Raw genomic sequence first — 52,838 nt, 5'->3', positions numbered from 1 at the left:
CCCAGAGGTGACCGGAGACGTCAACATTTGGGTGGACGCCATCGACTCGGCCGGCCGCGTCACCACGCGCAAGTTCCCCGTGCATGTGGACAATAACTTGTCTAATTTCACTTCGATCTCCGTGGAACCTTCTGATGAGTCAGTTTCCGCTGGGGATACAGTTTCTATTACTCCCAATCTGATTGTTCGTAATAATAGAGGCGTTAAGTATAAGTACGTTTGGATGAGAAACAATTGGAATGAATGGGGCGTTATAGAATCTGGAGAGGATAAACCTTCATTAAATTGGGTTGTTTCGCGAACAGGTGACATTTCAATCTATGTTGATGTAATTGATACAACAACTGGTCAAACGCTTACATGTAAAAAAGACTGCTACTTTGCGCCTGAAGACTGGTCTTATGACGGTATTTCTGTTTCCAATACATTTATCAGGCCTGGCGATGAGGTTACCGTTACAACGGAGTGTGCAGGGGATACTCGCTTCTTAAACTATAAATTTGTTTGGAGTAGGAACAACTGGTCAAATTGGGGCATTGCTCAGAATGGTTCTGATGCTTCCCTATCTTGGACTCCTGATAAGCCCGGTGAGTATGATATTTATTGTGATGTGAGCGGCTCTGACGGCAAGGTTAATGCTCGCAAGATTCATATCGGTGTTTGGGACTATTCGAGAATTACAGCTATATCTACTGACGGAGATTGCTCATGGGGCGTTCGCGCTGATATGGGAACTCTTGATGCGGAGAGATCTGGTCTTTTCGAATTTAAATTTGTCTGGGCGAAACCGGATTGGAGTCAATGGGGTGTTCTCAGGGCGAAATCAACCACTAATGATGCCTACTTTAACCCTTCCGATTTGGGCTTGAGTCCAGGCTACTATGCTTTGTACTGTGATATTACCTATCCTGACGGATCGGTTCATTCCAAGTCTACGCAGGTTTATTACAATCCAATCGGAAGTTCGACTGTTCTTGGGGTTAGTAGAATCAGCCTGCTTACATGGCTTACTTCGCATCAGTATGATTCTTATTATCTGGGTACGCGTTATTCCGGCGGCTTCTCATATGACACATGTCTTTATCCCAACGGAAGTCCAAGATGGGATGGCTATACAGGTATGAACTGCACCGGATTTGTTGCTCATGCTTATGCTGCTGTTGGCGGAGATGTTGCAGCGATAGGCAGAAATAACGCGCATTCGCCATGGGCCGGCGGGCCTGGTGGGGGAGGCTATATTAATGCCTGGCGTTGGTATGGTTATGCTTGTGACTCTGGTTGCAAAATGTATGAGTTTAGAACTGTTCGAGATATGTTAAATAGCGGCTATGCGCAGAAAGGGGATATTATTTTCTTTAAGACGAATGGGGCCATCGATTGTCATATAGGCTTTTTCTGGGGCGATACCCCTTATGAGAATAAGATGTGGCATCAGATTTTGCCTGGTAATCTGATTGGACCCTGTTTTAATAACGCGAATAAAAGCGAGAGGAATCAAACTGTGGTTCTGATTAAGTAGAGGTTGAGTGTTCCCTTAACCGTTGTTTAAATGGGAATAAGTGGTTCTTTTTATTTGTACCGATATTCAAGATTAGGTATGGAGTCGTTTTAGCAAATGCCAAATAGCAAAAAGAATATCCTTGTCACTCGCTCGTCTATGCCGCCGATGGAGGAGTATTTTAATGAAATTGCCCCTTTATGGGATAGTCACTGGCTAACAAATATGGGTGTTGAGCATTCGAAATTGGAGAATGAGCTTAAACATTATCTGGATATCGATAACATTGCGTTGTTCACTAATGGCCATAATGCACTTGAGTGCATTTTTGAAGCAATGCAACTTAAGGGCGAAGTTATCACAACGCCGTTCTCATTTGCCAGTACAACTCATGCAATAGTCCGAAAAGGATTAACGCCTGTTTTTGCTGACATTAAAAGAGATAACTATACACTCGATCCTTCTTCTATCGAGAAGTTGATAACCCCGCGTACTAGTGCAATCGTTCCTGTCCATGTATATGGAAATATATGCGATATTGATGCAATTCAAGAAATTGCTGACAAGCATGGTTTGAAGGTAATTTATGATGCAGCTCATGCGTTTGGCGTGAAAGTTAACGGTATATCCGTTGCGACTTTTGGTGATGCGTCAATGTTTAGTTTCCATGCGACAAAGGTATTTAATACAATCGAAGGCGGCGCGATTACGATGAAATGCGCTGATTTATATCCGCTGCTAAATCAATGGAAGAACTTTGGCATTATGGGCCCCGAAGATGTTGAATATGTCGGCGGCAATGCAAAGATGAATGAGTTTTGTGCTGCTATGGGCGTATGTAATCTTCGTCATCTAGATAATGAAATTAATAAGCGTAAGAAGGTTGCCGAACGGTATTGGTCGCATTTAGATGGAATTAAGGGACTGCAAGTATGTTGCCCGGCTGATAATATTCAGTCTAATTATGCATATCTGCCCGTGGTGTTTACCGAAGAATTTGGTGCAACGCGAGACGATGCTTTCAACGCATTGGCTTCTGTTGGCGTCGGCGCTCGTAAATATTTCTATCCTCTTATCAACGATTATGCTTGCTATAGGAGCGTGTACTCAAGCGAGCGGACGCCAGTTGCAAAATATGTCTCTGATCGAGTGCTGACTTTACCGATGTATGCCGACCTCAAGCTTGAAGATGTTGATTTAATATGCGATACCGTTCTTAATTGTGGCCGCGGAGAATGATAGTGAAACCTTTTCTTATTATTGGTTCGGGGGGTCACGGTAAATCGGTATTAGATTGCCTGCTGCAGCTAAACTCGGATGCGGACGTTGTATTTGCTTCGAACGTTGCCTCGCCTTCGCCCATTCCGGGGTTTCGAATTATAAATGAAAATCATATTTCGATTGAGCAAATGATTGCCGATTATTGCGGTGTTGTGGTTGCAATTGGTGATAACTACGCGCGCATGAATAAGATCAAGCGACTGACCGCCGCGGGCGTTTCTCTACCGTCAATTATCCATCCAAATGCGAGTGTCAGTCCTCTTTCAACCATTGGCAGAGGCTCTGTGGTTTTGGCATCAGCTGTTGTGAATTCATTTGCCTGTGTTGGGGACGGCTGCATTATCAATACGGGGGCTATCGTTGAGCATGAATGCCAAATTGGCCAAGGCGTTCACCTTTCGCCTAAAGTTGCACTTGGTGGCGGTACGATTATTGGGGATAGAACATGGCTCTGTATAGGATCAAGCGTTTCTGACCACGTTTCTGTTCCATGTGATTCAGTTGTTGCTGCGGGTTCTGTTGTGCTTGATTCTTTTAAGCAGGGCGGCCTTTATGCAGGAGTTCCTGCAGTGCTTAAAAGAAGCTATTAATCTATTTAAATAGCTTCTTACGTTGCAAGAGATGTTGTTTCGTTAACCTGGCCATGTAGCGGTCGTGTATATGAGCTGCAGCCTTTTTTATCTGGCTACAGCTCATATTTTTTAAGCGTGTTTTAAAAAACGAGACATCAGTTCATTTTGCAAATAAGTAAAAGCGTCATTTTTGAATATGATCGACTGCGCAATATATGCTGCAAGCATTAAAATGAATTGTACTGCTGCGCAAGCAATTGTAGATTCATCCATTACAACAGTTGCGGCTAGTGAAAAGAGCGCCGATGTTAGAGTTGCGAAAATAGTTGGTGCCAAATCTTTCATTTGTTCTAGATACGAGTAGTGAATTAACTTTTTATTGGGGAATGCGTTTATAAAAGTCGAAATTAGCCCATCAAGTATGTAGCCGTAACATATAAACTTTATATCACTTGTAAAGAAGGTCGCTACAAGCAAAATCGCTGTACCAATTACCTTTTTTAAGATTTCTAGTTTGAGATATATATCGGTGTGTCCTATGCCGTTTAATGCCTGCAGATTCGTTGAATGAATTGGCAATAGTGCATAGACAATGCAAAAGGCACGAAAATAGGGGGCTGATCCCACCCATTGCTCGCCCAGCACAAATCGGATTAACGGTTCGGCGACCACTGCGCAGAATACCATTAGCGGGAAAATGACATATGCCGAGGATTTAAGGGACCGTCGTACAATGCCTTTAACTTTATCAATATCAGATTGAACTCTTGAGACCGTTGATAACATAATCGGTTGAATAGTTGAATCGAGAACTGTTCCCAGCACCATGGGATATTTTTTTCCTTGATTGAAATATCCAAGAGCGGAAGAATTATATTTTTTACCAACGATTAAATCTGATAGAGACTGATAGGTCGTTTCGATTAATCCCGAAGCGAGCAACTTCCATCCAAATGAATACAGCGCCTTTGCTTCACTGAAAGAAAATTGTAGTTTTGGGAACCAGCGGGTTTCAAAACTGATTGCGATTGATCCTGCAATGCTGAATACGACCTGTTGAGTAACAAGACCCCAAACCCCGTATCCCAGTACTGCGATTGCGATTCCTGCCGCACCGCTAAGTAGCATTGCAATTAAGTTAGCTTTAAATATGCGCTTGAAATCAAGTTCTCTTGTAACTATTGCAACCTGAATTGCGTAAATCGAGTTGAAAATGAAAATCAGGCATAAAACCCTAAGTGGTGTTATGAGGGCATCCATCGAATAGAAACTGGAGATTAGAGGAGCAGAGAAGAACAATGCACAATATAGGATGCTTGCCGTTGCAAAGCTTAGCCAAAAAGCGGTATCAATGTCTAATTCGCTTAAATCTTTTTTTTGAATAATTGCTGTGTTAAGACCAGACTGTACGAACACGTTTCCAATATTAACGAAGACAACCATTATTGCCATAATGCCGAAATCATTCGGCGATAGTAGGCGCGCCAGGACTATTTGGATGATAAGTGCGATGCCTTGGCTTCCTGCTTTTTCGAGAAAATTCCAAACAAAAGAAGTGATTGCTCGGTCTTTTAGTGATTCCGTTGAGACGTCTTTCATGCTTTATCCTAAACCCAATCGGTAATTATGTTCAGCGCTGTTTTAAGGAGCTAGAAAAGTGTCAAACCCAGGTATCAGCGTGCTGATGCTATCATTCAATCATGAAAAGTATATTCGTGAATCTCTTGATTCTGTTCTCTGTCAGAAAACCGATATACCCTTTGAAATCATTATCTATGACGATTGCTCTACAGATGGTTCTCGTGATGTCATATTGGACTATCAAAGTCGATACCCTAATTTGGTCAAAACGATATTTCCGGATGAAAATCAGTACTCAAAAGGCAAGTCTCCCATTGCTGAGTATTTGATCCCTTCGGCAAAGGGAGAATATGTTGCACTTCTAGAATGCGATGACTACTGGACGGATGCTAATAAACTCCAGAGACAATTCGAATACCTTAGCTCGCATTCCGATTGCGCTATGTGTGCTCATTCAGTTGAGATTTTCGATGACGGCAGGCAGTCTGTTATTGGGCGAGTGAATGAGTACGATGCCCCTCGCCTTTTTTCTCTTCCGGACTTGGTTGAACGAGGCGGCGGAGCGCTCCAGACGTGTAGTTTTTTCTGCCGTAATTCATATTTACAGGACTATATCTCGTGGCGACCGGCTAAATGTCCCGTTGAGGATTGGCCTATTATGCTCTATATGGCTACACGGGGAAATGTCGTTTGCATTCCGGAGGCAATGGGAAGATATCGAGTCAATAACGTGAGTTCATGGACGGGAGAAAGACTCGAAAATAAGGAACATGCGGCTATTTTCGATAGAAAGATTATCGAGATGCTCACCAGTCTTTCGACCCTTCTTCCCGCTTCGGTTTTTGATGGCATTGAAAGGAAGAAGTACACGCTGGCTTATGATTATGCTTTTAGAAAAGGTATTAGCCCGAAAGATGCGTTTCATGAACTGAACGTTTCTGCTTCGTCTCTATCGAATGGAATGAGAGTAAAGCTGTCGATAGCGTTAATTGCGAAAACTGTATTGCACAAATTGCGACTACAAGGTCTTATTGATTCGGCTTTGCTCCTGGTTTCATCTAAGTAGCAGAATTATTACAGTTAATTAATGCCTAAGTGATATTCAAATATCTAAATTGAAAACTATTCGAATGAAACCCAGCGTCATAGTGCAAAGTTAGCTATTTGATTATTATTTATATAAGTGTTTTTCCAGCTCGGGAGTTTAATTAATGAAGGGCATCATTCTTGCCGGTGGATCCGGTACACGTTTGTATCCACTTACGCTTGTGACCTCAAAACAGTTGTTGCCAATTTATGACAAACCTATGATTTTCTATCCATTGTCAACTCTGATGCTTGCTGGGATTAGGGATATTTTAGTCATATCCACTCCTGTTGACCTCCCGAACTTTAAACGCTTGCTTGGAGATGGCTCTCGTTATGGTGTCAGGCTGTCTTATGCGGAGCAACCGAGCCCCGATGGCCTGGCTCAGGCATTTACAATTGGAGAAGACTTTATTGATGGCGAGCCGTGCGCCCTTGTACTTGGAGATAACATTTTCTATGGCAATGGACTGTCTCGACATTTGACTCGAGCTGTTCATAATGCTGAAGCTGGTCGCGCAACGGTCTTTGGCTATCATGTAGATGATCCGGAGCGTTTTGGTGTTGTCGAGTTTGACGAAAATGGTCTAGCGGTATCAATTGAAGAGAAGCCAGAGCATCCTAAGTCTTCATATGCGATCACAGGGCTTTATTTTTATCCGGGAGATGTTGCCGAAAGAGCAAAAAAGGTCAAGCCGTCGGCCCGAGGTGAACTTGAGATTACTGATCTCATAAGCATGTATCTTAAGGATGGAACGCTTTCTGTAGTTACTCTTGGCCGGGGCTATGCTTGGCTTGATACCGGTACTATGGAGAGCCTCCATGAGGCATCTGAGTTTGTTCGGGCTGTTGAACATAGTCAGGATTTGCCGATTTCGGTTCCCGAGGAGATTGCTTGGGAGCATGGATGGATTGATACCGAAGAACTAGAAGAGGCTGCTAAGGCTTATGGCAAGTCTGTCTACGGCCGGCACCTAAAGAAGGTCGCCGCCGGCGAGATCGTCAACAGCCCGCGCGAGTACTAGGAAGAACCCCTCATGTCTGAGACCTTTGAACCCAAGAACATCATCGTCACGGGCGGCTGCGGCTTCATCGGCAGCAACTTCGTGCACTACGTCGTGGACAACCACCCGGACGTGCACGTGACCGTCCTGGACAAGCTGACTTACGCCGGCAACCCCGAGAACATCGCCGGGCTGCCCGCCGACCGCGTGGAGCTCGTCGTGGGCGACATCTGCGACGCCGGGCTGCTGGATCGCATCGTCCCGGGCCACGACGCCATCGTGCACTACGCCGCAGAGTCCCACAACGACAACTCCATCGCCGACCCCGAGCCGTTCCTGCGCACCAACGTCGAGGGAACCTTCCGCCTGCTGGAGGCCGTCCGCAAGCACGGCGTCCGCTACCACCACGTGTCCACCGACGAGGTCTACGGCGACCTGGCGCTCGACGACCCCGCCAAGTTCACCGAGGAGACGCCGTACAAGCCGAGTTCTCCGTACTCGAGCACCAAGGCGTCCTCCGACATGCTCGTGCGCGCCTGGACCCGCACCTACGGCCTGCGCACGACCATCTCCAACTGCTCCAACAACTACGGCCCCTACCAGCACGTGGAGAAGTTCATCCCCAGGCAGATCACCAACATCGTCGACGGCGTGCGCCCCAAGCTCTACGGCCGCGGCGAGAACGTCCGCGACTGGATCCACACCGAGGACCACTCCTCGGCCGTCTGGGACATCCTGACCAAGGGCCGCATGGGGGAGACCTACCTCATCGGCGCCGACGGCGAGAGGGACAACATCACCGTGCTCCGCATGATCCTGGAGGCGATGGGAAAGGACCCCGAGGACTTCGACTGGGTCGCCGACCGCCCCGGCCACGACCGCCGCTACGCCATCGACTCGACCAAGCTCCAGCGCGAGCTCGGCTGGAGGCCGGCGCACACCGACTTCGCCGAGGGGCTCAGACAGACCATCGAATGGTACGTCGCCAACGAGTCCTGGTGGCGCCCGGCCAAGGAGGCCACCGAGGCTAGGTACAGGGCACAGGGGCAGTAGCGTGCCCTAAAGGATTATTGTTTTGATGGGTTGAGGGCAACGGGGGATTAAATAGCCGCCAAGTGCCCTCAATTATTGTTAGTAGATAGCGTATCTAGGACATTTGTGCATAGATTCAAGGCGGTCTGACTCCATGTGAATCGCGTGCAGACTAGATCATGAACATTATGAGAGTGCTCAAAAAGTAAATCCGGGTTTTCGAAATATACAAGGACAGCCTTTTTAATAGAGTCAATTGCGCAGTCTTGCAAAACTGTACCGAAATTGCTTTCGGGGATGATATCGGATGCGCCTGCGCAATTACTAACCACGATTGCGCACTTTTGAGCTGCAGCCTCAAGAAGAACGGTTGGCATGCCCTCTGGATATTCACTAGGCATAAGAAAACAGCTAGCATAGCGTAGCAAGGATGACATGTCAGGTTCATTTAATCTTCCGACAAAATGGATTCTTTCATTTTGCGCGTTGGACACCGCTGTATTTAATGGACCACTGCCCGCAATAATCAAATGAATGTTTTTGCCATGAATGCCGTCAATTGCTTCTATTGCCTTCATGACGCCTTTTTCCTCAATCAGGCGACCGGCATATGCAACGACAAATGCGTCAGGAGATATATTAAGCTCAGAATCCCAGTCTCTTTTTGATGCAGATAAGCAGTATGCATCAGCATCAATCGAGTTGGGTATTACGGAATGGGGTGAAAACCCCAAGCTTTTTATCCACTGTAAGCTTCGATTCGAAACTGCACATGCAACCGGTTTGCTTCTAGAAATGATTTTTGTTGACAGTCCTTCATACAATCGCATGAGATAACCCATTGGACTTTTTTCTGTAGACAAGTATCCTGAGCTATGGTCAATCAAAACCGGCCGTATGTGCTTCTTTACAGCAATCCTGCATGCAAGGAGACAGATTGGATAATAGCGAGTGTTGATAATGATGTCGCTAATGGACAGTTTCATTATCTGATTAAAAATCCGGTATGTGCTTGGTATAGGTTTGATAATAGGAAATCTGTCATTCATTAGAGACAACGAGGGCACCTCGATCAAAGAGATGTCGTTGTCACTAGTGATTCCGTTACTTCGCTCGGAATTGGAAGAAGTGAGTATAACAACTTTGTTGCCAAGCTCAGTCAATTTTTTTGCGAGATTTTCGGTGTACCTCTCCACTCCCCCCATGTGAGGGGAGTAGTATGCGCTGACAATTAATATTCGTCGCATAGTTATCCTTTGCGTTAAGAGGCTGTTGCTATTAGGGGTAATTACAGCTTAGAAATAATGTAGTATGCAGGCCAGTCAAGGTGTAACTTCTGCAATCCCAGCATCACCCCTACACCTAGGCGAATTTTTAATGTCTGGCCTTTTGGTTTTAGAATACCTATGTGAGGATTTTTTAGATAGTTCGGGAAATTCCTTCTGGCATGTGAAAACACAAAAGCATACTTTGATTTCATTAGCTTTGGTCCGCAACCCTTATTAAAAACAACCAAGGCATTGATCATGTTTGCTAAATAGGTGTATTCAATAACATCGAATCTGCTTTTCGGTAGTTTTGAGAGATCGTGGCTCTGAAGGAAAAGATCAAACATTTCCGCCATGATTTGCTCATGATTTTTCTTGTAGTTCATTGAACCGGTGATGGATTGGCGGTTGAAGTAGTAATAATAGCCCTCGTATGGAATGATTTTCACTTTCGCGTTGCAGTAAAAGGCGCAGAGGCTAAAGTAGATATCCTCACCGCAAGGGACACCGGTAAAGCCCAGTTTGTTTTCTTCGATAAAGGACTTTTTAAAGAGTTTTGCGCATGCAATTGCATAGGTCGTCGTACTCCATACGCTGTTTGATATGCGATGCCTTTTCAGTTTGCCATCAATATCCCTTATGAAACCTCCTGCGATGATGTCGTAGTCGCCATCTTCGGCTGCTTGAAGATACGTTTCGATGTAGTTGGGGGCGACATAGTCATCGCTATCTACAAAGAGAACATATTCGCTATCAACATGTTTGAGAGCTCTTTCTCTTGTTCGACCAAGACCTAAATTGCGCTCATTGTTTAGAACTTGAATCTTAGATGGAAACTTTTCTTGATACCTCGAGAGAATATCGCAGCTGTTATCAGGACTGCAGTCGTTAACGCAAAGCACTTTATAATCAGAAAAAGTTTGGTTGACGAGACTGTCGAGACAACGACCAAGATACTTTTCAACGTTATAGACTGGGACGATAACTGTCACTTTCATTTGGATTCCTTGTCTCTATGGTAAAACACGATTTTGCATGTATAGGGGTATGCTCGTTTGTTTCCTATCCTATATGCCAATGCGATATGAGTGAATATATAATAATCATATGGTTCAGCTACTCATAAGATATATTGAATGGCTGTTCAGGTTCTACTGATTTACCACGAGAGAATGGTGCTCGATTGTCGTCTAAATCGAATGTGCTTATTGCTATTCCTGCATATAACGAAGAGGAGTGCATTGAAGGCACGGTAAAAGAGCTCCGTTCGATTGCGCCAGAGTTTGACTTCATTATTATCAACGACGGTTCTCGGGATCGAACGGGCGAGATTTGTGATTCGTTGGGCTGTAATGTCATTACGATGCCTATTAACTGCGGCCTGACTGTTGGCTTTCAGACCGCGGCTCGATATGCCGTCGACCATGGTTATGACTATATGATTCAATTTGATGCTGACGGGCAACATCGTCCGGAGTATTTGGCTGCCCTTGTTGAGAAGGCGGAAAAAACTGGTTCCGATATCGTTATCGGTTCTAGGTTTCTGACTGTTCGCAAAGACAAATCGATGCGTATGGTTGGTTCTCGCATGATTACTGTTTTGATTAAGGCGCTGACTGGCCATCGCATCAGTGATCCTACATCCGGATTTAGGCTGTTTAGTCGCCCTGTGCTCGAAAGGTATTATTACGACAACACTCTTAATCCCGAGCCAGAATCAATCGCCTTATTTTTAAAACAAGGATATTCGGTCTCCGAGGTCCAGGTTTCCATGCGTGAACGCCAAGGTGGGGAGAGCTACTTAAATCCGGTTAAGTCCATACAGTATATGCTCCGGGTATTTGTAACGCTTCTTATTGTTCAGTGGTTTAGGTGATTGCTGTGTCTATATCGCTTCGCGTGTTGCTGATCGTCAGCGCTGCTATTGTTTTGATTTTTGTTGCCCGAAAGCTTAAGAAGTCCCAGATGCAAGCTCTGGATTCCTTGTTTTGGCTATTATTTAGCTTAAGTTTCGTAATTTTAGGCATTTTTCCCGAAATAGCAACCGCTATTTCATCTCTCTTTGGTTTTGTTTCACCTTCGAACTTAGTGTTTTTATACGTGATTGCTGTTCTCGTAGTGCGCGATTTCTGCAATTCCCTGCGCTTGGCTAAGTTGGAGGAACGCTTGAATTCTCTTGTTCAGGCGGTCGCATTAGATAAATAACACCTTCTTTTAGGCAATAGGATTGTGTATGAGCACTTGGATTTCATTTACTGGCGCAATTGCAGTGGCCTCTTTTCTGCTGTTTTTTCCTGGGTACCTTTTACTTTCCCCTTTTAAGAGTATTCGGTTGTCAAAATTGGCAATTGCTCCAATCGTTTCTATTTTCATTACTTGTGTGACCGGTGTTATTACTTCGGTATTTCTTCACTCTGTAAATGTGTGGGTTTTCATCTGCCTTGAACTAGCGATTCCGATTTTGGTTTTCGTTGCATCTTTTGTCTGGCGCCTTGTGGGATCTACTCAGATGCCCGTAGGGTCCTGTTCTGGTTATTTGAATACTAAAGACGCTGGTTTCTATCAAGTCCTGTACCTGATCGTTGGGTTTATTGCTGCTATCTATGTCTTTGTGTCCGTTCTCGGTTCGCCTGAGTTTTTTTCAGTGTCGATAGACAATTCGTATCATCTCAATGAGATTCATGCTCTTGCAACCACTGGCTGCTATTCTCCTGCGGGAATAAGCGTTTACCCAACCGTTCCTGGATATGGTTCCACTGGAGCTGGGTTTTACCCCGCTGCATGGCACGTAATCTGCGCGCTGGTGAGCAATCTTCTTTCTATTAGCGCTGCTGTCGCTATCAATGCAGTTAATTTCTCGCTTGTTGCTTTCGTATTTCCAATGAGCTGCTTTGCGTTGATGAGTGTCATTACTGAAAAAAAGACTTGTCTCGCACTGGGAGCTTTAATTTGCATTTCTGCATATGCGTTCCCGTGGAGGCTGCTTACCTTCGGTGTCCTATATTCAAATCTTGCCGCTTTTTGTCTTGTATGCTCAGTTTGTTCCGTATTCATGAGCCTAACTAAGGGCGAAGGTCTGTCTATCCAAAACAGAGTTTTGTTGGCCTTTTTATTTCTTTTCGGATTGTTCGACCTATTTTTGCTTCAACCTAATGGGGTTTTCTCTGTTGGCGTTTTGCTGCTTCCATACGCGGCTGCAAGGTTGTATAGCTTTTGCATTGCGAAAAATCTCACTCCGCTTAAGTCGTTTTCAGCTGCGGTTGGCCTAGTGGTCTGCTTTGTTGCCGCTTGGATCGTTGCATATAATTTACCCATGATGCAAGGAGTTGTTGGCGTTAGCTGGAGTCACTATACGTCGGCTTCGCAAATGTTGGTCAATTTCCTCTGCCAGTCGTACTCTCCGGATTCTCCCAGTAATCTTGTTCTTGGTTTATTCGTCATTGTGGGACTGTTTTATACCCTGCAGCGCGTTGAGCTTCGCTGGATATCTGTTTCTTATTTTCTTGCGTTAGCCATTCATTTCTCCACAGGTGCTACAGAGGCAGTATTTAAACCGTGGTTTGCTGGATTTTGGTATGCTGATCCATATAGAACAGCTACGTTGTGCACGCTTGCCGCGTTTCCGTTGGCGGTCTTTGGTTCTTCGATTGTTTTCGTTGAGCTAAGAAAGAGAATTCTTGACAGCAAGCATATGTCTGCCGGATCGTTCAATCGACTTTATTCCGCTATATTTGTCGTGCTTTTTGTTACGGCTGTTTTCTATCCTTCATTTCAGATTCCGGGCTTCCTTAACGTTGAAATGGTTTTTGGCAAAACAAGGAATGTAATCAAACGAGACTATGACATGTACAACCCAGAGGAATTAAATGCGAAAGAGCTTGAATTTGCATCGTCTGTAAAGGAGATTGTGGGTGATTCCGTTGTTTTAAATTCGCCCTATGACGGATCAGCTTTTCTTTACGGGTCTTCTGATATTCAGGTGTACTATCGCTCTTTAAACAGCTCTCCCGAGAATGACCCCAACGAGTCCATCGCCAGTAGGGTCATAAGGCATGGACTCTATAAGATTGGGTCGGATTCCGAGATGAGGCAGGCCGTTAAGGTAACCGGTGCCCATTATGTACTATTGCTCGATTCCGATAATTGTAAATCAAGAGGTCATGTTTTTACGTATAACCCGGATGACTGGGATGGTATCGAGGAGATTAACGATAAGACTCCTGGGTTTACACTATTAAAAAAATCGGGGCATTCTAGGCTGTATCGCATCGATTTAGAGTAATTATTGTTTTAGTATCAATTGAAATTGGAGCCTCATGCAGTTTAAGTTGGCGAATCTCATCTTCAGTGGTAACCAGGCGTTTGATCAATTCCCGACCCTCTCTTTTAGAGAGCTAGCCGGTAGGGCGATTTCTGATTCTCCATCTTCTCTGAGATTGCTTGGTTCTTCTTGGGTTGATTTTTCCACTTATTTTAATTCTCTTTCTATAATGAAGTGGAAAGAGTACTCGAATGCTGGGTCTTTTTATCTTCATTTCAAATATCGGGGTGCCGGTTTTGAATTTCAGCAGAGGACCGTTGGTAATCTTGATTGGAGCTCCCGTGTTGTTCCGGACTCCAATCGCAGCTTCTCTTCTTCTGATGTTTGGGCTTCCGTTGATATCGAAATTACCGAGCAGACTGGTGAAACACTACATTCCTTCAGCATTGAAAGTTCCGGCGATTTGACGCTTGATGATGCCTATTATTATGTGGATGTTGATCCTTGCTGCATTCATCCAGTCGAATTAGCTCTTGCTATTACGACATTTAAAAAAGAACAGTACGTCCTTAACAATCTAAATCTCATTAAAGAGGGGATTCTTTCTAGTAAAGAGCCAATTTCGGAACATTTTCATGTCCATGTTGTCGACAACGGCAGATCCTTAGACTGCAACTCTGGATCGGATCGTATTTCGATTCATCCTAATCCAAATGTCGGCGGTTCCGGTGGGTTTGCTCGTGGCATGATCGAGGCGCTGGAACAGAATCCTAAAGCGACTCATGTTCTCCTGATGGACGACGATGTTGAGGTTCTTCCCGAGAGCTTTATCCGTACGTTCAATCTGCTTTCTCTTCTCAAAGAAGAATATGTTAACGCCTTTTTATCGGGCGCAATGATGAGCTTGGAAGAGCTCAATTTGCGTACCGAGGATTTGGGGTTCTTTACTGCTAAGGGAACTTTTTCTCCCCTTAAGCCTGAAGGCTATATGACTTCACTTCATGATGTGGTTGAGACCGAGATATATAAGGCCCCAACTGGCCTTTATGAGGACACTGCCCAACAGTATGCTGGCTGGTGGTATTGCGTTATACCTACCGCAACGATTGAGCGCGAGGGGCTGCCTTTGCCTTTATTTGTTCGTTCGGATGACGCCGAGTACGCGCTTCGCTGTAAGCCTAGGTTCATGTCCATGAATGGTATTTGCGTTTGGCATAATTCTTTTAAGTTTAAGTACAGTGCCGCTGTGGAGCGTTATCAGGTGAGCCGAAATACGCTGATTAGCCAAGCGACGACCGGCGTTGCTCCCCTTGCTGATTTTCTTTATGAGATTCGTCGTGAGGTCGAACTAGACCTGAAGAAATTTGACTACGATGACGCTCTTCTTGCTGTAAAGGGCCTTGAAGATTTTTTGAGAGGCCCAGAGTGGATTTCTCATCCGGTTGCTGAAGCTCGCTTTATGGCGGCAAATCGTGAAAGGGAACAATTGATTCCCATCGAGCAACTCGTCCCTCAAGCGCTAGAGCTGGGCGTCGACTTGACGCAGTTAACTTTTGGCAATTTGAGTCTTGGGGGCGACAGGTCTAGGCTGCAGGCGTTTAAGGATTATCTGACCATTAATGGTCACCGTTTCGTTAATGATTCAGCAAAGCGTAGAGACAAGGTTGCTGTTATTGATGCTGCGGGATGGGTCTATCCCGCTGGTAAAATTAGGGATGTTGACACGCTTATTGTGGTAGATATGCCTAATAAAAAGGGTGCCATTAGACATATGGACAAGAAGCGATTCAAAGAGGTTTGGACTCGTTTTCGTAAAGCCGAGAAGGAATTCAAGCGTAACAAAGATAAGATTTATGCCGAATACGCTTCGTATAGAGATGTCTTTACTTCGATTGATTTTTGGAAACAGTATTTGAAAGAGGCGTCTGAGTAGTCTTCGTGTGAGTGGGTTTCAAAGTGGGACCCACTCATTCTTTTGTATCATAAGTGCAATTGTGCTTCTTTCATTGTTCGTTGATGGGAAGGTTAAGTCATGTCCTTGCTTTCAAATATAAAAAAGATTCTTCCCGGCTCATCCCGATCATTACATGCCATGCATGAGGATATGGATCGCCGTTTTGACGAGGTATTTTCGCGTATCGAGCAGGCTGATAACGGCATCAATATGAATATCAATTACAAATTCGATACTCGGTTATTTCCAGAAATTGAATTGCTCAAGCAACGCCAACAAAGCCTATCGGAACAGATGGCTCTTCGCTTTGAATTGCTGGCTCGGCGTGCATACCCCGATCTCACGCCCTTTGAGCTTCGTTGCAAAATCTTTGATGCGTTACCTGATGCCGAGGGTGATATTCGATTGATGCAGCAGGCAAATGCGGCGTTGATGAGCAAGCTAGACGCGATTTGCGCCGCCAATAATATCCAATACTGGCTTTCTTATGGCTCTCTTGTGGGGACTTTGTCTCGATCGGGGTTTATTCCTTGGGACGACGATATTGATATCTGCATGATTAGGTCCGATGTGGATAAGCTCACTGCCGCCTTAAAAGATGATCCTGATTATCAAATCACTCTTGTATACGACTGGTTTGTAAAGTGCCGTCAAGTTCGTTTTTGTTCAACTAACCCGCTTATTCCTTGTTTCGTAGACATTTCGATTTATGACTGGGCTGCCGAGAATTCTAAGCGCGCGAACAATCAGCTTAGGCAACTCAGAATTGAACTTATGGATTTCTTTGACCAAAATGAGGGTGAGTTTAGTTTTTGGAAAGATAATCCTTGGATGGTCCACCCTGACAGCGGTCTTAGTGTGCAGTGCGGGGATGTTGACTTGGAGGCTCAGAGAGCTGTTATTTCTTCTGCGGATATTGATCTTGTTCAGGGTGTTTTCGATTCGTATAACGAAAAGGCTCATGCACTTGGTTTGTTGACTGATGAGCCTCATGGCGATTTTGCATACGCGATTGATAACGTTTTTGATGCCCCTAAGCGTAAAATAATTTGGGATCGCAACGATATTCTTCCCGTAAGAAAGCATCCGTTTGGCGGTTTCTCTTTTTCGGTTCCTGCGAAAGCGGAAAAGGTCGCTGACGCCTGTTATCCTGGATGGCCTTACATGCCTATGGACATCTGCGGGCATGATCATTTTGCAAAGGATGTTTTGTCCGATCCCGATGTTCGCTCCGCGATGGCAAGGTTTGTTGACGAATGTAATTAGTAGTTACAACGGCTTTGATTAAGGTATTTAAAATGCAGTTTAAACTTGCGAATGTTGTACTTAAAATTGAAAAGCATGCAAAGTATTTTCCTGAACTCTACTATCGCGTGCTCTCCGGCGATGCTTCGTATGATGACAACATTCATTCACTTCATATCAATGGAAACGTTGACTTTCTGACGTATGTAAATGGCCTATCTGCATGTAAATGGCATCAATATGCGTCTGTTGACGGCGTCGTCTTGCATATGGCTTTATTTGGCAGAGGACGGGTTGTCGTTCATGGAGTGAGGTCTGGCGAGCTGAATCCTGTCGAGCTTAAATCGCATCCTTTTGATGGCGATAAACTTGATCCTTGCGTTCTCGATATCGATATCGATACAACCGGCTACGACTTGATCGGTTTTTGGATTGAGAGCGACGAGGGCTATTCCGTTGACCTTTTGAGCGCTTCCTACCTGACGGATGTTTCTGAGGGCTCAATTAACCCGATCAATCTTGCTCTTTCTACTACTACATTTAAGAATGAACGATATATTCTTCCAAACATTGAGCTTGTTAAAACCGGCATCTCTAAAGAGGATGGTCCGATTCGCGACCACTTCCACATGTTTGTCGTCGACAATGGCCAGACGCTCGATGCTGCGTCGCTTTCCGATGATCTGGTCACCGTGCTCCCGAACCCCAACACAGGCGGTTCGGGAGGATTCGCACGTGGAATGATGGCGGCTACCGAAACTCCAGGTCAGTTCACCCATATCATCTTGATGGATGACGATGTCTCCATCATGCCCGAGAGCTTGATTCGCACGTTCAACCTTCTTTCTCTTACTAAGGGAAAATATAAGGATGCCTTTATTAATGGCGCCATGCTTTCGATGGAGAATCCTATTCGCCAGTTCGAGGATGTCTCGTATGTGGCGACTACTGGTGCCTATCGTCGCGTAAAAGGGGATCTGAATGTTGGCAAGCTGGCTGACATCCTCGAAAATGAACGCATGAGCGTTGAGGTTGAACAAGCCTACGGAGCTTGGTGGTATAGCTGCATCCCTGTGAAAGCTATCGAAAAGAACGGTCTTCCCATGCCTTTCTTTATCCGCTGTGACGACGTTGAGTTTGGCATGCGCAATAAGCCTGTCTATATGACTATGAATTGCATTTGCGTGTGGCACGCAAGCTTTGAGGGGCGTTTCAGGGCTTCGGTGGATTGCTACCAGTACTTCCGCAACTTCTTTGCCATGATTGCTCTTGATGATTGTGCTGATGAGAAGATGTTTGTCCTTCGTATTCAGCGAGGGGTACGTCAGAACTTGCGCGATATGGACTATCAGGCTGCCGAGTTTATTCTCGATGGCTTTGAGGATTATCTGCGTGGCCCTGAGTATCTCCAGAAGCTTGATGGTGCCGTTACGATGATCGGCAAGGGTAAGTTAAACGAAAAGCTGATTCCTGTTTCCCAAATGGATCCAGAGCTTCTTCGTAATGCTGGGGTTACGGAGCAAGTGCTCGCTAATGTTAATCTGGAATTCCGTCCTTCAAAGTTTATGAAGTATTGGAGATCTATTCCTTACGACAAGCACTATCTTCCCGATGCGCTGTTGCGCGGGAAAGCTGGCTATGTAGTAAAGAACGGCAGCTGTACGCTTGAGGGCAACTCGACGCGCTGCAAGACGCTGGTCTTTCTTGATCCGACCCGCGAGAAAGGATCGGTTCGCACGATGGACCGAGCGCGGTTCAAGAGTATTCGCCGTCGAGAGCACGAACTGATGGCGCGCTATCGCAAAGAAGGCAAGAGCGTCAGGAGGACATGGAAAGATGCCATGCCGTACATGGCTTCTCGAGAGTTCTGGGAAGAGTACTTGGGTCTTAAATAAGATGAGGTCCGGATTAAGTCCGGACCTCATCTTATTTTGAATAGGTTTTATAGGCTTGTAGCTCCCATTGCTTTCTTTCGACCTTCGCAACCGAGTCGAGGATAAGCCCCGTTGCCAGACTAAGACCGCATAGGAACATGAACGAGACGGCGAGCATTGCGGTGGGGAAGCGGGGGACTAATCCGGTCTGGAAGTACTCTGCGACGATTGGTATACCGAGGGCGAGCCCTATGATGGCAAAGATGAGCGCGATAAGGCTAAAGAACTTGAGCGGACGATAGTCTTTAAAGAGCGTTCCGATCATTGCGATGACTTTGATGCCGTCGCTGACCGTATTGAGTTTGGATTCAGAGCCCTCAGGCCGATCTCGATACTCTACCGGCACGTCCTGAATGCGCCAGCGGTGATCGACGGCGTGGATGGAGAGCTCGGTTTCGATCTGGAAGCCCTCGCTCAATACGGGGAAGGTCTTGACGAAGGGCTTGCTCATGGCTCGGTAGCCGGTCATCACGTCGTCAAAGCTGTAGCCGTAAATCCATTTGATCATGGCACGAACAAGGTTGTTGCCAAAGCCGTGAAAGGCTCGTTTATTCTCCTCGGCATAGGTGCCGTTTGATAGGCGATCGCCAACGGTCATATCTGCTTCGCCGTTAAGGATGGGATTGCAGAGTGACTTGGCAGCTTCGGCGGGGTATGTATCGTCGCCGTCGACCATTAAGTAGCACTCGGCATCGATATCGCGGAACATTTGACGGCACACGTTACCTTTGCCCTGCCTGGGCTCGTGGCGCACCTTAGCCCCGTGCTGCTTGGCGATTTGCGAAGTGTCGTCGGACGAGTTGTTGTCGTAAACATAGACAACTGCGCCGGGCAGCTCTCGATGAAAATCGTCGACAACTTTGCCAATCGTCAGCGCTTCGTTGTAACAGGGGATTATGACGGCGGTATTCGAATAGTCCATGTAGGACCTCCTTTAATGACTCATCTGGTCGAAAGTATACCTATCGCCTGCCCCTTTGATTAGATATGGGTTAGTTCTCCAGATTTGTTGCGGTGGGTTATCGTCAACGTGGGAGGGCTATACTTTCCAATGTTATGTTTTACGAGACAAGGAGATGGTCCGTGGCTGACAATGTAGAGAGTCAGAAAGCGGTGGCTAAACCGGCCTCTCACGCTAAAAATGATTTTGAAAAGGACAAGTTCATTCTTAAGCAGCTTGTCACCAAAGATTTTAAAATCAAATATCGTCGCAGTGTTCTGGGCGTGGCGTGGTCCGTGCTTAACCCGCTGCTGATGATGGTTGTTATGTCGATCGTGTTTTCGACGATTTTTGGCCAGAGCCGCAATGGATCAATTACGCCCGAAATGTATCCGTTGTATCTGATTGTCGGTAACATTACGTTCTCCGTCATGTCTGAGTCGACGAACCAGGCACTCATGTCCATCATTTGGGCGTCGTCGCTACTCAAGAAGGTTAAGGTCCATCGCTGGGTGTTCCCGGTGCAGAAGGTGCTGTTCTCACTTGTCAACTTTTCCTTCTCTTTGGTTGCCGTCGCCCTTGTTATGCTCTTTTTCCGTGTGGTTCCTACCTGGCATTTAATTTTGCTGCCGGTTTGCTTGCTGTTGCTTATGTGCTTCTGCATGGGCTTGGGCATGATGCTGTCTGCGCTGGCGGTCTTTTTCCGCGATGTTATGCATCTGTGGACCGTCGTCATTACGGCCTGGATGTATCTGACGCCTATTTTCTGGACGACCGATTACATCAGCCAAATGGCACATTGGATTCAGGTGCTCGTGGTTGTCAATCCCATGTACAACTATCTCCAGTTTATGCGTGATATCTTCCTGTTTAATACCGTGCCTTCTGCGCTTACCTTTGGGCTGTGTGTTGTTTGGGCCGTTCTTGCCCTTGCTATTGGCTATACCGTGTTCCATAAGACCGAGCACAAGTTTATTCTCTACATCTAAGGAGTGCTGTTCATGACTGAATCTGCTATTGATTACAGCAAGCAGCCCCTTGCTGTTGAGGTCAAAGACGTCACCATGATCTTTAACATGGCGTCGGAGTCGCTTACAAACCTCAAGGAGTACTTTATTAAGCTCGCAAAGCACGAGCTGTTCTTTGAGGAATTCCGTGCGCTTAAGCACATTTCGTTTGATGTGCATCGCGGCGAGGTCGTTGGCCTTGTTGGTACTAACGGTTCCGGCAAGTCTACGATGCTCAAGATTATCGCTGGCGTTTTGGAGCCCAGCGAAGGCGAGGTTAAGGTTCACGGCAATATTGCACCGCTGATTGAGCTTGGTGCCGGCTTTGACCCGGAACTTACCGCGCGTGAGAATATCTATCTGAACGGTGCGCTGCTTGGCTATACCAAGGAGTTTATCGACGCTAGTTTTGACGAGATCATCGAGTTCGCTGAGCTTAAAGACTTCGTTGACATGCCCTTGAAGAACTTCTCTTCGGGTATGGTCGCACGCATTGCCTTTGCTATCGCTACGATTACCGAGCCCGATATCCTCATCGTCGATGAGACGCTTTCTGTTGGCGATGTCTTTTTCCAGCAGAAGTGCGAGCGTCGTATTCAGCACTTTATTGAGAGCGGTGACGTCACGGTCTTATTCGTTTCTCACTCCATGGAGCAGGTTGAGCGTATTTGTCAGCGTGCTGTATGGATTGAGAAAGGCGATCTACGCATGGATGGTCCCGTGGATGAGGTCTGCAAGGCGTACCACGACCAGTTCAAGTAGGTTATAATTTATTAGCCGTGTGAACTTGTACCCGCTTGGTCGCGCGGCTTTATGCTCCATTAGCTCAGTTGGATAGAGCAGGGGACTTCTAATCCCAAGGTCGACGGTTCGAATCCGCCATGGAGCACCATGTGACTTTTTGAGGACCCGGTTTAATGCCGGGTCTTTGTTTTTTGTCACGTGCGCGCGTGCAGTGCTCCCTCAACAATAAGTCCGATGCAGCGATGCTGCACCGGACTTTCTACATCCCAGAATGGCTATCAGCCTTTGGCTGTTGGGGTCTTACGCCTCCGTCGGCTCCACGCCCAGCTCGTTGCGGACGAGCTCGAAGGCGGCGGCGATGGCCTTGTCCATGTCGTAGTACTTGTAGCCGCCCAGGCGACCGGCGAAGATCACGTCACCCTCCTGTGCCGCCAGCTCCTCGTACTGCTTGTAGAGGGCCTCGTTCTTGGCGTCGTTGATGGGGTAGTAGGGCTCGTCGCCGGGCTTCCAGTCGGCCGGGTACTCGCGCGTGATGACGGTCTTGTCCTGCGTGCCGAACTCAAAGTGCTTGTGCTCGATGATGCGCGTGTAGGGGATCTCGCGCTCGGTATAGTTGACCACGGCCACGCCCTGGTGGTCCTGCTCGTCGAGCGTCTCGGTCTCAAAGCGCAGGCTGCGGTACTCGAGCGTGCCCAGCTTAAAGTCGTAGAACGCGTCGATGGGGCCGCAGTAGATCGTCTTGGCGGCGATATCGGGCTCGGAGGCGATCAGCTCCTTGTACTCCACGCCGCAGCGGACCTCGATCCCCTCGAGCATGTTGGCGACCATCTTGGTGTAGCCGCCCATGGGGATGCCCTGGTAGCGATCGTTGAAGTAGTTGTTGTCGTAGGTAAAGCGGCAGGGGAGGCGCTTGATGATGCTCGCGGGCAGGTCGCGGCAGTCGCGGCCCCACTGCTTCTCGGTGTAGCCCTTCACGAGCGTCTCGAAGATGTCGCGGCCGACGAGCGACAGCGCCTGCTCCTCAAGATTCTGCGGCTCGCCGATGTTCTCGGCGGCCACCTGCTCGGCGATCTTGGCCTTGGCGTCTGCCGGCGTGACGACGCCCGGCCACATCTTGGCGAAGGTGTTCATGTTAAAGGGCATGTTGTACATGTTGCCGTGGAAGTTGGCGACCGGCGAGTTGACGTAGTTGTTGAACTCGGCGAAGCGGTTGACGTAGTCCCAGACGTCCTTCATGGAGGTGTGGAAGATATGCGCGCCGTAGCGGTGGACCTGGATGCCCTCGACGTCCTCGGTGTAGATGTTGCCGGCGATGTGGTCGCGGCGGTCGATGACCAGGACCGACTTGCCGGCGCGCTTGGCGGCATTGGCAAAGACGGCACCAGAAAGGCCGGCACCGACGACGAGGTAATCGTACTGGGACATGGATATGCTCCTTTGTATGGCAATTGGACAGTTACAAATGATTCAGGGCAAACGCCACTGGCTCATTTGTCTCAAAGATTAGTCTAGCAGACGCTCCCTCAGCAGCTCCAGCGCGTGGGCATACCCCTGCAGGCCCTCGCCGGTGATGGTGGCAAAGCAAGCCAGGCGCGCATAGCTTACCTGGCGGAAGTCTTCGCGGGTCTCGACGGCGCTAATGTGGACCTCAACGGCGGGGATGGCGACGGCTTTGAGGGCGTCGAGAATCGCCACGCTCGTGTGCGTGTAGGCCGCCGGGTTGATGACGATGCCGTCGACCTTGCCGTAAGCCTCCTGGATCTTGTCGACGATGCTGCCCTCGTGGTTGGACTGGAAGACCTCGACCTCGTCAAAACCTTGTGCGGCGCTTGCCTCCTGGCAGATCTGGACCAGGCGGTCGTAGTTGTCGCTGCCGTAGATGCCCGGCTCGCGAATGCCGAGCATGTTGAGGTTGGGGCCGTTGATGACGAGTGCTTTCATGGTTGTTTCCTTTGCGGTCTGGTTGGTGGCGGGGCTTGCTGTCTGCGGCGTTTGCCCAGATAAAACCTGCCAAAATAAACCTGTCCCTTTTTGGCAGGTTTTAGAGGGTGTCGAGGAGGGCCTGGGCGGTGTTGGCGGCGCTGTCGCGTGAGTCGATGATGTAGTCGGCCCAGGCGCGGTAGCGCGGCATGCGCTGCTCGGCGAGCTTATCGATGCCGTCGCGCGCAGTGATGGGGCGGCCCTTGTGGGCGAGTTCGTCGAGCTTGCGGTTGAGCATCACGATCTGGCTGTTTTGGTGCAGCAGCGGGTAGTTCTCGTCGCGTGTGACCACGCCGCCGCCGGTGGAGAGCACCAGGCCCCTGCGCTTGGAGATGTCGGCCAGCGCCGCCGTCTCCTGCTCGCGGAAGGCTGCCTCGCCGCGCTCGACGATAAAGTCGGCGCAGGACATGCCCAAACGCTCCTCGAGCGCGCGGTCCAAGTCGATGTGCTCGCGGCCCGTGAGCTGGGCGATCTGCTCGCCCACGCGGGTCTTGCCCGAGCCCGGCATGCCGATGAGCGCGATGTTCTGCTCGCGGCGGGACAGGCGCTCCGTCACACCCAGGATGCGCTCGCGCGGTGTAATCTGGCCGGTGTAGCGCTCGACGGCCTGTGCCGCTTGGGCCACGAGCATCAGCAGGCCGCCGATGCAGGGGATGCCGCGGCGCTCGGCCTCGAGCATGAGTCCCGTGCGGGCGGGATTGTAGACAATGTCGATGACGCCCTCGAGCGCATCGAGCCCTTCGAGCGTGCAAGGCGCGTCGGGGCAGTGAGGGAACATGCCGGCGGGCGTGCAGTTGACGAGCAGCGCCGCGCCGGACTGCTGTGCGATGTTATCGTAGTTGACCTCGCTCGTGCGGCCGACAGGCACAACGACGGCGCCCAGGTCACCGAGCACCATGCTGGCCGTGGTGCCGGCACCGCCGGTGGCACCGAGGACGAGGACCTTCTTTCCGGCAACCTCAACGCCCAGCTCCTCGACCAGGCACTGAAACCCAAAGTAGTCGGTATTGTCGCCGCGCAGGCGGCCGTCGGGTAGGCGCGTGATGGTGTTGACGTTGCCCATGCGCTTGGCCAGCGGACTCAGCTCGTCCAGGTAGTCCATGACGGCGCGCTTGTAGGGGATGGTCACGTTGGTACCTTCCCATTCGTCACCCGTCATAAAGGCCTCGAGATCCTCGGGCTCGCGCTCAAATCGCACGTACTCGAGCCCAGCGAGCTCTTTGTAGATGGTCGGGGTGTAGCTGTGGCCCAGCACGCGGCCCAGCACGCCGTAGGGGCGGGTTGCAGCGGTATCGGTCATCTAGAGCACCTCCGTGTAGCTGCCAAAGTAAGTGAAGCTTTCGCACACGTCGTCGATCGAGTCGAGCAAGTCATCGAGGGCCTTGCTGCCAAAGGGGCAGTCCAGGTCAAAGTAGAACATAAACTCAAAGTCGTGCCCGGGGATGGGACGGCTCTCGAGCTTGATGAGGTTGATGTTGAGCGCGTAGAAGCGCTCGAGCACGCGGTAGAGGGCACCCGGCTCATTGGCCGTGGTGATCATGAGCGAGGTACGGTTGGCACCGGGATAGACGCGCGGCTCGCGGCTGATGACGACAAAGCGCGTGTAGTTATTGTCCGAGTCCTGGATATTGGGCTCCAGCACCTCGAGGCCATACAGCGCGGCGCAGCTGCGCGAGGCGATGGCGGCGACGTCGGTGCGATCGGAGTTGGCGACCATCTCGGCCGACATGGCCGTGTTGGGGTACTTGGTGGCGTGCAGGCCGTGGGCCTCGATAAAGCCGGCGCACTGGGCGATGGCCTGGCCATGGCTGTAGACCTCGCGCACGTCGGCGAGCTTGGTGCCGGGCTTGACGAGCAGGTTGTGATCGATCTTGAGGCGCAGCGAGCGCACGATGTGGAAATCGAACTGGGCGAGCAGGTCGTAGACGACGTTGACCGAGCCGGCGGTTGAGTTTTCGATGGGCAGCACGCCAAACTCGCAAAAGCCGTCGCGTACGGCGCGCATAACGCCCTCAAAGGTCTCAAAGAACGCAATATCGGGCACGTCGAAGAGCTTGCACGCGGCTATCTGGCTGTAGGCGCCTTCCACGCCCTGGCAGGCAACGCTGGCCGTCTGGGGAAAGGGAGTATCGAAGGCTGCTGCCGTGGCATGGGCCTTTTGCGACACGGTGATGCCCTTGAGCTCGTTGATGTAGCGCTGCTGCTCGGCCTTGCTCATGCTCATGAGAAGGCGGAACAGGGTAATGGTCTGGGCCTCGTAGCGCTCGGGTGCTCGGCTGGCAAGGTTGTTGAGTTTGGAGCGCTCGCGGGCGGGGTCAAAGACGGCCTTGCCCATCTCGATCTTTGATTTGGCGACCTCGGTGGCAATATCCATGCGCTCGATAAAGCTATTGAGGAGCGTGGTATCGATGCCGTCGATGGCCTGGCGAATATCGGCAAGGTCCATGGAGACCCCTTTCGTGAATCGTTGCCTGGGGTAGCTAATTTGGGACGGGGCTTTTTTAGCTACCCTTTGACTGGCGGCGAATCGATGGGTGCCGGGGCAAATACTCACTGGCATATGGGGGTAGCTAAAAAAGCCCCGTCCCAAATTAACTACCCTCGGGGTGGGTGGGCTAAAGCTGGGCGGCGTCCTCGAGGAGGGCGTCCCAGATGGCGAGTGCCGCGGCTGCCTCGGCTACGGGGACGGCGCGCGGGACGATGCAGGGGTCGTGGCGGCCGTGGACCGAGAGCTCCGCATTTTCCATGGCGTCCATGTCCACGGTCTGCTGCTCGCGACCGATGGAGGGCGTCGGCTTTACGGCCATCCGCCACATGACGGGTGCGCCGGTGGAGATGCCGCCCAGGATGCCGCCGGCGTTGTTGGACTCGACCGCAATCTCGCCGGTCTCGGCATCAACGCGATACGGATCGTTGTTCTCGCTGCCGCGCATGGCGGCCACGGCAAAGCCCATACCAAACTCCACGCCCTTTACGGCGGGAATGCCAAAGGCGATTTGCGCGATGCGGTTCTCGATGCCGTCGAACATGGGGTCGCCGATGCCCGCGGGAAGGCCGTAGATGCCGCACTCCACGATGCCGCCGATGCTATCAAGCTCGTCGCGTGCGGCGAGAATCTCCTCGCGCATACGGCCGGCAGCCGCCGCGTCGATGCACGGTAGGTCGTTCTCAAGAATCGCCTTGCGGTCGGCCTCGCGATAGACCATGTCGTCCATGGGCAGGTCCGAGATGCCGCCGATCTGCGCGACGTGCGCCATCACCTTGATGCCGCGGGCCTCGAGCGCCTGCAGCGCAATGCCGCCGGCGATGCACAAGGGTGCCGTCAGGCGGCCGGAGAAATGCCCGCCGCCGGCGACGTCGTGCATGTTGTGGTACTTCACGCGCGCCGGAAAGTCTGCGTGCCCGGGGCGGGGCTTGCGGCGCAGCTCGGAATAGTCCTTGGAGCGCGTGTTGGTGTTCTCGATAATCGCGGCTATGGGCGCGCCGGTGGTGTGCCCATCGACCACGCCGGCAATGATGTGCGCGGTGTCGGCCTCGCGGCGCTTGGTCGCGGTCTCGTCGCGACCGGGGGCGCGACGGTCCAAAAAGGCCTGCAGCTGCTCCTGGTCAACGGCGATACCTGCCGGAATGCCGTCGAGCGAGCAGCCGATGGCGGGGGAGTGCGACTGGCCGAAGATGCTTAAGTGCAATACGTTGCCAAAGGTCGAGGACATGCTACTCCTCCTCGAGCGTGACCTTGCCGCCCAGCAGGCGGTAGTGGTCGAAGAAATCGGGATAGGACTTGTTGACAGCCTCAGCGCCGTGGATCACAACTTCGCCAGTAGCACGGCTCGCGGCGATGGCGGCCATCATGGCGATACGATGGTCGTTGTGCGAATCGACCTCGCCGCCGGTAAAGGCATCGACACCCTTGATGATGAGGTCGTCGCCGGCAATGCGCACCTGCGCGCCCAGCGCGGTGAGCTCGCGGGTGGTGGTGGCAAGACGGTCGGATTCTTTGATGCGCAGGCGGGCACAATCGCGGATGAACGTGCGGCCTTGTGCCAGCGAGGCCACGGCCGAGATAACGGGCACCAGGTCGGGGATGTCGTGGGCACTCATCTCAAAGCCGGCGAGCTTGTCGGACTGCACGGTGGCGGCGTTGGTGGAGCGCACGATGCGGGCGCCAAAGCGCGAGAGCGCGGCAAGCACGTTGCGATCACCCTGGGCCGAGCTGAGTGACACACCCTCGACGGTGATGGGGTCGGAGCCGATGGCGCCGGCACACAGCCAAAAGGCGGCGTTGGACCAGTCGCCCTCGACAGCCACGTTGCCAGGCGTGCGGTACGAGCCGCTGCTCACGCGGAAGTTTGTGACCTCGGGCTTGCCGTTTTTGGCGGGGATACGCTCGACGTTGACCTCGACGCCGAAGGCCTTCATGGCCTGGATGGTCAGGTTGATATAGGGACGGCTCTCGATAAGGCCGGTCACCTGCACGCAGGAGGGCTGGGCCAGCAGCGGGGCCGCCAGCAGCAAGCCGGAAATGTACTGCGAGCTCACATTGCCCGGCAGGATAAATGTGCCCGGGCGCATGCGGCCACTTGTCTTGAGCGGAAAGCCGCCCAGGCCCTGCAGGTCGCAGCCGGCGGCGATGATCTCGTCGGAGAGCGGGGAGAGGGGACGTGCGCCCAGACGGCCCTGGCCCACAAACGTGGCCTCTGCTCCCAGCGCGCAGGCGACGGGCAGCATAAAGCGGAGCGTGGAGCCGCTCTCGCCGCAGTCGAGCGTGCCGCCGGCAAGTGCCTTGAGCAGGCCGAACTCAATACTCTTCATGGTGGGATGGACTTGGAAGCCATCCTCGACGGTCTCGATGCGGGCGCCGAGCGCCGTGAGGCAGCGCACCGTGGCCTCGATATCGGCGCAGGTGGTGTTGCAGGTCACATGCGTCTCACCGTTGGCAAGGGCGGCGCAGATGATGAGGCGGTGCGCCATCGACTTGGATGCGATGGCGGGGACGGTGCCCTTGAGTGGGGACGGAGTGATGCGGGCTAGCATGCGGAGGCGTCTCCCTTCTGGCCGAGGCCCTCGGCAATTAAATCATGAAAGGCGGAAAGCGGCGTGCGGTCGATGCTGCAGCGGCCAATGCCGTGCGGAATTACCAAGTCGATGGTGTCACCGGCTCGTTTTTTGTCGTGCAGTGCCTCGGCAAAGATGGCGTCGGCCGAAAGCTCGCAGCGGGTCTTGAGACCGTGGCGTGCGCAGAGCTCCTCGATGCGGCCGGGCAGCTCGGCGTCGCAAATGCCGTGCAGGGCTGCGGCGCGCGTGATGATGCCCATGCCGATCGACACGCAGTTGCCGTGTCCCAGCTCAAAGTGCTCGCAGGCCTCGACAGCGTGTCCGGCGCTGTGTCCAAAGTTGAGCAGCTTGCGCTGGTTGGTCTCGCGCTCATCGGCGACAACCACGGCGCGTTTAATGTCGATATTGCGGGCGATGATGAGCGCCACACGGGCAACGTCGCGGTTGAGGAGCTCCAGCGTGAGCGGGGTCTTCTCCAACTCGGTGAAAAGCTCGGGGTCGGCGATCACGGCGTGTTTGACGACCTCTCCGCAACCGTCGGCGAACTGCTCGGGCGTGAGGGTGGCGAGGCACCCCACGTCGGCAATAACAACACTCGGCTGCCAAAAGGCGCCGGCCAGGTTTTTGCCGGCAGCTAGGTCGATGGCCGTCTTGCCGCCCACCGATGAATCAACCATAGCGAGCAGGCTCGTGGGGATCTGCACAAACTTGCAGCCGCGCATGTAGGTAGCGGCCACAAAGCCGGCCACGTCGCCTACGACACCGCCGCCGAGTGCCACGATCACGTCGGAGCGCGAAAGCTCGTGCTCGGCCACAAACTCCAGGATGGCAATGTAGGTCTCGGCGCGCTTGTGGGCCTCGCCGGCCTCGAAGGTGCAGACACTCACCGTATAGCCCGCAGCCTCCAGGCTCTGCTTAACGGGCATTTGGTAGAGCGGACCCACGTTGGTGTCTGTCACAATGACGGCGCGCGATCCGCCGGCGGTGGCGCGGACGAGCGGGCCCGCCTGCTCCAGCAAAAACGTGCCGACGTGCACCTGGTAGGGGCGCGCGGTGTCGATATCGATGGTAATCGCCATAAGCTTTGGTCCTTTCGACCTGGCGTGATAGGTGGTCTAGTGGGTGGCCTCGTCGTCGAGCGCGCGCTTGATGCGGTCGCCCTCAGCAAGGAGATTCTCAAGATAGCGCTGGTCGCGGTCCTTGAGCGCACGGCTGTAGGCGCCAAGCGACTCGATCAGATGGTCGATCTCGAAGGCAAGTGCGTCGGCGTCGTCAATCATGAGCTCGGACCACATTTGCGGGTTGAGGTGCGCCACGCGGGTAAGGTCGCGGTAGCTACCGGCCGAAAAACCGTGGTGAACCTGGGCGGTCGGGCTCTTTACGTAGGCGTTTGAGACGACGTGCGCGAGCTGGCTCGTAAAGGCGATCACGCGGTCGTGTTCGGCGGCGGTGGTCACGCTGAACTTGCCAAACCCTAAGGGGCGCACCATTTCGCGCACCTGGCCTAAAAGCTCAAGCTTGAGCGCATCGTCCACTGCAGGCGGCACGAGCACGAGTGGCGCGCCCTGGAACAGGTCGGCACGGGAGTGAGCGTAGCCCGAGTACTGGGTGCCCGCCATGGGGTGCGCGCCCACAAAGTAAAACCCGTACTCGCGGGCGAGTTCGAAGGCACGCTCGCACACGATGCCCTTCACGCCCACGGTGTCAATCACCACGGGCCCCATGATGGCCTCGGTATCGGTGGCGTCGGCGAGCGCTTGGGCGTGCGTCTCGAGCCACTCGATGCAGGCCTCGGGGTAACAGGCCAGCACGATGATGTCGCACTCGCCGAGCGTCTCGTCGTTGAGCTCGCCGGCGACGGTGCCCATGCTGGCGGCCGTCATGACGTCATCGTCGGGGTCCCAGGCCAGCACGCGGACGCCCGCCTGCGCATAGCCGCGGGCAAAGCTGCCGCCGATCAGCCCCAGGCCCACAATGCCGGCGCATTTGGGGCCGCCCTGGTTAACGCGCGCGTTTCTCACCGTACCCATGGGCTACTCCATGGTCTCTTGGCAGACGACCTCGCGGATGGCGCGGATACGGCGCATGGTGTCGTCGAACTGGTCGGGGGTGAGGGCCTGGGCGCCGTCGGACCACGCGCGGCTGGGCTCGTCGTGGACCTCGATCTCCAGACCGTTGGCGCCGCAGGCGGTCGCGGCGAGCGCCATGGGTTCAACGTAGCGGGTGTAGCCGGTGGCATGGCTGGGGTCGGCCACGACGGGCAGGTGCGACAGGTGGTGTAGCACCGGCACGGCGTTGAGGTCGAAGGTGTTACGGGTACGGGTCTCGAAGGTGCGAATGCCGCGCTCGCACAGGATAACGTTGTCGTTGCCCTCGCTCATGATGTACTCGGCAGCCATGAGCAGCTCGTCGATCGTGCCGGACATGCCGCGCTTGAGCAGAATCGGGGTCTGGGTCTTGCCGACCTCCTTGAGCAGGGGGAAGTTCTGGGCGTTGCGGGCGCCGATCTGCATGACGTCAATCTTCTTATCCAAGAAGACCTGCACGTCGCGCGGGTCCATGATCTCGGTGACGATCGGCATGTCGAGCTCGGCCGATGCCTCGCATAGCAGGTCCAGGCCGGCGGGGCCCATGCCCTGGTAGGCGTAAGGGGAGGTGCGGGGCTTGTAGGCACCGCCACGCAGCATGGTGGCGCCGGCGGCCTTTACGCGACGGGCGATGCGAATGAGGTTTTCGCCCTCGACGGAACAGGGTCCGGCGATGACCTGGAACTGGTCGCCGCCGATCTTGATGCCGTGGCCGCAGTCGATGACGGAGTCCTCGGGGTGAAACTTGCGGTTGGCACGCTTGAACGGCTCGGAGACGCGCTGCACACGCTCGACGACGTCCATGGACTCGAGCAGGAACGGGTCGATCTTGGTCGTATCGCCCACCAGGCCGATGATGGTCTCGTTCTCGCCGCGCGATACGTCGGTTTTGAGACCCTTCTTCTCAATCCAGCTGACGATGTGGCCGATGGCCTCATCGCTGGCGCTCTGCTTTAAAATTGCAATCATGGTGTGCCTCTCACCTCGATGGATAACCGTTGCAAAAACGGCCCGCAGTGCGAGCCGTATCATATGGTGCATGAGAGTTTATACTAATTATTTTACTTTTGCGTCCTAAAGTGAGCCGTTGCGCTTCGTCTCCCACGTAATTGCAGAGCTTTTTCTATTATGTTGTTAGCTCGTGGCGCACTTGGGTATAATACCAGCCGTTGGCCCTATTAGCTCAGGGGATTAGAGCGTCTGCCTCCGGAGCAGAAGGCCGTTGGTTCGAATCCAACATGGGGCACCATCGAACGTAAGACCGTCCGAACCTCGCATGGTCCGGGCGGTTTTTCTTATACCGACGCGACGTGATAGGACGTGGTATGGCAACGACGGATATCGAGCGCGGGCTTTCGACCGCCGAGGTCGAGGAGCGCATTGCCGCCGGCAAGATCAACCGCAACATGGAGCTCAAGACCAAATCGGTTCGTGAGCTTATCATCGAAAATCTCTGCACGCTGTTCAATCTGATCAACGTGGTTTTAGCGATTTTGGTCATTATGACCGGATCGTTTAAGAACCTGACGTTCCTGTTCGTGGTGTTCCTCAATACCGCCATTGGCGTTATCCAGTCCATGCGATCAAAGAAGATGGTCGACAAGCTCACACTCCTCACTTCAAAGAAGGCCATCGCGGTGCGCGATGGTGCCGAGGTGGAGCTCGACTTGGACCAGATCGTGCTCGACGACATCATTCGTCTGGGGCGCGGGGATCAGATACCTGCCGACGCCGTGGTGGTATCGGGCGAGGCGCTCGTTAACGAAAGTCTGCTGACGGGCGAGAGCGACCTCATCAAAAAGCAGCCTGGCTCCGAGCTCATGAGCGGCAGCTTTATCGACTCGGGCCTGTTGCGTGCCCGCGTGGTCCATGTTGGTGCGGATAACTATGTGGCCAAGATCAACAACGAGGCCAAGTACGTCAAAAAGGTCAATTCCGAGATCATGAACGCGCTCAACGCCATCGTGCGCTTTGCGAGCATCATCATGATTCCGCTCGGTCTGGCTCTGTTCGCCTCGAGTGTAAGTGGGTTGTGGGACGCCGCGGGCGCGCCGGGCGATAGCGCGCTTTCGTGGTGCTTTTCCGAGCTGCTGGCCGGTCGCGTGCCTTCGTCGGCGCTGCTGTCCACGGTGGGCGCTCTTTTGGGCATGATTCCGCAGGGCCTGGTGCTGCTGACCTCATCGGTGCTTGCCATCGCGACGGTGCGCCTGGCGCGCCGCAAGGTACTCGCGCAACAGCTCTATTGCATCGAGACGCTCGCGCGCGTCGACGTGCTGTGCCTGGACAAGACGGGCACTATCACGTCGGGTCGCATGGAGGTCGAGGGCACCTATCCGTTGCCCGTTGAGGGTGTGGGCTTGGCCCCGGACGAGGCACCTGTCCCCGTCGATACTACCGTGCTCGATTTTGCGCTTGCCAATGTCGCGCGCGCGACCTCGGCTGATGCCAATGAGACCTGCCAGGCGCTGCTCAACTACTACGCCGACCGCCCGGTCGAGGTGTCCGAGCCGCTGTCGGTCATTCCGTTTTCGTCCTCCAAAAAGTGGAGCGGCGCCTCGTTTGCGAAGGGCTCCTATGTGATGGGCGCGGCGCAATTTGTGCTTTCGGAGCGTATCTTTGCGCAGGTCGAAAATCGTGTGGCCGAGCTTGCCGACACCTGCCGCGTGCTCGTGGTGGCCCGTGTGGACGGCTTTACGCCCGATGGCGATATGGTGGGCGAGGCCGAGCCCGTGGGCTTTGTGACCATTCGCGATGAGATTCGCACTTCGGCCGCCGAGACCATCGGCTACTTTAACGAGCAGGGCGTGACCCTTAACGTGATCAGCGGCGACGACCCTCGTACCGTGTCGTCGATCGCGCGCGTGGTGGGCGTGCCGGGGGCGGACGCTTATGTGGACGCCACGACGCTCGATACGCCGTCCAAGATTGATGCGGCGGTGGACCGCTATCACGTCTTTGGCCGCGTGACCCCGCAGCAGAAGCGCGAGCTCGTGCAGGCGCTCAAGCGTCGCGGCCATACCGTTGCCATGACGGGCGACGGCGTCAACGATGTGCTGGCACTCAAAGAGGCGGACTGCTCCGTGGCCATGGCCGCCGGTTCCGACGCCGCACGCAACGTGGCCGAGATCGTGCTGGTCGATAACGACTTTGCTTCGATGCCTGCCGTGGTGGCCGAGGGCCGTCGCTCCATCAACAACCTGCAGCGTTCGGCCTCGCTGTTCCTGACCAAGACGCTGTTTTCGATGGGCCTGGCGGCGCTGTGCATCGCGCTGCCGCCGTATCCCTTTGAGCCTATCCAGATGACGCTCATTAACTTCTTCTGCATCGGCGCGCCGGGCTTTGTGCTGGGCCTTGAGCCCAACAATGCCCGCGTGAAGGGGTCGTTCTTGACCAACGTGCTCAAGCGCGCGTTGCCGGCATCGGTTGCAGTCATTTTGGCCGCGGCGCTCGATATCTTTGTGGCGCGCGTGTTTGGCTTTAGCCAGCTCACGCTGTCGACGATGTGCCTTCTCACGTCGTGCGCAGCAAGCGTGAGCCTGATCTGGCGTATCTCGCAGCCGCTCACACCCTTGCGCGTGATGCTCTTTGTATTTGTCGTCGTCGGCATCTTGGTGGGCGTTATTGGATTCCCCGAGCTGCTGTCTATCGCCAACTTGTCGATGGGCGAGGCAATTATCCTTCTGGTGATTGTGGTCTTTACTTGCAGCGTGTTCTTTAAACTCGCCACGATGATGGATTCACTTAAGCCGCGTCGCCGCCATGCCGCCACTGGCTTTGGCCGCGGCGTGCGCGTTCGCTTGGGCCGCGGTGGCGGCAAGGTGAGTTCGACGGGCTCGACGGCCGAGCGTTTTGCCAAGCGCGTCGCCGCCGACATGGCGCAGCGCCGCGAAGGTCGCACCGCTCGCGAGGCCGAAGCCCGCGCGCTCGAGGGCGTGGAAAAGACCCAGCCCAAGAAAAAGAAGGGCGCGGGCGTCAAGCGCTCGCGTGTGACCAAGTCCGCCCAGGGCATTAAGGTCTCGATGCCGAGCAAAAAGAAAAAGTAACCGCACCTCACAGGGTAGCTAATTTGGGACGGGGCTTTTTTAGCTGCCCGGCTGATGACGCGATCTATTTGGCCGATTGGCGGCCAGGGCAGCTAAAAAAGCCCCGTCCCAAATTAGCTACCCTGCGATGTTGAATTGGTGCCCTGTACCTTTAGGGGCGTAGCGATGTTATGCTCTAACCTCGATGGTTCGAATGATTCCGAAAAGAGGATGCCGTGATTTGCCCGCATTGTCTCAAGACCATAGAGGACGGCTCCTCGTTCTGCCCCTATTGCAATGCCTATGTTGGCCCGGGCGATGGCCCCGAGCACACCGAGTTTGTGTTCTGCGAAGGCTGCGGTGCCCGTCTGTCGCCTCATGACCGTACCTGTTCCAAGTGCGGGCGCCCTGCCCCGGGCATTCTATCCGAGGATGCGGCCGCATCCGACCTGGCTGCTGGGCGCACGGCTGGTTTTCCCCGCCTGACGCAGGAGCAGATCGATACCGAGGTGCCCCATGCGCCGGCCTCTGCCGCCGCGGTACTTTCCGATGCCGCCGATCCCAATGAGACCTGCGTGCTGCCGGCTTTCGACAAGGATTTTGGCATTCCCAAGGTCGATATCCCGCTGCCGGTGTCCCTTCGTGACGACGCTCAGTCCAAAAATCAAAAACCCAAGCGCAAGGTGCATCCGGACGAGGATGCCTACCACAAGCACAAGCGCCGTATTCCCAAGCCGCTCATCGTCATCGTGTTGCTCGCTGCCGTGTGCGGCAGTGCCTATTGGTTTGTGACGTCGGACCCCATGGGCGTTATGCCGGGCTTTTACGACCAGTTTGGCCAGGCCGCCAAGACGACGTTCCCCTCGCGCCAGAAGGGCGAGGCTACCGAGGAAGAGGCCAAGTCCGACGATACCGCCGAGGTGGTCCAGGAGGAGACCGTCCTTTCCGACGACCAGCTCTATACCAAGCTCGACGGTCTGTATCAGACCATCGTGTCGTATGGCGACGATGATCAGATCGGCGAGGTTGTCGACTCGTTTAACAGCGGGTACCTACGCACGCCGCTCTCCACGCGTCAGGAGCTGTCGCAGAGCGCTTATGCCCTGCGCGACCAGATCAAAAATACCCAAGGCGAGCTCAACAACCTTAAGGTGCAAGATGATACCGTCTACGCGGAGGATATCGAGCACCTCAAGCAGCTTGCCGAGTGGATGTACGAGCGCGTCGACATGATCTGCCAGAGCTGGGATATCTCGCTGTCCATTCCCGATGGCGAGTCGCTGAGCGCACGCCAGAGTGAAATCTTGGCGCCCATCGCACAGGGCGGCAACAGCGCCCTTAACCAGTACGATGCCAATGTGAGCGCCTGGAAGCCGCAGCCGCGTTCGTAATTTGCTGCCCTCCGACGGCATAACCTGCGTGCGCAATTGATGGAAGCCTGTGCTTATTGCTACAATTCGTACAAATATGCTTTAAACGCACGAGGAAGGAACCACATGTTTGGTTTTAAGAAAGAGCTTTATACGCCCGAGTACCAGCTCGCTGGTGATGAGTGTGCGATCATCGAGACGTCGAAGGGTACGATCAAGGTCAAATTTGACGGCGAGGGCGCTCCCATCCATGTGGCGAACTTCTGCGAGCTTTCCACCATGGGCTTTTATGACGGCCTTAAGTTTCACCGCTATGTGCCCGGCTTTGTGATCCAGGGCGGCGACCCCAATACCCGCGATATGTCCGGCGCTGACGTCGCCGCCGGCCTTGAGGGCCCCGACGGTATGCCCGGCACCGGTGGCCCCGGCTACTGCATCAAGGGAGAGTTTGCCACCAACCCGCGCAACAGCCATGTGGACGGTGCGCTTGCCATGGCACGTTCCATGGATCCCGATTCCGCGGGCTCCCAGTTCTACTTCTGCCTGGGCGCCCAGCACAATCTGGATTCCGGTTACACCGTCTTTGGCACCACGGTCGAGGGCCTCGACGTGATTTCGCAGCTGCGTGCCGGCGACGAGATCGTCCATGTCGAGATCGTTCACGAGTAAAAGGGGACTTCCTTGAATAGCCAGCTGATTCAACAGGGTCGAGCCGCTTATCGTGCGGGCGACTTTTCTGCAGCCGCTCAGATGCTCGGTGCGGCAAAGACCCCCAGCGAGATCATGGGCGAGGCCGACCATCTGCGTGGCAACGCTCTGATGCACCTGGGTATGTATGCCGAGGCTGCCGAGGCGTACGCGGCTGCCCTCAACGACGGCACCTATGGAAAGCGCGGCGCGCTGCTCACCAACCGCGGCAAGGCGCTCGCTGCCGTGGGTGACTATGTGACCGCAGCCCAGGCGTTCTCCGCCGCAACGCAGGATGCTTCCTATGCCACGCCGTTTAAGGCCTATCTGGGTCTTGGCAACGCGCTGTTCCAGTCGGGCGATTTCGCCAATGCAGGCACTGCCTTCCGCCAGGCCGCCATCGATGGCGCCAATCCAGCCCCCGCGGCCGCCCTTGGCGAACTCGGCCGCTGCTTCATCAAGCTTGGCCGACCGGCGGACGCCGTGGAGACCTATCGCACGGCCATCGACTTTGCCGGTCCGCGCGATGACACGCGTGCGCTTAACGCGGGTATGGGCGAGGCGCTTTCTGCCGCGGGTCGTCCTTCCGAGGCGCTCGATGCCTTTAATGCCGCCACCGCCGACGGCATCTATCAGCTCACACCCGAGCAGGCCGATGAGCTTGCCCGCGTGCACGATTCACTTGCCGCGCTTTCGGCCCAGACCGCCATGGCCACGGCCCCGGCGCCCGCCATGGATACGACTGCTGTCGATTCGCTCGATCCCACGGGTGCCACTGGCCAGTTTATGCCCGATCCGTCCGACACGGGCTTCTTTACGCTGTCCGAGTCCGAGATGGTCCAGCAGGATCGTCAGGACCGCAAGCAGGCCAAGGTCCGTCGTCGCCATCGCCATACGGGCCTCAAGGTCTTCCTGGTTTTGCTTCTGCTGATTGTTCTTGCCGCGGGCGGTTTGGGCTTTGCCTACACGCGCGGCATGGGTATCCCCTCGCAGGAGTCCGTCATCACCGATCTGTTCCAGGCTGCCGGCGACGGTGATACCGCCAAGGCCGAGTCCTGCCTGGCCTCCAGCCTGTCCGAGGACGCCAAGGCGATGATTATCTCCTCGATCCCGCAGGGCGCCACCGTCTCCATCGAGGGCATGGATCAGTCCATGACCGAGACCACCGCGAAGGTGAAGGCTTCCCTGTCCAAGGGCGGCGAGCAGGAATATACCGTCAAATTCGTGCGCTCCGATAACCATATCGGCTGGGCGGTATCTTCGCTCGACATCGATTTCTCGGCCGCTGACAACCAGTAGTGACCTTATGAGATTTGGCGCTGCCCGGTGCTTCACCGCAAGTGAGGTGCCGGGCTTGCGCTAGTATGATGGGCTAGTAGTTTTCCAGCAATCATCCAACACATCAGGAGTTGCGTTGTTTTCTTTGATGGACATGTTCTTCGGTAGCTATGCGGGCGATCTAGCCATCGACCTCGGCACCGCCAATACGCTTGTCTCTGTTCGCGGCAAGGGCATCGTCATTCGCGAGCCTTCCGTCGTCGCCATCGACAAAAACGATGAGCGCATTCTTGCAGTCGGTATCGAGGCCAAGCGTATGCTTGGCCGTACGCCCGGCAACATTGTGGCCGTGCGTCCTCTTAAGGATGGCGTCATCGCCGACTTCGATGTCACCGAGGCCATGCTTCGCTACTTTATCGATAAGGCTTCCGAGAAGCGCTATCCGTGGACCCCTCGTCCACGCGTCGTCGTATGCGTTCCCTCTGGTGTCACGTCGGTCGAGAAGCGCGCCGTGTTCGAGGCTACGATTCAGGCAGGTGCCCGCCAGGCCTATCTGATCGAGGAGCCCATGGCCGCGGCTATCGGTGCTGACTTGCCTGTCGAGGAGCCGACCGGCTCCATGGTCATTGACATCGGCGGCGGCACCACCGAGGTCGCCGTTATCGCCATGGGCGGTATCGTCGTGTCGCAGTCCATCCGCATTGCCGGCGACGAGTTCGATCAGGCTATCCTCACGCATGTTCGCGATGCCTACAATTTGGCCATCGGCGAGCGTACGGCCGAGGACATTAAGATTAAGGTCGGCTCTGCCGTGCCGCTCAAGGACGAGCTCGACGTCGAGGTCAATGGCCGCGACGTGATCACGGGCCTGCCCAAAACCGTGCGCATCGAGAGCGAGGAGATTCGTCGTGCGCTCAATAAGCCGCTCGACGAGATGGCCAAGGCCGTCAAGGACGCACTCGACGCCACGCCGCCCGATCTTGCCTCGGACCTTATGTACTACGGCATTCTGCTGACCGGCGGCGGAGCGCTGCTGCGCGGCCTCGACGTGCGCCTGCGCGACGAGACGGGCGTTTCGGTCAACGTGAGCCCCACGGCGCTCGACAACGTCGTTAACGGTTGCGCCCGCGTGCTCGAGGCCAACGCGTTTGATGGCGGTTTCGTCCAGACCAATGCTTAATTTCCAAAAGGTGGATTCCATTTGGCACGATCTTCGGGTTTCTCTTCAAATCTGAATACCAAACGACAATCAACGGGTATGCGCCCGTTGATTGTTTTCAGCCTGATTTCTGTGTTGCTGCTCACGTTTTACATTCGAGAGGGCGAGGCCGGGCCGATACATGCCGTGCGTTCGGGCGTCACGACAATCACCTCTCCGGTGCGTTTTGTTGGCTCGGCGGTGGCGGCGCCATTCAATGCCATCGGCAACGTGTTCTCCAACCTCACCGCTTCGCAGGAGTCGCTCGACGACCTTAAGAAGCAAAACGAGGTCCTCACTTCCAAGGTCGCGGAGCTTTCCGAGGCCCAAAAGACCGCTGAGCGCCTTGAGGGTCTGGTGGGCCTGCAGTCGACCTATAACCTCAAGTCCACTGCGGCTCGTATTGTCGGAGCCTCGGGTGACGCCTGGACGTCGACCGTCACCATCGATAAGGGTTCTGCCGACGGGCTTACCATCAACATGCCCGTGACGAGCTCGGCCGGCGTCATCGGCCAGATTATCGAGGTTTCGGCCAAGACATCGACCGTGCGCCTGATTGGCGACGAGAACTCTGGTGTGTCCGCCATGGTGCAGGACACGCGCGCACAAGGCATGCTACAGGGCCAGCCCGATGGCACGCTGCGTCTTGAGTACGTGAGCGTCGACTCCGATGTTAAGGTGGGCGATATCATCGTGACCTCGGGCATCGGTGGCGTGTTCCCCAAGGGACTGCCGCTCGGCACCGTGTCTTCGGTCGAGAAGTCGGCTAACGACGTGTACTACACCATTGTGGTACGTGCGCAGACCACGGCCGAGAACAATGAGGAAGTGCTCGTCATTACCTCGCTCACCGACGAGCAGTCGGCTTCGGACGAGGACGTGAGCTCGGCCAATAGTGCCCCGCAGGGCACGTCGCGCGATGCCGCGACTCAGTCTAAGGACGAGAAATCGGATGATGATTCCGACACGGCCGAAGCGTCCGATTCTGGATCGAGCGAATAGGGAGGCATGTCCATGGATCTACACGAACAGGGGACTGGCTCCCGCGCCTTTGCAATTGCCGCTATCGTCTGCGTGCTGCTGCAGGCGGGACTGGCACCGCAAATCTCCATCGCGGGCGGTCGCGTCAACTTTATGATCATCTTGGTGTGTCTGAGCGTGTTTTCGGGCGACCCTGCGCGTGCCGTCGTGTGCGGCTTTTGCAGCGGTCTGTTTTACGACCTTTCCGCCGCCGTGCCGGTGGGCGTTATGTCGCTGCTGCTGACCGTGGGCAGTTTTGCTTTGGTGCACAGCGCGGCTGGTCAGACGGGCGGCTCGCCGAGCGCGCGCGGCATTACCGTGGGCGCCTTTGCGCTTGCCATCAACGTGGTCTACAGCATCATCTTGCTGTTTATGGGTCTGGAGACGAGCTTTGTGGTGGCCATCTTTGGGCACGCTCTGCCGTCCTCGATCCTGACGGGCTTGATTGCCATTCCGTTTTTGATGTCCGGCGCCGCTCCGCAGTCTGGCTATGGGTTCTCCGCGCGCGGTGGGCGTCAGACGGGCATGCGCTTTAAGCCCAAGACCCGTAAGCTCAAATAGGGGAGGCCTCAAGATGTCTTCCCAGTTGACGGTTGTTGTCGCCGGTATCGCGCTGGTCGTGGCCATTGTGGTCGCGCTGGTCATCATGCGCCGCGGCGACTCCCGCTTTACCTACGACACACAGCACGGAACGGCCCCGCGCGCCACCGAGGGCGAGGGCAATACGGCCGCCACGGCCTTCAAGGGCCGCTTCTCCATCCTCACCACGGGTGTGGGTGCCATGTTTGCCGCGCTTGCCGTTAAGCTGTGGGGCATGCAGATGGTCTCGTCGGACTACTACGACAAGCAGGCCAAGAGCAATCAGACCCGTACCGTTACCACGCCGGCCGTGCGTGGCCGCATCTTGGACCGCAACGGCGTCGCACTGGTGCAAAACCGCCCCTCGCTCGCCGTCGTCGCCTATCGCGATCTTGCCGACGACAAGGTGCTGGTGCGTCATCTTGCCAACGTGCTCGGTATGCCGTATGTCGCGGTGCTGCGTAACATCCAGGACAATTCCGAGGGCGCGCAGAGCCTGCATACGATCGCGACTGACGTGCGCCGCTCTACCGTCGCCTACATTCAGGAGCACGCCGGTGAGTTTCCCGGCGTGAAGATCGCCGAGCGCACCGAGCGCCAGTACCCGTATGGCGAGACCGCCTGCCATATTTTGGGCTATACCGGCACCATTACCTCCGAGCAGCTCGAGGCGCAGAACAAGAAGTCGTCGGACGGCAACGAAAGCGCGGCTGGCCAGATCTCGTATCAATCGGGCGATATTGTGGGTCAGGCGGGCGTAGAGATTTACTACGAAAATCTGCTGCAGGGCATTCGCGGTGAGCAGACCGTGAAAGTTGACGCCTCGGGTAACGTTACCGGTCAAGCCGGCGCCGTTCCCGCCAAGGCCGGTTCTGACATTAAGCTTACGCTCGATCTTAAGATTCAACAGGCCTGCGAGACGGCTCTGGCGAATGCCATTGAGCTTGCCAAGACTACGGGCCATAGCAATGCCGGCAACGGAGCCGTGGTGTGCCTCGACCCCAACAATGGCGAGATCTTGGGCATGGCAAGCGAACCCAAGTTTGATCCTTCTGTCTTTATCGGCGGTGTTTCCAATGACGTGTGGACCGAGCTTAACGATGACGAGGGCTCGCATCCGCTGCTCAACCGCGCCATTAGCGGCCAGTACATGTCCGCCTCGACCATCAAACCCCTCTCGGCGTTGGCTGGCCTCGAATTTGGCACGTACACTTCGAGTCAAACGACCAACTGCACGGGATATTGGACCGGCTTGGGCAAATCCTGGGGAAAGTACTGCTGGCTGCACTCCGGCCACGGCACGATGACGCTGCAGTCCGGTATCGCCAACTCCTGCGACCCCGTGTTCTACGATATGGGCAAGGCCTTTTTCTACAACGACCAGCATCCCGAAGGCCTGCAAGAGGTCTTTCGCCGTTGGGGCCTGGGCAAGACCTGCGGCATCGACCTGCCGAGTGAGGGTGCGGGCCGCATTCCCGATGCCGAGTGGAAAGAGTCGTACTTTACCGACGCCTCGGCCGAGGACCGCAAGTGGAATGCCGGCGATATGACCAACATCGCCATCGGCCAGGGCGACATTCTGGTGACACCGCTGCAGATGGCCTGCGCCTACATGGGTATTGCCAACGGCGGCAAACAGTATGTGCCTCATGTGTTCTTGTCTGCTGTCTCGCGTGATGGCGACGGCGATGCCTACAAGTACAACGGCAAGGGCAAAAAGAAGCGCCTTGAGGCCCAAATTAACAACGATGCCGATCTTGCGCTGGTCCGCAACGGCATGCACGATGTGATTTACTCGGCGTCGACTTCGACCGCCGCGCACTTTAACTCCCTGACCCCTACGGTCTACGGCAAGTCCGGCACGGGCGAGAAGAGCGGCGAGGACGATTACGCGTGGTTTTGCGCCTACGCGCCGGCCGATGACCCCAAGTACGTGATCGCCACTGTCTTGGAACAGGGCGGTGGCGGCTCCGATACCGCGCTGCACGTTGTGCGCGATGTCCTCGGTGCGATTTATGACGAGCCCGACACGTCGACGGCCACGGGCGATTCCTCGGTTCGATAGGAGGTTGCGATGGACTTTTCGCCGGCGGACCTGTTCCGCTCAACCAAAACCGGCTCTCGCAGCAGCCTGGACCGCGTTAACAAGCAGATTTCCGCATCGCGCGGAACGTTTCGCCAAAAGGTGCACGTCGGCGTGCTGTTGGCGACCGTGGCGCTCGTCACCTATGGCGCCATTATTATCTGGTCCGCCTCGCAGTTTAAAGCCGATGCCTCGTTCTCGCGTCACCTGCTGGGTATCGGTATTGGCGCGGTGCTGGCGGTGCTCGTCTGGCGCACCGACCTGCGCGGCATTTCCAACTTTTCGACGGCCCTGCTCGTCATCGATCTCATCGTGATCTTCTCGCCTAAGATTCCGGGCCTGTCCTACACGGGCGGCTTGGGAATGACGGGTTGGATCAAGATTCCCGGTATCGGTTTAACATTCCAGCCCGTTGAGCTTGCCAAGCTCATCACCATCTTCTTTATGGCCACGCTTGGCTCGCAGTACAACGGGCGCATCGATACCGCTCGCGACTACATTAAGCTCTGCGGCATGCTGTCCGTTCCGTTTTTGGCCGTCGTCGCCATGGGCGATTTGGGCTCGGGTCTGGTCGTGCTGGTGTCGGGCGCCATCGTCATCTGCATGAGCGGTGCGCGCCGCGAATGGGTGCTGTCGACTTTGGCTCTGCTCGTGGGTTTGGTGGCGCTCGTCCTGGCGCTCGATTCGGTCTTCGATTCGCTGCTCGGTCACGATGTGCTCATTAAGCAGTACCAGATGAATCGTCTGACGGTCTTCATCGACCCCGACAACGCCGATTCGGACGATGCGTATAACCTGCAGCAGTCGTTGATCGCGGTCGGCTCGGGCGGTTTCTTTGGTAAGGGGCTGGGGCATGCGACGCAGTCGGCCGGCGGCTTCCTGCCCGAGTTCCACACCGACTTCGTCTTCGCCTTTTTGTCAGAGACGTTCGGCTTCTGCGGTTCCTTTTTGTTGCTGTGCCTGTACGTGCTGCTCATCTTCTCGACGATCCGCGTCGCCTTTAAGTGCGAGTCTCTGTTTCTACGCTTGTCATGCGTGGGTATTGTCGGCATGTGGGCATTCCAGACGTTCGAGAACATCGGCATGTGCATTGGCATGATGCCGATTACCGGTATTCCGCTGCCGTTCATTAGCTTTGGTTCGTCGTCGATGATGATCCAGTTGTTGACGGTGGGTATCGTACAATCCATATGGCGGCATCGTTCGGGCGCCGCGTAACCGCTGGAGGGGTTTGCCATGAAGATTCCCGTGGAAAAGCTGACTCGCGCTTTTAAAATGGGCGCGACCACCAAGAGGGATTCCGATACGCCGGTGCGCGTTTCGGTCTACCTGGATTCGACCGCCTCGCGTTTTTTGGTCGAGACGGTGCGCGATGCCTTTGTGCCGCAGACGACGTCGGGTATTGTCCGCGTTGAGCGCCTGGGTGAGGAGCGAATCGTCCCCAAGACCGATACCGACGTGGTGCTGGTGCTTTCGTGCGGATCTGAGCGCCTTGAGAGTGCTGTACAGGAGCTTGTGATCGCCGGCGCGCCCGTGTGCGTGCTTGCCGAGTCCGCTGTCGAGGTGCCTTTTATCCAGGAGTCCACGCCCATGCTCGGCGTGGTAGCGGCCACCGATAAGACGTATCTGCTCGAGACACTCGCCCGCTGGATCCTGGACCGTACGGAAAAGGAGACGGCCTTTGCGGCGAACTTTGCCTTTATGCGCATCGCCGCCGCCAACCGCATCATCACCTCGTGCGCGCTTACCAATATGGCGACGGGCGCGCTGGTGTTTTTGCCGGGGGCCGATTATCCCGTTATGGCGCTGGCACAGGTGGGCATGCTCTTTGAGCTTGCGGCCATCTTTGGACGCGGCATTAAGCCCGAGCGCGGCTACGAGGTCGCGGGCGTGCTTGCCGGCGGCTTGGTAATGCGCGCCGTCACTCGCGCCTTGGTAAAGCAGACGCCGCATATCGGCTTTGCCGTCAAGGCACTCTCCGCCGCCGTCGGCACCTATGGCATGGGCCGTGCGCTCGTGTCTCTCTACGAGCGCGATATCGACTACAGCCGTGCCAACGAGGTGGTTGCCGCCACGTTCTCGCGCGTCCGCGACCTGGTGACCACGGTTGCCGGCGCTACCCGTCCCATGAATCCTTTTGAGGATGCATCCGATCTCGCTGCTTAGGGGTTTCTTTTGCGCGTTCCATACCAAGACTGTTTTCATTTGATCGAGCCGCTGCTCGCGAAGGTCGAAAAGCCGAGTCGCTATATCGACCACGAGTGGGGTACGCTCTCCAAGGCCGATGCCGACTATCGTTGCTGCATGATTTACCCGGACGTGTACGAGGTCGGCCTGCCCAACCAGGGTATCGCCATCCTGTACAACATCCTTAACCAGGCCGAGGGCATCTCCTGTGAGCGCGGTTATGTGCCGTGGCCCGATATGGGCGATGCCATGCGCGAGGCCGGTATCCCGCTGCTGTCGCTCGAGGGCGCAGCGCCCGTGGCCTCGTTTGATATCGTCGGTATGCACGTTCCGCACGAGATGGCCGTGACAAACTTTCTCGAGGCGCTCGACCTCGCCGGCATTCCGCTGCTGGCGGCCGACCGCACCGAGGACGATCCCATCGTCGTCGCCGGCGGACCTTCGGTTTATAACCCCGAGCCGTATGCGGCCTTCTTTGATGCCATCCTGATTGGCGAGGGTGAGGAGTCGCTGCTCGAGATCTGCCACCTGCATCGCCGCCTGCGTGACGAGGGCGTCCCGCGCGCCCAGATTGTCGAGCGGCTCGCGACCGTCTCCGGTACCTACGTGCCGTCGCTGTACGAGGTGCGCTATGACGAACCCTGCTCACCGCACGGCTACACCGTGCCGTGTGAGGGTAAGGACGTCCCGCCGGTGGTCTACAAGCGCGTCGTCGAGGACTTTGGCGCTACCAATCCGTTGTCGCAGTCGTGCGTGCCCTATGCGCAGCTCGTTCACGATCGCCTGTCTATCGAGATCCTGCGCGGCTGCGCTCGCGGTTGCCGTTTTTGCCAGGCCGGCATGACGTATCGCCCGGTGCGCGAGCGCTCGGCAGACCAGATCGTGTCCTCGGTGATCCAGGGCCTGGAAAAGACCGGCTATGACGAGGTGTCGCTTACCTCGCTTTCGACCACCGATCACTCCTGCATCCGCGACGTGCTCGGTCGCCTTAACCGCCGCCTGGAAGATACGGGCATTCGCGTGTCCATTCCCTCGCAGCGCCTGGATTCGTTTGGCGTGGATATGGCCGAGTCGGTCGCCGGAGAAAAGAAGGGCGGCCTGACGTTTGCCCCCGAGGCCGGCAGTCAGCGTATGCGCGACATCATCAACAAGAACGTGACCGAGGAGGACGTGGACCGCGCGGCCAAGGCGGCCTTCGAGGCCGGCTGGAACCGCATGAAGCTCTACTTTATGATGGGTCTTCCCGGTGAGCGCGATGAGGATATCGTGGCCATCGCCAACCTGGCCGACCATGTGCTCGAGCTCGGCCGCTCCGTGGTACCCAAGGCGCGCCGCGGCTCCATCTCGGTGTCCATCTCGGTGTCGGTGTTTATTCCCAAGGCCGCCACGCCTTTCCAGTGGTGCCCGCAGCTCGATTACGACGATGTCAAACGCCGCCAGAAGCTCCTCATTACGAGCGTTCGCAACCGTGCGGTCCGCGTGCACTACCACGATGCCGAGACCTCGCTTATCGAGGCGGCGCTGTCTCGTGCAGGCCGCGACATGACGCCTGTCATCATCGATGCCTGGCGTGCCGGTTCGCGTTTTGACGCCTGGGTGGAGCATTTCTCGCTCGATAACTGGAAGGAGGCCGCGGCCAAAAACGGCATCGACCTCAACGAGCTCGTGCACCTGCCCTACGAGCTGGACTGGCACCTGCCCTGGGAGCACGTGAGCCCCGGTTGCTCGCGCGGCTTCCTCGAGCGCGAATACCGTCGCTCGCTGGAGGGTGTCACGACGCCCGACTGCACCCGCACGTCGTGCACCGGCTGCGGAATCTGCCCCACGCTCCACGCCAAGAACGTATTGGTGGGTGATCGCGCATGAGTGAGCGCTTGACCGACAACCCCACGCTCTTTAGGCTTCGCGTTCGCTACGGCAAGCGCGATCGTCTCAAGTACCTGGGCCATTTGGAACTAATCCATACCATTGAGCGTATCGTGCGTCGCGCGGGGCTGCCCTATGCTGTGACGCAGGGTTTCTCGCCGCATATGCGTGTGGGCTTTTCGTCGGCGCTGCCCGTGGGCACGTCGTCGACCTGCGAGTGGTATGACCTGTTTATGACTGAGTTCGTCGCGCTCGACGAGGCCTTTGGGCGCCTGGCCGCGGCATCTCCGGCTGATTTGGCGCCCATCGAGGCCGCCTACATCGACGTGCGCACGCCGGCGCTGACGGCGCAGCTCACGCGCCTGTCGTACCGTATCGACCTGCACCTGGACCCTGAGGCGCCGGTCGCTGTCGACGAGGTGCGTCGCGCAATCGACACGTTGCGCGCGGCCCACGGCATCGACTATGCGCGCGGCAAAAAGAGCAAGCGCCTGGACTTGGACCATACGCTCGTGGGCTACGAGCTTAAGGCGGGGGAGCGCCCGGACCATCTGGTGCTCATACTCGACACCCATGCCGACAACGAGGGCTCCATGCGTCCGGAAATTTTGCTTTCTGCTGCTGATGTTTTGTTGCAGGGCTTGACCCCGGGCGTCGATGCACCTATTGTTTCCACCGGTATGCAAGACCTCGTGACCATCTGCTCCTACGATGTCGAGCGTCAGAATCAAGCATGCGAAGACGACGAGGGCCGACTCGTCAGCCCCATACCTGTGCGAACTTGTGGATTTGCTCCACATACTCGTTGACGGGGGTATTATCGCCTGCTACTATATTCGGCTGTTGCACTAACTGATGCATGAAGGGCAAGTAAACATGTACGCAATCGTTAACACGGGCGGCAAGCAGTACAAGGTCGCCACCGACGATGTCATCACCGTCGAGAAGATCGAGGGCAATGAGGGCGACAAGGTCACCCTGCCGGTCATCTTCCTCAACGATGGTAAGAAGATCGTCACCGATCCCGACAAGCTGGCCAAGGCCAAGGTTACCGCTCAGATCGTTGAGCAGTTCAAGGGCGAGAAGCAGCTGGTCTTCAAGTTCCACAAGCGTAAGCGCTATCGTCGTCTGAAGGGTCACCGTCAGCAGCTCACCAAGCTGAAGATCGTGAAGGTTCAGGCTACCTCCCGCGCCAAGAAGGCTGTCAAGGCAGAGGCTGAGGCTGTTGCCGAGGCTCCCGTCGCCGAGTAGATTACACTCGTAACGAAAGAGTAGGTATACACAATGGCACACAAAAAAGGACTCGGTTCCTCCCGTAATGGCCGTGACTCCCGCGGTCAGCGCCTTGGCACGAAGCGCTTCGCCGGCCAGACGGTAACCACGGGCACGATTCTCGTCCGTCAGCATGGCACGCACATCCACCCGGGTGCGAACGTTGGCCGTGGCAAGGACGACACGCTGTTCGCGCTGGTCGACGGTACCGTTGAGTTCCACAAGGGTATCAAGCACAGGGTCAGCGTACGCCCGCTCGCGAACGCGTAATTCACCCTTCATAGAGCACATATGTGGGAGGCACTTGAGTTTTAGGATTCAAGGGTCTCCCTCTTTTTTGTAGGAGGCGATTCTGTTGTCACAGTTCACCGATATCAGCCGCATTAACGTTTGCGGCGGCGACGGCGGAGCCGGATGCATGTCGTTTAGGCGCGAGGCATTTGTTCCCAAGGGCGGCCCTGATGGCGGCGACGGCGGTCGTGGCGGCAATGTCGTCATCCAGGCCGATGCTCAGCTGTCTTCGCTGATCGATTACCGCTTTAAGCATCACTTCCGTGCCGAGCGCGGCACGCACGGCCAGGGCGCCCGTCGCAATGGCAAGAGCGGCGAGGACCTGATTTTGAAAGTTCCCATGGGCACCGTAGTCCGCGAGCTCGATCCCGAGACGCAGACCCCGATGTTCGAGATTGCCGACCTGGTGCACGATGGCGAGCGCGTTGTCGTGGCGCCCGGTGGGGCCGGCGGTCTGGGCAACACCCACTTTGTGACGTCGGTGCGCCGCGCGCCCGCGTTTGCCCAGCTGGGTGAGCCTGCCGAGGAGCACTGGATCGAGCTCGAGATGAAACTTATGGCCGATGCCGCGCTCGTGGGCTTTCCCTCGGTGGGCAAGTCCTCGCTCATTGCGCGTATGAGCGCCGCCCGTCCCAAGATCGCCGACTACCCGTTTACCACGCTTGTGCCCAACTTGGGCATGGTGCGTGCCGGCGAATATTCTTACGTCGTCGCCGACGTACCGGGTCTCATCGAGGGTGCGAGTGAAGGCAAGGGCCTGGGTCACCAGTTCCTGCGCCATATTGAGCGCACTGCTTTGATCATGCACGTTGTCGATATGACGGGCGGTTTTGAGGATCGCGACCCGGTCGAGGACTATCGCATCATTAACCGCGAACTCGAGCAGTATGGTGCCGAGCTCTCGGAGCGCCCGCAGATCGTTGTCGCCAACAAGTGCGATGCGCCGGGTACGGCCGATAAGATTGCCGACCTTAAGCGTGCAGCGCTCGACGACGGCCACATGTTTTTTGCCGTTTCTGCCGTGACGGGTGCCGGCCTCAACACCCTGATGCTTGCCGTGGGCGAGCAGGTGGCTAAGCTTCGCGCGGAGCTTGCGGTCTCTGATGAGCCGGTCGATTTGCGCGATGAGGAGTGGGAGCGTCGCCGTCTGCAGCGCGAGAAGCGCTTCCGCATTGTTGAGGAAGAGCCCGGTGCTTTCCGTGTGGTCGGCCGTGCCATCGAGCGCATGGTTATCCAGACCGACTGGGAAAACGAGGAAGCTGTCATCTACCTGCAGCATAAGTTTGCGCGCATGGGTGTTGACGATGCGCTCGAGAAGGCCGGCTGCCGTGCGGGCGACGAGGTTCGCATTTGCCAGCGCGCCTTTGACTTTGAGGGCGCCGAGGACTTCTTGGAGTTCGAGGACGAGCTCGAGGATGCAGGCGTTGAGGTTATTGACGTAGCGGCCGAGGGTGCGGACGTGGCTCATGTCGCCGAGGGCTCCGAAGGCGCTACCGAAGTCGACGTTATTGAGACCCCGGAGGGCGAGTAGGCCATGTCGCTGCGCGGTGGAATCGGATTGCCTGAGCTGCCCATCAAGGATGGGCACGAGTTTCGGCTTGGCATTATGGGCGGCACCTTTGACCCGATTCATTACGGGCACTTGGTTACCGCCGAGCAGGCTCGCGAGTCGCTCGACTTGGACGCCGTGCTTTTTATGCCGGCCGGCTCTCCTGCCTTTAAGCTCGACAAACCGGTGACGCCTGCCGAGGACCGTTATGCCATGACGGTCCTCGCGACTGCCGCGAACCCGGCCTTTTTGGCAAGCCGCTTCGAGATCGATCGTGCCGGTGTCACCTATACAGCCGATACGCTGCGTGCCCTTCGCGAGTTTTACCCGCCACAGGTGAAGCTTTACTTTATTACGGGTGCCGATGCGATTATCGATATTGTGACCTGGCACAATGCTCACGAGATTGCCGAACTGGCAACCTTTATCGCTGCGACGCGTCCCGGCTTTGACATCGATACGGCCCGGGCGAGGATTAAGGAATCGGGGCTGCCATTCGATGTGCGCTATATTCAGATTCCGGCGCTGGCAATTAGCTCGACCAACATTCGCAAGCGGGTTGCCCGCGGCATGAGCGTGCGCTATCTTACGAGCGAGTCCGTGCTCGGCTATATCCGTAAACGCGGCCTGTATGCCGATCTTGGGCAAGACGATTTTGATTGACGGGGGGGGAAACGTTGTCGGTAGAAGATCAGTTTGAGGGCGACGAGCGCGCGCTCTTGACGCGTATCCACGAGTTGCTCGATGTGCGCATGAAGGATAAGCGTAAGCGCTACGTGCATTCGCTCGGGGTTGCCGAGACGGCGCTGCACCTAGCCGAGGTATACGGTGTCGACCGCTTTGATGCCGCTGCCGCCGGCCTGATCCATGACTGGGACAAAGTGCTCTCCGACGACGAGCTGGTCACGCGCGCTCTGCATTACGGCATTAAGATTGCCGGCTCTCCGTCTGCCGCGACGCCGCTTTTGCATGGCCCGGTTGCCGCCTATGAGCTTCCGCAGCTTTTTCCCGAGCTGTCGCCGGCGGTCTTTCAGGCTGTCGACCGTCACACCGTGGGCGCTTGCGACATGACGCCGCTCGATATGGTGGTCTTTGTGGCCGATGCCATCGAACCCAACCGCCACGGCGATTATGCCCATGCGCTGCGCAAGATGGTGGGGAAGTCCTCGCTCGACGAGTTGTTCTTCTCCTGTTTTGCGCAGGGTCTGGTCTATGTGATCCAGTCCGGGCGCTATCTTTATCCCACGGCTATTACGATTTACAACCATTACGCCCAGCTGCGCTAGCTCGGGTGCGTCTAGAAAGAGGTATTCCATGGCCGATGAGACCATGACCGACGAGCAGATTCTTGAAGGTGCGGAGCACAAGAGTTTCGTGGCCACGTCCGACCGCACCGCCGCGACGCTCTCCGCCAGCGGTGTCGCCGCCGAGGATGTCGCCCGCGCTGCCGCGCAGGCCGCCTACGACAAGAAAGGCGAGGACGTTCAGGTGCTCGACCTGACTGAGCTTTCCGATGTGTGCGACTACTTTGTCCTTGCTACCGGCACCAACAACCGCCAGGTTGATTCCATCGTCGACGAGATTGAGGAGAAGGTCGCCGAGGCTTGCGGCGAGCACCCGTTTTCCATTGAGGGCCGCGAGCAGAAGACCTGGATGCTCATGGACTACGGTTCGGTTGTCGTCCACGTCTTCACTCCCGAGGCGCGTGAGTTCTACCGCCTCGAAAAGCTCTGGGGCGACGCTCCCCAGCTCTCCCTGGACCTCCTCTAGTAGCTCATTTGGGACGGGGCTTTTTTAGCTACTACCTACCGTTCGCCGAACATCGCGATTTATAGCTCCCAGTACGTTTTTTCTACTCTGGCTCGGGTAACGTAATTGTTATCTGTAGAGGAGGGGATGCGTATGACTCGGACTGCGCGAGAAATCTCTGTATATGGTTTTTACCATGTCGTCCAAAAGGGATGTGCCGACCAACTCATATTTGAGGATGACGAAGATCGGCTCTATCTGATTCGGCTGATTGCTTCGAAATGCCAGAAGTTTAAAGTGGATGTCATCGCGTGGTGCCTTATGGATAACCATATTCATCTTCTGCTTGACGACGAGCATGTTCATCTGAGCGATTGCATGCATTCGATTACGACGGCGTATGCCATGTATTTCAACTCAAAGACAGGCAGGAAGGGGCCTGTTTTCCAGGATCGATTTAAGAGTGTGCCGATCCTCGATGATGATCAGCTGCTCAACTGCGTGAGATACATTCACGACAATCCCGCGAAGGCGAGGATTGGGACCGCTTCGCTGTATCGATGGAGCAGCTTTCGCGAGTATATGGGATATCCGGGTATCTGTAAAACGGATTGCGTTCTCGGGTTGCTCGGTGACTCTCAGAGATTTTTTGCCTTCAGCACCTCGGGTGAGCCCAATCGCTATTGCTTCCGTGACGGCGCTCATGTGAGCGACACAGATGCGCTGGAGTTTGCGCAGGCGCTTCTTAAGCCGTACGAGCCTCATCACCTTAAGGCTTTGCCAAAGGGGGCGCGCGATGCCTGCATTCGTACTTTGAAGAGCGAGGGCTTTTCGATTAAACAGATCGTCCGCCTTACGGGCATTGGGCACTGCACCATACAAAAGGTCAAAGTCAAAAAATAGCTCATTTTGGACGAGGTCCGTGTTGCGACCGCGTCAGGTATGGGTTGGGTAGCTAATTTGGGACGGGGCTATTTTAGCTAACCCTACAAATCGGTTGAGTTTTATTCCGGCCCCGGGTGATTCGCTGCCAGCTGAAGGGTAGCTAAAAAAGCCCCGTCCCAAATTGAACTGCCTCCCATTTCTTGGACATGAGAAATGGGAGGCTTTTTATGCGTGTCGACTTGAGGGTGAAGCACGACATCGAGGCCAGGAAGG

Annotated in this window: 46 protein-coding genes and 2 tRNA genes; 35 read left to right on the top strand and 13 right to left on the bottom strand. The window is 55.1% G+C overall.

Going from position 1 to position 52,838, the window contains the following annotated elements; all coding sequences use genetic code 11:
- The 3 genes from ACTNDJ_RS06740 to ACTNDJ_RS06730 form a co-directional block, all read left to right on the top strand.
- A partial coding sequence (locus ACTNDJ_RS06740) for a hypothetical protein (protein ID WP_441083478.1) occupies window positions 1-1,519 on the top strand: 1,519 nt, incomplete at its 5' end.
- 96 nt (window positions 1,520-1,615) lie between these two features.
- Entirely contained in the window at window positions 1,616-2,737 is a 1,122-nt protein-coding gene (locus tag ACTNDJ_RS06735; protein ID WP_441083477.1) for a DegT/DnrJ/EryC1/StrS family aminotransferase, read from the top strand.
- A 2-nt stretch (window positions 2,738-2,739) separates the two neighbouring features.
- Complete coding sequence (locus ACTNDJ_RS06730; RefSeq protein ID WP_441083476.1) at window positions 2,740-3,369, top strand: acetyltransferase; 630 nt, start codon at window positions 2,740-2,742, stop codon at window positions 3,367-3,369.
- A 111-nt stretch (window positions 3,370-3,480) separates the two neighbouring features.
- On the opposite strand, the gene ACTNDJ_RS06725 is transcribed toward ACTNDJ_RS06730, so the two are convergent.
- Entirely contained in the window at window positions 3,481-4,950 is a 1,470-nt protein-coding gene (locus ACTNDJ_RS06725; RefSeq protein ID WP_441083475.1) for a lipopolysaccharide biosynthesis protein, read from the bottom strand.
- A 58-nt stretch (window positions 4,951-5,008) separates the two neighbouring features.
- Between ACTNDJ_RS06725 and ACTNDJ_RS06720 the strand changes: the two genes are divergently transcribed.
- From ACTNDJ_RS06720 to rfbB, 3 genes are all read left to right on the top strand, one after another.
- Window positions 5,009-5,998 carry a glycosyltransferase gene (locus ACTNDJ_RS06720; protein ID WP_441083474.1) on the top strand — a complete coding sequence of 330 codons (990 nt, stop codon included), beginning with the start codon at window positions 5,009-5,011 and terminating at the stop codon, window positions 5,996-5,998.
- Between the two features lie 145 nt (window positions 5,999-6,143).
- Window positions 6,144-7,043 (top strand): glucose-1-phosphate thymidylyltransferase RfbA, encoded by a 900-nt coding sequence (gene rfbA / locus ACTNDJ_RS06715; RefSeq protein WP_441083473.1) that lies wholly within the window; start codon window positions 6,144-6,146, stop codon window positions 7,041-7,043.
- 12 nt (window positions 7,044-7,055) lie between these two features.
- Complete coding sequence (gene rfbB, locus ACTNDJ_RS06710) at window positions 7,056-8,075, top strand: dTDP-glucose 4,6-dehydratase (RefSeq protein ID WP_441083472.1); 1,020 nt, start codon at window positions 7,056-7,058, stop codon at window positions 8,073-8,075.
- Window positions 8,076-8,143: 68 nt separating this feature from the next.
- On the opposite strand, the gene ACTNDJ_RS06705 is transcribed toward rfbB, so the two are convergent.
- Together ACTNDJ_RS06705 and ACTNDJ_RS06700 are read right to left on the bottom strand one after the other, a co-directional pair.
- Complete coding sequence (locus tag ACTNDJ_RS06705; protein WP_441083471.1) at window positions 8,144-9,250, bottom strand: glycosyltransferase family 4 protein; 1,107 nt, start codon at window positions 9,248-9,250, stop codon at window positions 8,144-8,146.
- A 92-nt stretch (window positions 9,251-9,342) separates the two neighbouring features.
- A complete protein-coding gene (locus ACTNDJ_RS06700) occupies window positions 9,343-10,320 on the bottom strand; it encodes a glycosyltransferase family 2 protein (RefSeq protein ID WP_441083470.1) in 978 nt (325 codons plus the stop codon).
- Between the two features lie 185 nt (window positions 10,321-10,505).
- Here ACTNDJ_RS06700 and ACTNDJ_RS06695 point away from each other — a divergent pair, with 185 nt between their 5' ends.
- The 6 genes from ACTNDJ_RS06695 (at window position 10,506) to ACTNDJ_RS06670 (ending at window position 18,677) form a co-directional block, all read left to right on the top strand.
- Window positions 10,506-11,198, top strand: coding sequence for a glycosyltransferase family 2 protein (locus ACTNDJ_RS06695; protein WP_441083469.1), 693 nt, complete (start codon window positions 10,506-10,508; stop codon window positions 11,196-11,198).
- A 5-nt stretch (window positions 11,199-11,203) separates the two neighbouring features.
- Window positions 11,204-11,527 carry a DUF2304 domain-containing protein gene (locus ACTNDJ_RS06690; RefSeq protein WP_441083468.1) on the top strand — a complete coding sequence of 108 codons (324 nt, stop codon included), beginning with the start codon at window positions 11,204-11,206 and terminating at the stop codon, window positions 11,525-11,527.
- 28 nt (window positions 11,528-11,555) lie between these two features.
- The gene (locus ACTNDJ_RS06685) at window positions 11,556-13,604 is read left to right on the top strand and encodes a DUF6541 family protein (protein ID WP_441083467.1); all 2,049 of its coding nucleotides are present in this window, start codon (window positions 11,556-11,558) and stop codon (window positions 13,602-13,604) included.
- Window positions 13,605-13,638: 34 nt separating this feature from the next.
- Entirely contained in the window at window positions 13,639-15,516 is a 1,878-nt protein-coding gene (locus ACTNDJ_RS06680; RefSeq protein ID WP_441083466.1) for a glycosyltransferase, read from the top strand.
- Between the two features lie 99 nt (window positions 15,517-15,615).
- Complete coding sequence (locus ACTNDJ_RS06675; RefSeq protein ID WP_441083465.1) at window positions 15,616-16,803, top strand: LicD family protein; 1,188 nt, start codon at window positions 15,616-15,618, stop codon at window positions 16,801-16,803.
- 32 nt (window positions 16,804-16,835) lie between these two features.
- On the top strand, window positions 16,836-18,677 hold the full coding sequence (locus ACTNDJ_RS06670; RefSeq protein ID WP_441083464.1) for a hypothetical protein: 1,842 nt from the start codon (window positions 16,836-16,838) through the stop codon (window positions 18,675-18,677).
- A 31-nt stretch (window positions 18,678-18,708) separates the two neighbouring features.
- On the opposite strand, the gene ACTNDJ_RS06665 is transcribed toward ACTNDJ_RS06670, so the two are convergent.
- On the bottom strand, window positions 18,709-19,638 hold the full coding sequence (locus ACTNDJ_RS06665) for a glycosyltransferase family 2 protein (RefSeq protein ID WP_441083463.1): 930 nt from the start codon (window positions 19,636-19,638) through the stop codon (window positions 18,709-18,711).
- A gap of 161 nt (window positions 19,639-19,799) precedes the next feature.
- Between ACTNDJ_RS06665 and ACTNDJ_RS06660 the strand changes: the two genes are divergently transcribed.
- The 3 genes from ACTNDJ_RS06660 (at window position 19,800) to ACTNDJ_RS06650 (ending at window position 21,555) form a co-directional block, all read left to right on the top strand.
- Window positions 19,800-20,645, top strand: coding sequence for an ABC transporter permease (locus ACTNDJ_RS06660; RefSeq protein WP_441063101.1), 846 nt, complete (start codon window positions 19,800-19,802; stop codon window positions 20,643-20,645).
- Between the two features lie 12 nt (window positions 20,646-20,657).
- On the top strand, window positions 20,658-21,425 hold the full coding sequence (locus ACTNDJ_RS06655) for an ABC transporter ATP-binding protein (RefSeq protein WP_117776189.1): 768 nt from the start codon (window positions 20,658-20,660) through the stop codon (window positions 21,423-21,425).
- A 53-nt stretch (window positions 21,426-21,478) separates the two neighbouring features.
- A tRNA-Arg gene (locus ACTNDJ_RS06650) sits at window positions 21,479-21,555 on the top strand.
- A 152-nt stretch (window positions 21,556-21,707) separates the two neighbouring features.
- Here ACTNDJ_RS06650 and glf read toward each other — a convergent pair.
- The 9 genes from glf to aroF form a co-directional block, all read right to left on the bottom strand.
- Entirely contained in the window at window positions 21,708-22,832 is a 1,125-nt protein-coding gene (glf, locus tag ACTNDJ_RS06645) for a UDP-galactopyranose mutase (protein ID WP_441083462.1), read from the bottom strand.
- Between the two features lie 78 nt (window positions 22,833-22,910).
- Window positions 22,911-23,348 (bottom strand): type II 3-dehydroquinate dehydratase, encoded by a 438-nt coding sequence (gene aroQ, locus ACTNDJ_RS06640; RefSeq protein ID WP_441083461.1) that lies wholly within the window; start codon window positions 23,346-23,348, stop codon window positions 22,911-22,913.
- 100 nt (window positions 23,349-23,448) lie between these two features.
- Complete coding sequence (locus ACTNDJ_RS06635; RefSeq protein WP_441083460.1) at window positions 23,449-24,687, bottom strand: shikimate kinase; 1,239 nt, start codon at window positions 24,685-24,687, stop codon at window positions 23,449-23,451.
- Entirely contained in the window at window positions 24,688-25,833 is a 1,146-nt protein-coding gene (gene pheA, locus ACTNDJ_RS06630; protein WP_441083459.1) for a prephenate dehydratase, read from the bottom strand.
- Window positions 25,834-26,002: 169 nt separating this feature from the next.
- A complete protein-coding gene (gene aroC, locus ACTNDJ_RS06625; RefSeq protein WP_441083458.1) occupies window positions 26,003-27,100 on the bottom strand; it encodes a chorismate synthase in 1,098 nt (365 codons plus the stop codon).
- Between the two features lies 1 nt (window position 27,101).
- Window positions 27,102-28,421 carry a 3-phosphoshikimate 1-carboxyvinyltransferase gene (gene aroA / locus ACTNDJ_RS06620; RefSeq protein ID WP_427794801.1) on the bottom strand — a complete coding sequence of 440 codons (1,320 nt, stop codon included), beginning with the start codon at window positions 28,419-28,421 and terminating at the stop codon, window positions 27,102-27,104.
- Entirely contained in the window at window positions 28,415-29,521 is a 1,107-nt protein-coding gene (gene aroB / locus ACTNDJ_RS06615) for a 3-dehydroquinate synthase (protein ID WP_441083457.1), read from the bottom strand. The genes aroA and aroB overlap by 7 nt, the downstream gene beginning before the upstream one ends.
- A 36-nt stretch (window positions 29,522-29,557) precedes the next feature.
- Window positions 29,558-30,472: a prephenate dehydrogenase gene (locus tag ACTNDJ_RS06610; protein WP_441083456.1), complete on the bottom strand. Its 915-nt coding sequence runs from the start codon at window positions 30,470-30,472 to the stop codon at window positions 29,558-29,560.
- 3 nt (window positions 30,473-30,475) lie between these two features.
- Window positions 30,476-31,498 carry a 3-deoxy-7-phosphoheptulonate synthase gene (gene aroF / locus ACTNDJ_RS06605; protein WP_427794404.1) on the bottom strand — a complete coding sequence of 341 codons (1,023 nt, stop codon included), beginning with the start codon at window positions 31,496-31,498 and terminating at the stop codon, window positions 30,476-30,478.
- Between the two features lie 203 nt (window positions 31,499-31,701).
- Here aroF and ACTNDJ_RS06600 point away from each other — a divergent pair.
- The 20 genes from ACTNDJ_RS06600 to ACTNDJ_RS06505 all read left to right on the top strand — a co-directional run bounded on the left by ACTNDJ_RS06600 (window position 31,702) and on the right by ACTNDJ_RS06505 (window position 52,583).
- Window positions 31,702-31,778: transfer RNA gene (locus ACTNDJ_RS06600), tRNA-Arg, on the top strand.
- Window positions 31,779-31,854: 76 nt separating this feature from the next.
- The gene (locus ACTNDJ_RS06595) at window positions 31,855-34,572 is read left to right on the top strand and encodes an HAD-IC family P-type ATPase (protein ID WP_441083455.1); all 2,718 of its coding nucleotides are present in this window, start codon (window positions 31,855-31,857) and stop codon (window positions 34,570-34,572) included.
- A gap of 215 nt (window positions 34,573-34,787) precedes the next feature.
- Entirely contained in the window at window positions 34,788-35,942 is a 1,155-nt protein-coding gene (locus tag ACTNDJ_RS06590; protein WP_441063111.1) for a double zinc ribbon domain-containing protein, read from the top strand.
- Between the two features lie 105 nt (window positions 35,943-36,047).
- Window positions 36,048-36,590 (top strand): peptidylprolyl isomerase, encoded by a 543-nt coding sequence (locus ACTNDJ_RS06585; protein ID WP_154516178.1) that lies wholly within the window; start codon window positions 36,048-36,050, stop codon window positions 36,588-36,590.
- A gap of 12 nt (window positions 36,591-36,602) precedes the next feature.
- The gene (locus tag ACTNDJ_RS06580; protein WP_427726917.1) at window positions 36,603-37,907 is read left to right on the top strand and encodes a tetratricopeptide repeat protein; all 1,305 of its coding nucleotides are present in this window, start codon (window positions 36,603-36,605) and stop codon (window positions 37,905-37,907) included.
- Window positions 37,908-38,034: 127 nt separating this feature from the next.
- Window positions 38,035-39,066, top strand: coding sequence for a rod shape-determining protein (locus ACTNDJ_RS06575; protein WP_006236061.1), 1,032 nt, complete (start codon window positions 38,035-38,037; stop codon window positions 39,064-39,066).
- A 78-nt stretch (window positions 39,067-39,144) separates the two neighbouring features.
- A complete protein-coding gene (gene mreC, locus ACTNDJ_RS06570; RefSeq protein WP_441063112.1) occupies window positions 39,145-40,086 on the top strand; it encodes a rod shape-determining protein MreC in 942 nt (313 codons plus the stop codon).
- Between the two features lie 12 nt (window positions 40,087-40,098).
- Window positions 40,099-40,665: a hypothetical protein gene (locus ACTNDJ_RS06565; protein WP_441063113.1), complete on the top strand. Its 567-nt coding sequence runs from the start codon at window positions 40,099-40,101 to the stop codon at window positions 40,663-40,665.
- Window positions 40,666-40,678: 13 nt separating this feature from the next.
- Window positions 40,679-42,748, top strand: a complete 2,070-nt coding sequence (gene mrdA, locus ACTNDJ_RS06560) for a penicillin-binding protein 2 (protein ID WP_154516187.1) — start codon at window positions 40,679-40,681, stop codon at window positions 42,746-42,748.
- A 9-nt stretch (window positions 42,749-42,757) separates the two neighbouring features.
- Complete coding sequence (locus ACTNDJ_RS06555; protein ID WP_154516190.1) at window positions 42,758-43,984, top strand: FtsW/RodA/SpoVE family cell cycle protein; 1,227 nt, start codon at window positions 42,758-42,760, stop codon at window positions 43,982-43,984.
- Window positions 43,985-44,002: 18 nt separating this feature from the next.
- Window positions 44,003-44,932, top strand: coding sequence for a YcjF family protein (locus ACTNDJ_RS06550; RefSeq protein ID WP_427718704.1), 930 nt, complete (start codon window positions 44,003-44,005; stop codon window positions 44,930-44,932).
- Window positions 44,933-44,941: 9 nt separating this feature from the next.
- Window positions 44,942-46,819: a TIGR03960 family B12-binding radical SAM protein gene (locus ACTNDJ_RS06545; RefSeq protein ID WP_441063115.1), complete on the top strand. Its 1,878-nt coding sequence runs from the start codon at window positions 44,942-44,944 to the stop codon at window positions 46,817-46,819.
- A complete protein-coding gene (locus tag ACTNDJ_RS06540) occupies window positions 46,816-47,628 on the top strand; it encodes a TIGR03936 family radical SAM-associated protein (RefSeq protein WP_427726904.1) in 813 nt (270 codons plus the stop codon). The genes ACTNDJ_RS06545 and ACTNDJ_RS06540 overlap by 4 nt, the downstream gene beginning before the upstream one ends.
- A gap of 67 nt (window positions 47,629-47,695) precedes the next feature.
- Window positions 47,696-48,070, top strand: coding sequence for a 50S ribosomal protein L21 (gene rplU, locus ACTNDJ_RS06535; RefSeq protein WP_035138585.1), 375 nt, complete (start codon window positions 47,696-47,698; stop codon window positions 48,068-48,070).
- Between the two features lie 33 nt (window positions 48,071-48,103).
- The gene (gene rpmA, locus ACTNDJ_RS06530) at window positions 48,104-48,361 is read left to right on the top strand and encodes a 50S ribosomal protein L27 (protein ID WP_154516202.1); all 258 of its coding nucleotides are present in this window, start codon (window positions 48,104-48,106) and stop codon (window positions 48,359-48,361) included.
- A gap of 85 nt (window positions 48,362-48,446) precedes the next feature.
- Window positions 48,447-49,913 (top strand): GTPase ObgE, encoded by a 1,467-nt coding sequence (obgE, locus tag ACTNDJ_RS06525; protein WP_441063116.1) that lies wholly within the window; start codon window positions 48,447-48,449, stop codon window positions 49,911-49,913.
- Window positions 49,914-49,916: 3 nt separating this feature from the next.
- Window positions 49,917-50,594, top strand: a complete 678-nt coding sequence (gene nadD / locus ACTNDJ_RS06520; protein ID WP_427794396.1) for a nicotinate-nucleotide adenylyltransferase — start codon at window positions 49,917-49,919, stop codon at window positions 50,592-50,594.
- Between the two features lie 89 nt (window positions 50,595-50,683).
- A complete protein-coding gene (gene yqeK, locus ACTNDJ_RS06515) occupies window positions 50,684-51,217 on the top strand; it encodes a bis(5'-nucleosyl)-tetraphosphatase (symmetrical) YqeK (RefSeq protein ID WP_427718844.1) in 534 nt (177 codons plus the stop codon).
- Window positions 51,218-51,245: 28 nt separating this feature from the next.
- A complete protein-coding gene (rsfS, locus tag ACTNDJ_RS06510) occupies window positions 51,246-51,701 on the top strand; it encodes a ribosome silencing factor (RefSeq protein ID WP_427726898.1) in 456 nt (151 codons plus the stop codon).
- A 132-nt stretch (window positions 51,702-51,833) separates the two neighbouring features.
- On the top strand, window positions 51,834-52,583 hold the full coding sequence (locus ACTNDJ_RS06505; protein WP_195838550.1) for a transposase: 750 nt from the start codon (window positions 51,834-51,836) through the stop codon (window positions 52,581-52,583).
- The last annotated feature ends 255 nt before the right edge of the window (window positions 52,584-52,838 follow it).

This window comes from Collinsella sp. HCP3S3_D1 (assembly GCF_052064015.1).
GTDB lineage: Bacteria > Actinomycetota > Coriobacteriia > Coriobacteriales > Coriobacteriaceae > Collinsella.
Note: the sequence above shows the minus strand (reverse complement) of the source record. Positions and strands in the feature narration are given on the sequence as shown.

Bases quoted from the DNA above. Each gene is read 5' to 3' on its own strand.
- rfbB (WP_441083472.1), top strand. From the start codon at position 7,056: ATGTCTGAGACCTTTGAACCCAAGAACATCATCGTCACGGGCGGCTGC.
- rplU (WP_035138585.1), top strand. From the start codon at position 47,696: ATGTACGCAATCGTTAACACGGGCGGCAAGCAGTACAAGGTCGCCACC.
- pheA (WP_441083459.1), bottom strand. From the start codon at position 25,833: ATGGACCTTGCCGATATTCGCCAGGCCATCGACGGCATCGATACCACG.
- ACTNDJ_RS06595 (WP_441083455.1), top strand. From the start codon at position 31,855: ATGGCAACGACGGATATCGAGCGCGGGCTTTCGACCGCCGAGGTCGAG.
- ACTNDJ_RS06655 (WP_117776189.1), top strand. From the start codon at position 20,658: ATGACTGAATCTGCTATTGATTACAGCAAGCAGCCCCTTGCTGTTGAG.
- ACTNDJ_RS06555 (WP_154516190.1), top strand. From the start codon at position 42,758: ATGGACTTTTCGCCGGCGGACCTGTTCCGCTCAACCAAAACCGGCTCT.
- ACTNDJ_RS06700 (WP_441083470.1), bottom strand. From the start codon at position 10,320: ATGAAAGTGACAGTTATCGTCCCAGTCTATAACGTTGAAAAGTATCTT.
- ACTNDJ_RS06610 (WP_441083456.1), bottom strand. From the start codon at position 30,472: ATGGGTACGGTGAGAAACGCGCGCGTTAACCAGGGCGGCCCCAAATGC.
- ACTNDJ_RS06565 (WP_441063113.1), top strand. From the start codon at position 40,099: ATGGATCTACACGAACAGGGGACTGGCTCCCGCGCCTTTGCAATTGCC.
- ACTNDJ_RS06550 (WP_427718704.1), top strand. From the start codon at position 44,003: ATGAAGATTCCCGTGGAAAAGCTGACTCGCGCTTTTAAAATGGGCGCG.
- aroQ (WP_441083461.1), bottom strand. From the start codon at position 23,348: ATGAAAGCACTCGTCATCAACGGCCCCAACCTCAACATGCTCGGCATT.
- mrdA (WP_154516187.1), top strand. From the start codon at position 40,679: ATGTCTTCCCAGTTGACGGTTGTTGTCGCCGGTATCGCGCTGGTCGTG.
- glf (WP_441083462.1), bottom strand. From the start codon at position 22,832: ATGTCCCAGTACGATTACCTCGTCGTCGGTGCCGGCCTTTCTGGTGCC.
- rfbA (WP_441083473.1), top strand. From the start codon at position 6,144: ATGAAGGGCATCATTCTTGCCGGTGGATCCGGTACACGTTTGTATCCA.
- nadD (WP_427794396.1), top strand. From the start codon at position 49,917: ATGTCGCTGCGCGGTGGAATCGGATTGCCTGAGCTGCCCATCAAGGAT.
- ACTNDJ_RS06670 (WP_441083464.1), top strand. From the start codon at position 16,836: ATGCAGTTTAAACTTGCGAATGTTGTACTTAAAATTGAAAAGCATGCA.
- ACTNDJ_RS06585 (WP_154516178.1), top strand. From the start codon at position 36,048: ATGTTTGGTTTTAAGAAAGAGCTTTATACGCCCGAGTACCAGCTCGCT.
- ACTNDJ_RS06575 (WP_006236061.1), top strand. From the start codon at position 38,035: ATGGACATGTTCTTCGGTAGCTATGCGGGCGATCTAGCCATCGACCTC.
- rpmA (WP_154516202.1), top strand. From the start codon at position 48,104: ATGGCACACAAAAAAGGACTCGGTTCCTCCCGTAATGGCCGTGACTCC.
- rsfS (WP_427726898.1), top strand. From the start codon at position 51,246: ATGGCCGATGAGACCATGACCGACGAGCAGATTCTTGAAGGTGCGGAG.
- ACTNDJ_RS06540 (WP_427726904.1), top strand. From the start codon at position 46,816: ATGAGTGAGCGCTTGACCGACAACCCCACGCTCTTTAGGCTTCGCGTT.
- mreC (WP_441063112.1), top strand. From the start codon at position 39,145: ATGCGCCCGTTGATTGTTTTCAGCCTGATTTCTGTGTTGCTGCTCACG.
- ACTNDJ_RS06635 (WP_441083460.1), bottom strand. From the start codon at position 24,687: ATGACCGATACCGCTGCAACCCGCCCCTACGGCGTGCTGGGCCGCGTG.
- ACTNDJ_RS06665 (WP_441083463.1), bottom strand. From the start codon at position 19,638: ATGGACTATTCGAATACCGCCGTCATAATCCCCTGTTACAACGAAGCG.
- aroF (WP_427794404.1), bottom strand. From the start codon at position 31,498: ATGATTGCAATTTTAAAGCAGAGCGCCAGCGATGAGGCCATCGGCCAC.
- ACTNDJ_RS06505 (WP_195838550.1), top strand. From the start codon at position 51,834: ATGACTCGGACTGCGCGAGAAATCTCTGTATATGGTTTTTACCATGTC.
- ACTNDJ_RS06675 (WP_441083465.1), top strand. From the start codon at position 15,616: ATGTCCTTGCTTTCAAATATAAAAAAGATTCTTCCCGGCTCATCCCGA.
- ACTNDJ_RS06725 (WP_441083475.1), bottom strand. From the start codon at position 4,950: ATGAAAGACGTCTCAACGGAATCACTAAAAGACCGAGCAATCACTTCT.
- yqeK (WP_427718844.1), top strand. From the start codon at position 50,684: ATGAAGGATAAGCGTAAGCGCTACGTGCATTCGCTCGGGGTTGCCGAG.
- aroA (WP_427794801.1), bottom strand. From the start codon at position 28,421: ATGCTAGCCCGCATCACTCCGTCCCCACTCAAGGGCACCGTCCCCGCC.
- ACTNDJ_RS06735 (WP_441083477.1), top strand. From the start codon at position 1,616: ATGCCAAATAGCAAAAAGAATATCCTTGTCACTCGCTCGTCTATGCCG.
- aroB (WP_441083457.1), bottom strand. From the start codon at position 29,521: ATGGCGATTACCATCGATATCGACACCGCGCGCCCCTACCAGGTGCAC.
- ACTNDJ_RS06685 (WP_441083467.1), top strand. From the start codon at position 11,556: ATGAGCACTTGGATTTCATTTACTGGCGCAATTGCAGTGGCCTCTTTT.
- ACTNDJ_RS06680 (WP_441083466.1), top strand. From the start codon at position 13,639: ATGCAGTTTAAGTTGGCGAATCTCATCTTCAGTGGTAACCAGGCGTTT.
- aroC (WP_441083458.1), bottom strand. From the start codon at position 27,100: ATGTCCTCGACCTTTGGCAACGTATTGCACTTAAGCATCTTCGGCCAG.